This window comes from Streptomyces inusitatus (genome assembly GCF_014651115.1).
In the GTDB taxonomy this organism is placed as follows: Bacteria; Actinomycetota; Actinomycetes; order Streptomycetales; family Streptomycetaceae; genus Streptomyces; species Streptomyces amakusaensis.
Window position 1 is genome coordinate 228,566 of the sequence record NZ_BMWG01000001.1, and the last position, 56,791, is coordinate 285,356.

The following is a 56,791-nucleotide window of genomic DNA, read 5'->3' on the forward strand; positions in this document are numbered from 1 at the left end:
TCTTCAACAACCTGAAGAGCCCCGAGGGCTCCGTCGAGCACACCGGTGACAACCTCACCGGCGCCGGCGAAGGTGACGACGAGCAGATCAAGGTCAATCTGGCGGGCGTCCCCGCCGAGGCCGCGAAGATCGTCTTCCCGGTCTCGATCCACGAGGGCGAGAGCCGCGGCCAGTCCTTCGGCCAGGTCCGCAACGCGTTCATCCGCGTGGTCAACCAGGCCGGCGGAGCCGAGCTGGCCCGCTATGACCTGAGCGAGGACGCCTCGACCGAGACCGCGATGGTCTTCGGCGAGCTGTACCGCAATGGCGCGGAGTGGAAGTTCCGCGCCGTCGGCCAGGGCTACGCCTCGGGCCTGCGCGGCATCGCGCAGGACTTCGGCGTCAACATCTGAGCCGACACCACCGTGCGATGACATCCGGTGTCCGGAGCGCAGGCCCTTGCGCGCGGACACCGGATGCCCGTACTCATGGATCCGGCGCGCCCTTCGCGGCGCGCCGGATTCGTACGCCCCGGACCGACGGAGCCCGAGGAGAAGGCACGCATGGCGACGACCGAGCACTCCGCCGAACCCGCCGGGGGTCCCCCGTCGACCTCACGGCCTTCGCCGATCTCGCAGTCCTCCCCGCCCTCCCCGCTCTCGCCGCCTCCCGGTGTGGAGCGGCTCTGGCTGGGCCGGGTGCCCGCCCTCGCGGCCGAGGCGCTGGCCCATCGGCGGCTGCTCGACGGCGCGGAGTCGGCCCGTCTCGACGCCTTCCGCCGCCCCGTCGACCGCGACGCCTACGCGGTCGCCCATGTCGCTCTGCGCCGACTGCTCGGCGAGCGGCTCGGCCTGCCGCCCGAGGCGGTCGCCCTGACCCGTAAGCCGTGCACCCAGTGCGGCGGCCCGCACGGCCGCCCCGCGATATCCGGGGACCCGGTGCACTTCTCCCTCTCCCACACCGAGGGCCTGGTGCTGATCACGCTGGCCCCGGTCCCGGTCGGGGCCGATGTCGAGAATCTGCCCTCCGCCGCGACGGTCGACGAGATCGCGGGCGAACTCCACCCGGGCGAGCGCGCCGAGCTGGCGGGGCTGCCGGCCGGGGAGCGGCCCTTCGCCTTCGCCCGCTGCTGGACGCGCAAGGAAGCGGTGCTGAAGGCGTCCGGCGTGGGGCTCAACGAGGATCTGGCCCGCACCCATGTCGGCGCGGGCCCCCGCCCAGTCCAGGTGGCGGGCTGGCGGCTCACCGACGTACCGGTCGACCCCGGCTACGCGGCGGCCGTGGCCGTCGCCGCCGTCCCCTGACCTCCCCGGTCCCACGCCCGCTTTCCGCCCTTCGCACTGGAGACCGACGCCATGGAGTTTGTAGTCTTCGCGACCCTTCCCGGGCTGGTGATCCTGCTCGTGGTCATAGCCTTCGGCGATCAGCTGCTGCGGGCGACCGGGCGCGGCAAGCGGCGGGGGCAGGTCTCCGCGACCGGCTTCGAGCAGCTGCACGCGACGTTCTCGGCGGGCAAGCAGAACGAGCTGAAGGAGCGCCAGAGCGCCCTGCTGATGAAGGACGACGAGGAGGACGGCGCACCGCCGCACCGCTCCACCGTCGATCTGGACGGCGGCCGTGCGGTGGTACGCCTCCCCCGCGCTCCGAAGACCTCCTGAGCCCCCGCCCGGGCCCGGCCGGGGGTTCCCGGTGGTCAGAGGGGCCGGGTCGCCTTGAGCGAGTACATGAGCGGGATCTTCGGCCTCTCCGCCGGGAAGCGGTAGTAGCCGTCGCCGGCGGTGACGAAGTTGTCGAAGCGCGGGAAGAGCGAGGTGTCGTGCTCGTGCAGGAACTCCAGCCGCAGCCCGGTGGCGCAGAGCGCGCTGACGACGTCCCCGATCGGGTGCTGCCACTCCACGCTCCGGGTGTGGACCAGCTCGGCGTCCAGATCCGCGTAGGTGTCGGTCTCGTCCTCGATCCACGGCTCGCGCGAGAAGTAGTCGTGGACGACGTGTGAGCCCGTCTCGTCGTCGAGGACGTCGGTGATCGGATGGAATTCGGCGAGATAGAGGAATCCGCCGGGCGCGACGAGCGAGGCGGCGGTCTCGGCCCAGCGCCGGATGTCCGGGAGCCAGCTCAGCGCGCCGGTGCCGGTGTAGACGATGTCGTACACGGGGTCGGGGACGGCCTCCCGCGCGTCGTACACATCGGCGGCGACGAACGCGGCGCGGTCCGGCCCCATGCCCAGGTCCGCCGCCAGCTCGCGCGCGGCCTCCACCGCCGGCTCCGAGAAGTCGAGCCCCACGACCCGCTTCGCCCCGCGCCGGGCCCAGGCGAGCGTGTCCTGTCCGAAGTGGCACTGAAGGTGCAGCAGGCTGCGGCCGGTCACCTCGCCGACCTCGGCCACCTCGAAGTCGCGCAGCACCTCCTTGCCCGCGCGGAAGGCGTCCAGATCGTAGAAGTCGCTGGCGACATGGACGGGGACGCGTCCGTCCCAGTTGGAGCGGTTGGCTTCGAGCCAGCCGTCGGGAAGTCCGGAATCGGAAGGGGTGGGAGCAGAAGACATGCGTCCGAAGTTATCCACAGGCTGAGGGCGACGCGAACGAATTGTCCGAGGCCCGGCGCAGAATGGGGTCATGACTGAGATCACCGATCCGATGCCCGACTGGGAGAAGCGCTTCCGCGCACCGCGCGTCTCCCTCCCCGACTGGGCGGTGGACGCGCCCGACCGCTCCCTCTTCGTGTCGAACGCCACCGGGACCTACGAGCTGTACGCGTGGGACCGGGCCACCGGCGGGCAGCGGCAGGTCACCGACCGCCCGAGCGGCACGACCGACGGGGTGCTGTCGCCGGACGGCTCCTCGGTCTGGTGGTTCTCCGACAGCGACGGCGACGAGTTCGGGATATGGCTGCGGCAGCCCTTCGAGGGCGGGGAGGATGTGCCGGCCGCGCCTGGTCTCGCGCCCTCCTACTCGGCGGGGCTGGCCGTCGGGCGGCACGGCGCGTCGGTGGTCGGCCGCTCGACCGACGAGGAGGGCACCACCGTCCATGTGGTGCGCGAGGGGGCCGAGCCGGTCGAGATCTACCGGCACCGGGAGTCGGCCGGGGTCGGCGATCTGTCGCACGACGGGACGCTGATCGCGATCGAGCACACCGAGCACGGCGACGCGATGCACGCGGCCCTGCGGGTGGTGCGGCTCGACGGCTCCCCGGTGGCCGAGCTGGACGACACCCGGGGCGGCACCCGGGAGCTGGGTCTTGAGGTGCTCGGTTTCGCCCCGGTGGAGGGGGACACCCGGCTGCTCGTGGGCCATCAGCGGCGGGGCCGCTGGGAGCCGATGATCTGGGACGTGGCCTCCGGGGAGCAGACCGATCTCGCGATCGACCTGCCGGGCGACGTCAACGCGGAGTGGTATCCGGACGGATCCGGTCTGCTGGTCGCGCACAGCTTCGAGGCGCGCGGCGAGCTGTGGCGGTACGACCTGGCCTCGGGCGGGCTGACGCGGATCGAGACCCCCGCCGGCTCGGTCTCGGGGGCGACGGCCCGGCCGTCGGGCGAGGTCGAGTATCTGTGGTCCTCGGCCGCGCTGCCGCCGCAGGTGCGCTCCACCGCGGGCGGGACCGTCCTCGACCCGCCGGGGCTCAAGGCCCCGGAGTCGGTGCCGGTGGAGGATGTGTGGGTCGAGGGGCCCGGCGGCCGGGTGCACGCGCTGGTGCAGCGCCCGGCGGGGACCGAGGGCCCGCTGCCCACGGTCTTCGAGATCCACGGCGGCCCGACCTGGCACGACAGCGACGCCTTCGCGGCCGGTCCGGCGGCCTGGGTCGACCACGGCTTCGCGGTCGTGCGGGTCAACTACCGGGGCTCCACGGGCTACGGCAGGGCGTGGACGGACGCGCTGAAGCACCGGGTCGGGCTGATCGAGCTGGAGGACATCGCGGCCGTCCGCGACTGGGCGGTGAAGTCGGGGCTCGCCGACCCCGGGCGGCTGATCCTGGCCGGCGGTTCCTGGGGCGGCTATCTGACCCTGCTCGGTCTCGGCACCCAGCCCGATTCCTGGGCGCTGGGGCTCGCCGCGGTGCCGGTCGCCGACTATGTGACGGCCTACCACGACGAGATGGAGGCCCTGAAGTCGATGGACCGCACCCTGCTGGGCGGCACCCCGGAAGAGGTGCCCGAGCGGTACGAGGCCTCGTCCCCGCTGACCTATGTGGACGCGGTGCGCGCCCCGGTCTACATCTCGGCGGGCGTCAACGACCCGCGCTGCCCGATCCGCCAGGTGGAGAACTACGTCGACCGGCTGGCGGCGCGCGGCGCGGCCCACGAGGTCTACCGGTACGACGCGGGGCACGGCTCGCTGGTGGTGGAGGAGCGGATCAAGCAGCTCAGGATGGAGATCGACTTCGTCGCCGCCCGGCTGGCCGGGGCAGGCCCGGCGGGGCGGACGGCCCTCGAAGGCACGACCGAGGGGGGCGGACCTCGGTAGCCGAAGCCCGTTCCGTACCGTGGAGGGGTGTACCGCTTCCTGCTGACGCCCCGGTGGTGGGGCATCAATGTCTTCGTCGTGCTGGCGATCCCCTTCTGTCTCTTCATGGGGACCTGGCAGCTCGGCAAGTTCGAGGAACGGGTGGACACCCACCAGGAGGCCAAGCGGGAGCCCGCGCCCGGTGAGCGGGGCGCGGTGCCGCTGGAGGAGCTGCTGCCGGTCGACAAGAAGACCTCCGGCCGGCCCGCCGAGGCCACCGGGGTGTACGGCGAGCAGTTCCGGGTGCCCGACCGGTCGGTGAAGGGCGAGCGCGGCGACTATGTGCTGACGCTGCTGAGGACCGACGGCGGGAAGACGCTTCCGGTCGTCCGGGGCTGGGTCGCCAAGGGCGCTCCCGCCCCGGCCCCTCCCGCCGGCGAGGTCACGGTGACCGGCTGGCTCCAGGCCTCGGAGAACATGGGGACGGACGGTGTGCACACGGCCGGCGGGCTGCCCGCCGGACAGCTCGGGATGATCAGCGCCGCCTCGCTGGTGAACCTCGTGCCGGACGACGTCCACGACGCCTGGATCACCCTGACGGAGGCCGACGGCTCGATGAGGGCGGTGCCCGCCGCCGTCGCCGAGGGCAATGGGCTGGACATGAAGGCGTTCCAGAACCTGGGGTACACCGGCGAGTGGTTCGTCTTCGCGGCGTTCGTGCTCTTCATGTGGTTCCGCCTGGTGCGCCGTGAGGCGGAGGCGGTCCGCGACCGTGAGCTGGGGCTGGAGCCCGAGCCGGTCTGATCCGCCCGTGCCCCGCCCCCTGCGCGCCCCGGCCCCGCCGCGCTCTCAGCGGCGGGGCCGGTGTCATGACCGGGTGGGGCGGGGCGCGGCGGATGCCGGGCCGGCTATCCCGCGCTCAGCAGGCCGGTCTGGTAGACCGTCCCCGCGCAGGCGTTGGGGATGGCCGCCTGGGCCGTCGGCGCGCCCGGATCGGCGACATGGGTCACCGAGATGCTGCCGTCCTGGAGGCCGCCGTCCTCGGTGAGGAGCTGGGCCGAGACTTCCCCGGGGGTCGTGCCGCCGGTGCCCTCGGTCGCTCCGGTCCCGTCGTCCGTGGGGGTCGGGGCGGGGGACTCGCCGCCGTCCGTGGTCGGGCAGGTCTCACTCGGCACCCAGGCGAAGCGCACCTCGTACGACTGGGTCGGCTCCAGCAGCAGCGAATCGGCCTCCAGCGACGGGTCGGGCAGCCCGGTCGCCGGGCCGTCCGCCGTGTGCCGGACCACGCTCACCTTGGCCGGGTCGGCCGCGCCCAGCGTCTGGACGCCGACCGCGCCGCCGCCGACCGAGCAGGCGTCGCCGGAGACGTTGGAGACGCGGAAGACCCCGTACACCTTGCCCTCGGCATCCGGGAGACCGGCTTCCTGCACGGCGACGGAGAGGCGTGCGGCATCGCAGACCAGCGCGTCGGCGGGGGCCTCGTCCGGGGGCCCGGTCGGAGTGTCGCCACCGCCGGTGGAGCCGCCGCCCCCGGTGTCCTTGCCCGGGCGGGTGCCGGGGGACTCGCTCGGCCGGTCCTTCTCCTCGCGGTCCTTGGGCTTCTGGGGCTTTCCGCTGGGGGCGCCGCTCGCCCCGGCCGCCTTCTCCTTGGCCTTCTTCTCCCGTTCCTTCTGCTTCTCGGCCTCGGTCCCGGGACCGCCCTGGATGTTGTCGTTCCCGATCGCGACGGGGCCGGTCTTGTCACCGCCGGACGGGTTCGACACATGTACGAAGGCGGGGATCGCCGTGCCCAGCAGCAGCGCCGCCGCGGCCACCCCGATCAGGGCCTGCCTCTTACGGGCCCGGCGAGCGGGCACCGCCTTGCGCAGATGGTCGAGAGCGCCTTCGGAGGGCGCGAGCTCGTCCACCGCGCCGTGGAACAGCCGCCGCAGGGCCAGTTCGTCCGTGGCGTCGCCCGGGGTCGTGGCCTTGAGCAGCGCGCCGAGGTCCAGGGCGTCGCCCGCCCCGCCCGGCTCGTCCGCGTCCTCGGCTCCGGCCCTCTTCTCCGTACCGCCGGACTTCCCCTGCGTACCGCCGGACTTCTCCGTACCGACGCCGGATTCCTTCACCGCGCCCCCGGTCGCACCGGTCGCGGTGCCGGGTTCCTCGGCCTCGCGGGCCCGTTCCCCGGTGTGTTCCCGGGTCATGCCGTCCGCGTCGCCGCCGTCGTGCCCGGCGTCCGGCCCGTCGCTCGGCCCGTTGTTCGCCATCTTGTTCCCAGTCCGGTCGTCAAACGGCCCGTCCGGCCCGTGCGGCTCAAAGTTGTTCTTGTCGGCGTTCATGCCGAGGCCTCCATGGAGACGCGCAGCGCCGCTATGCCCCGGGAGCCGTACGCCTTCACCGAGCCGAGGGATATGCCGAGCGTCTCGGCGACCTGGGCCTCGGTCATGTCGGCGAAGTACCGCAGCACGAGCACCTCGCGCTGGCGGCGCTGGAGCTTGCGCATGGCCTTGATCAGCGCGTCGCGCTCCAACTGGTCGTACGCGCCCTCTTCGGCGCTCGCCATGTCCGGCATGGGCTTGGAGAGCAGCTTGAGCCCGAGGATGCGGCGGCGCAGCGCGGACCGGGAGAGGTTGACCACGGTCTGCCGCAGATAGGCGAGGGTCTTCTCCGGGTCGCGGACGCGGTTGCGCGCCGAGTGGACGCGGATGAACGCCTCCTGGACCACGTCCTCGCAGGAGGCGGTGTCGTCGAGGAGGAGGGCGGCGAGGCCGAGCAGCGACCGGTAATGGGCGCGGTAGGTCTCGGTGAGGTGGTCGACGGTGGTGCCGGCGGCGGCCGTGTCCGTGCCCTCGCGCTGGGAGGGGATCCGGGTGGTGCGGGGCGTGGGCATCGGAGCGATCACCGGCATGCCGCCTGACGGGCGGCGTCCGCGCCCCGGGCGGGCGAAGGCGCCGCGTGCGCCCGTCGCGGTGCCGGTGCCGGTGCCGTCGGCCGTGCCGCGGTCACCGCGGGCCGGTGCCACTGAACTCCCGCGCGTCGATGCGCCGCGGACCGGGACCGCTGTGCCGCTCCGGAGCAGGCGCATCGGCGCGCTGCTGCGGACCGGCACCACCCCTGCGATGTCGAGTACGTCTGCCACAACTGTTGGACACGCTTCCCCCCGTCAGGGTTGTACGCGTACGCCACCGTCTTTGACGGAGTTTTATTTGCCCTCATGCGTACTCGCTTTTCCCCAATGCCCCATTTTTGCGGCACCGTATTGAGGTGACCGCGAAGACGCCTCACACCAGGCCGCTGGTTGCAGGACCTGGGGAGCGAATTCCTGGCCGCCCCACACTCAGGGCCAAATGGTACAGACCTTCGATCTGTCCACAGGCTTCCCCTGGGGCGTTCACAGATCCTACAAACCGCCACTGACACCACATCCACCCCAGGCCATGAGAAAGCCTGGTCAGGGTGGACCGGGGCGGGAGCGATCAAGGATCAACACCCAGGAATCCGACCGGAAAATCACGGACAAGACACCAGACAACAGACATCTAACGCCAGGGTTGATATCACCGGGAGAATTCGGCGGCGATCGCTTCCGCGATCTGCGCGGAATTCAGCGCGGCCCCCTTGCGGAGGTTGTCGCCGCAGACGAAAAGCTCCAGCGCGCACGGATCGTCCAGCGCCCGCCGCACCCGGCCCACCCAGGTCGGATCCGTGCCGACCACATCGGCGGGGGTGGGAAAGCCGCCCGAGGCGGGATCGTCGTAGAGCACCACACCGGGGGAGGTCGCCAGGATCTCGTGCGCCCGCTCCACCGTGACCTCGCGCTCGAACCGGGCGTGGACCGTGAGCGAGTGGGCGGTGAGGACCGGCACCCGGACACAGGTCGCCGCCACCCGCAGCGCCGGCAGATCCAGGATCCTGCGGGTCTCGTCGCGCAGCCCCAGCTCCTCGGACGACCAGCCGTCGTCCGCCGGCACGCCCGCCCAGGGCATCACATTGAGCGCGAGCGGGGCGGCGAACGGCCCGAGTCCGGCCTCGCCCACGGCCCGGCGCACATCGCCGGGCGTCGAGCCCAGCTCCGTACCGGCGACCAGCGAGAGCTGGGACCGCAGTGCGGCCACCGCGTCCCTGCCCTCGCCGCTGACGGCCTGGTAGGAGGAGACGACCAGCTCCCGCAGGCCGAATTCGGCGTGCAGCGCGCCCACCGCGGGGATCATCGCGAGGGTGGTGTCGTGCGGGCTCGCCACGATGCCGCGCGGACGGATCCGCGCGGCATGGGGGTTGACCTCGGGGACCACCAGCGGGACTTCCGGATCGAGCCGGAAGGCGGCCGAGCTGTCCACGACCACGGCGCCCCGGGCGACGGCGACCGGCGCCCAGCGCGCGGACACCTCGGCGGGCACCAGGAAGAGGGCCACATCGACCCCGCCGAGCGTCTCCTCGCCGAGCGCGAGCACCTCGCACTCCTCGCCGCGCACGGCCAGCACCCGGCCGGCCGAGCGCGGCGAGGCGAGAAGGCGTATCTCGCCCCAGACGTTCTCGTGCTGGGAGAGGATCTCCAGCATCACCGCACCGACGGCTCCGGTCGCCCCGACGACCGCGAGCGCCGGCTTGCGGGTCATCGCCCGGTGCCTCCGTAGACGACGGCCTCGTCGGTGTCGCTGTCCAGGCCGAAGGCGGTGTGCACGGCGCGCACGGCCTCGTTCACATCGTCGGCGCGGGTGACCACGGAGATACGGATCTCGGAGGTGGAGATCAGCTCGATGTTCACCCCCGCGTCGGAGAGCGCCTCGAAGAAGGAGGCGGTGACCCCGGGGTTGGTCTTCATGCCCGCGCCGACCAGCGAGATCTTGCCGATCTGGTCGTCGTAGCGCAGCGAGTCGAAGCCGATCGCGCCCTTCGCCTTCTCCAGCGCGTCGATCGCCTTGGCGCCGTCCGTCTTCGGAAGGGTGAAGGAGATGTCGGTGAGGGCCGTGGCGGCCGCCGACACATTCTGGACGACCATGTCGATGTTGATCTCGGCATCGGCGATCGTACGGAAGATCGCCGCGGCCTCGCCCGGCTTGTCGGGCACCCCGACGACCGTGACCTTGGCCTCGGAGACGTCGTGGGCGACTCCGGAGATGATGGCGTGCTCCACCTGCTGGTCTCCCTGCGGCTGATTGCTGACCCAGGTGCCGCGCAGTCCGGAGAAGGACGAGCGCACATGGATCGGAATGTTGTATCGGCGGGCGTACTCGACGCAGCGGTGGAGCAGCACCTTGGACCCCGAAGCGGCCAGCTCCAGCATGTCCTCGAAGGGGATCCACTCCATCTTCCGGGCCTTGGAGACCACCCGGGGGTCGGCGGTGAAGACGCCGTCCACATCGGTGTAGATCTCACAGACCTCGGCGTCCAGCGCGGCGGCGAGGGCGACGGCGGTGGTGTCGGAGCCGCCCCGGCCGAGCGTGGTGATGTCCTTCTTGTCCTGGGACACGCCCTGGAAGCCCGCGACGATGGCGATATTGCCCTCGTCCAGCGCGGTACGGATCCGCCCGGGCGTCACATCGATGATGCGCGCCTTGTTGTGGACCGAGTCGGTGATGACGCCGGCCTGGCTGCCCGTGAAGGACTGGGCCTCGTGGCCCAGGTTTTTGATCGCCATGGCCAGCAGCGCCATGGAGATGCGCTCCCCGGCGGTCAGCAGCATGTCGAACTCGCGCCCGGCGGGGATCGGGGACACCTGCCCGGCCAGATCGATCAGCTCGTCCGTCGTGTCGCCCATCGCCGACACCACGACGACGACCTGATGGCCGTCCTTCTTGGCATCCACGATCCGCTTGGCGACGCGCTTGATGCCCTCGGCATCGGCAACGGAGGAACCCCCGTACTTCTGCACGACAAGGCCCACGTGCGCTCCTCGCTCGGTTTCTCCACCACAGCCATGTACTGCGGTCGGCTCAGTCTAACGAGCGGTCCGTCCCGATCCCGGGGCAGTCACATCGTGAGACGCGTTGCTCAGAGAGTGATCACGAACCTTGCTCGGAGCGACTACTGCCCAGGCGGCGGCGGTGTACGCCGGGTTGTGCGGCGGCGCACACATGGAACAGGGGGGGCGGCTCAGCCGGTACGCAGACCCAGCGGGGCCGCGATCTCCTCGGCCATCACCTTGCCGGCCTCCTCCGCCAGCGCGTCCTCCGCGAGATCCTCGTCCGTGTCCAGCCCGTCCAGCTCCTGGAGCGGCTGGTCGAGACGGACATGGGCGACCAGCGACTGAAGGGCGCGCAGGGTCGCGGACGCGGTCGGACCCCAGTTGGAGAAGTACGAGAACTGCCACCACCACAGCGCCTCGGTGGTCCGGCCGGCCCGGTAGTGGGCGAGGCCGTGCCGCAGATCGGTGATGATGTCGGCGAGATTGTCGGAGACGCGGAACGCGACGGGGGCCTTGCGCGGCTCGTACGGGTCGAAGACCTCGGAGAACACGTCCACCGGGTCGAGCAGCACCGCGAACCGCTCGCGCAGATCGTCCACATCCGGCTCCGGGCCGGTGTCCGGCTCGTACCTCTCGTCCGGGAGGATGTCCTCGTGCGCGCCCAGCCGGCCGCCGGTCAGCAGCAGCTGGGAGACCTCCAGCAACAGGAAGGGCACCGCGCTGTCGGGCTCGTCGCCCCTGGCGACCTCTGTGGTCGCGACGATGAAGGACTCGATCGAATCCGCGATCTGGACCGCGAAATCGGCGGGGTCCTGATGTGTCGCGTGCAGCATGACATCAGACATCGAGAAGTCGTCTCCCCTCGAAGGCACGCCCCAGCGTGACCTCGTCGGCGTATTCCAAGTCTCCCCCCACGGGCAGACCGCTGGCCAGCCGAGTGACCCGGAGGCCCATCGGCTTGATCATGCGCGCCAGATACGTGGCGGTGGCCTCGCCCTCCAGATTGGGGTCCGTGGCGAGGATCAACTCGGTCACCGTCCCGTCCGCGAGACGGGCCAGCAGCTCACGAATCCGCAGATCATCGGGGCCCACGCCCTCGATGGGGCTGATCGCCCCGCCGAGCACGTGGTAGCGGCCCCGGAACTCCCGGGTCCGCTCGATCGCCACAACGTCCTTGGACTCCTCCACCACACAGATGACGGAGAGGTCCCGGCGCTGGTCGCGGCAGATGTTGCACAGCTCCTGCTGAGCGACGTTGCCGCAGACCGCGCAGAACCGGACCTTGTCCTTCACTTCCAGCAGGGCGTGGGCCAGCCGGCGGACGTCGGTGGGCTCCGACTGGAGGATGTGGAAGGCGATCCGCTGCGCGCTCTTGGGACCGACGCCGGGCAGCCTGCCCAGTTCGTCGATGAGGTCCTGAACCACGCCTTCGTACAACGGACTGCCTCTTCCTCTGCTCGTACAGCCCCTACGGCTCGTACGGTAGTTGCTCCCGCCCCCGCTTTAGAAGGGCGGACCCGGATCAGAAGGGCAGACCCGGCATCCCGCCCAGCCCCTGGGCGAGCGGCCCCATCTTCTGCTGCTGCAACTGCTGCGCGTTCTCCGTGGCGGCCTGCACCGCGGCCACGACCAGATCGGCGAGCGTCTCGGTGTCCTCGGGGTCGACCGCCTTCGGGTCGATCACCAGGGCGCGCAGCTCCCCGGAGCCGGTCACCGTGGCCCGGACGAGCCCGCCGCCGGCCTGGCCGTCCACCTCGGTACGGGCCAGCTCCTCCTGGGCACGGGCGAGGTCCTGCTGCATCTTCTGGGCCTGCTGGAGAAGCTGCTGCATATTGGGCTGGCCACCACCGGGGATCACGGTCACTCCTGTGCACTTCGACGACGGTTGTTCGGTATGCCGAGCCTACGTGGTGCCCGGGCGGCTCGCCGAACCCCGCGACGGCACCTCTTTCGAGTGAGTATCGTGCGGGTCCTCTACCTGATCACCGCCCGGGTGTGGTCGGAAATATTGGGGTTTCCGCCTCACGAGGCACCGTTCGGCGGTAGGAAAGGGCTTGCGCGACAGCATGCGTGCCATACACAAGCACACCCCGCGTCACCGACACCGTCACCGTCACCGTCACACAGAGTCATGCCCCCTTCGTTCATCCGTCACGTCGTTCAGAGGAGTGCCCCGGTGAGCCAGCCGGAGATGCAGCCCGGGGGGCCCGCCCGGGAGGAGCGCGGCGAGGCGCCGCGCGGTGATCTGACCGGAAGGCCCTTCCCGCTCGGCGACTGGGGCGAGCCCGCCGAGCGCCTCGACGAGCTGTTCCGCTGGGTCGAGTCCGGCGCGCTGCGCACCGTGGAGTGGTATCTGCGGGACCGCGTCTGGAAGCGCCGCACCGGCCGCGCCCTGCGCTCCGTCGCCGCCGCCGGCTTCGTCGCCGGGGCCGCCCTCCCCCTCACCGATCTGATCGGCGCCCTCCCCGGCGCCGCCGGCTGGGGCTACCTCGCCCTCCTCCTCGGAGCCGCCTGCCTCGCCTGCGACCGCTACTTCGGCGTGACCTCCGGCTGGATGCGCAACGTCGCCACCGCACAGGCCGTACAGCGCCGGCTCCAGGCCCTCCAGTTCGACTGGGCCTCGGAGAGCGTCCGCGAGGTCCTCGGCCCCACCGAGGGCACCGCCTCCGAGGCCGCCGAGCGCTGCCTCGGGGTGCTCCGCCGATTCTCCGAGGACATCACCGACCTCGTCCGCACCGAAACCGCCGACTGGATGCGCGAATTCGCCGGCACCCCACCCCCCCTCGCCCTCCACTCCACCCCTCTCCCCTCCCCCACCCGCCCCACCGACCCCACCCCTCACCCCACCCGCACCTCCCTCCCCCCGGGCACCCGCCCCAACATGCCCCGCCAACGGCCCCCGGAGTCGCCGCGCTGACATCGGGGAGCTTGTCGGGTGGGTTCCGTCCGGGCGATCGCCCTCGGTTCGTCGGCCGTGCCCGGGGTCCTGAGTAGAGGTACTCAGGACCCCGGCCCGCTTCTGAGCGACGCTGGTCCCATGACTACGCCGCCCTCGTGGCCGACTCCCCACCCCAGCCATCCAGTGGGCGCCCATCCCCCGCCGCCGCAGCGGCACAAGTGGTTACGCGCGGGCGCGGACATCGCGCTCGCGATCGGCCTGCTCGTGATCGACGCCGTCGCCGCCCTCATCGCGTTCGTCTTCGGACTCGACACCGTGGGATACACGTTGTTCGACCCTGGGGCCGACAACTCGCCCCTCTCCCTCGTCCGCCCTCTCACCTACGTGGCCGCGGTCGGCGGCATCGTCCTGGTGTCCGCGATCCTGCTGTTCAGGGCACGCGTGGTCATCAGCAGCGGCGTCCAGGCCTTCGCCGGGCTGGCCCTGGTGAGCGCGGCCGTCATCGGAATAAACCACGCGGAGCGCGAGGCGCGCCCACAGCCCGCCCCGACCGAGCGCGGTCCGGGCTCGCTCTGCCGGTCCGGGGGCGACAGCAGCGAGTGCCTCGGCGGCTAGGCCGGGCCGTCTTCCGTACGGCCCCGCGCCAGCAGGCTCCCCAGAGCGGTACGGCGGTGCAGCACCGCGCGGCCCGTGCGGGTGGTGGTGATGAGGCCGGCGGCGCGGAGGGCGGCGGTGTGGGTGGAGATGGTGGGGGCGGAGAGGCGGAGGTGGTGGGCGAGGGCGGTGGTGGTGTGCTCTCGGGTGAGGAGAAGGAGGATGTCGGCGCGGGTGTGGCCGAGGACTGCGGCGAGGGCCGTGGGGGCGGTCGGGAAGCCGGTGGGCGTGAGGGGGAGGCCGGGGCCGGCGGGGAGGGTGACGACCAGCGGGTGGCCGGGGAGGTCGGCGATGAGAGGGTGGCCGGTCCAGTGGAAGGTGGGCCGGAGGAGTACGCCGCGTCCGCGCAGGCGGATGTCCTGCTCCGGGCCCTCGATCTCCCAGACGTCCTCGCGGACGTGCCCGGTCCCGGTCCCTGTCCCTGTCCCTGTCCCTGTCCCTGTCCCGGTGAGCGCCGCGCCGATGCCGTGTTCGGCCACGGCCAGGGCGTGCCGGGTGAACTCGGCGTGATGCAAGTCCCGCACCACATCCCACACCGGGCGCACGATCGTTTCGAAGGCCGAGTGCTGCGCGCGGCGGAGGACTTGCCAGGCGGCGGGGTCGCTCCGGTGCAGATCGCGGACCCATGGGGGCGCCGGGGTCGGGTGCGTGGCGTAGACCCGCTCGATCTCGGAGCGGACCAGCTCCGGGCGGGAGGCCCGGACGGTGTTCAGCCCTTCGTCGAGGGTCTCGCTGAACACATCGATGAAGCGAGGGGCCTCGCGAGCGGGGACGAGCTCCCGCAGCGGCCCGACGGCACCCGGCAGGGAGCGCAGCACCCGCTGTCTCCAACGCCCGAAGAGCAGCCGCCCGTCGGGGCGGCTCATCGTCAGCAGCGCCGTGTTCAGCTCGGCCAACGGGGACGGCCGGGGAGCGAACCGGACCCGGGCGAAGTCGGCGGCCGTGAAGTGGATCCGGATCACTGCTCTCCCCGTCCGCGCCGCGCCATCGTTTCGCTCAGAGTCTCAACCCTGGCCCGCGCGCCCCGTTCAGCGCCAGCATTCAAGGCATGACCCTTCATTCCAGGTTCTCCGAGAAGACCGCCGGGGTGCCCCGGCGAACCGTCACCGCCTCGGCCGTACTGGCCACCGCGACCCTGCTCTCGGGGGGTGGCCGCGCATGGGCCCGGGGCACGGGCGACATCACCGTACGGCTGCCGAGGCCGACCGGTCCGCACCGCGTCGGGACCACGATGCTGCATCTGGTCGACCCGCACCGGAGAGACCCGTGGGGCGGCGGGAGCGTCCGGGAGGTGATGGTCTCGGTGTACTACCCGGCTCGGTCGGTGCGGGGATGTCCGGTCGCGCCGCAGATGACCCCGGGGGCGGTGGAGGTCTTCAAGGCGTTCGATCCCGTGTATCTGCATCCGGAGCTGCCGAAGAGCGGTGTGGACTGGGCGGCCACCATGTCCCACTCGCACACCGGCGCGCCCGCGCTGCCGATCCGGCGGCCGGTGCTGCTGTACACCCCCGGAGGGGCCAACCCGCGCACCATCGGCACCGGGCTCGCCGAGGAACTGGCCAGTCACGGAAATGTGGTGGTGACCGTCGACCATCCCGGTGAGCCCGGGGCCGTCGAGTTCCCCGACGGCAGGGTACGGACGTTCGCGCTGACGGGAGACCCCCGGGAGGGCCCGACCTTCCGCACCCTGCTCGGCACCCGGCTCGCGGACCTCCGATTCGTACTGAACCAGCTGTCGGCCCTCGCCACCGGCCACAACCCCGACGCCCACACCCGCCCGCTCCCCCAGGACCTCGGCCGCGCGCTGGACCTGCGGCGCGTCGGCGTCTACGGCCACTCGGCGGGCGGCGCGGCCGCCTCCCAGGCCCTCTACGAGGACCGCCGCGTCCGCGCCGCGGTCAACCTGGAGGGCTATCTCGACTATCCCCCGGACGCCCCCGGCCAGGACGGCGAGCTGCTCCCGGTCGCCCGGTACGGGGTGAACCGGCCGCTGCTCCTCTTCGGCACCGACGGCTATCACGACGCCCGCTTCGAACGCTCCTGGTCGGCCATGCTCGCCCATCCGGACGGCCGGACCCGCCGACGGCGGATCGACGACGCCCAGCACTGGGTGTTCACCGACTACGCCGCGATGGCCCCCCAGTTCCAGAGCGCCGGGCTGATGAGCGCCGCCGACCGGAACAAGCTCGTCGGCGCGATCACCCCGGCGGAGTCGGTGCCGGGAGTGCGCGACCGGGTGCGGTCGTTCTTCTCCCGGCACCTGTCTCCGCGCTGAGGCCGGGATCAGGTCCTCCCGGTTCTTCTCCGCCTCCGGGTTTGTCTCGCTTCGATCCGCACTTAAACATCCTTCAGTCGAAACTTACGCACCAATTCGCCCCACTAAGAGGGGAAAGAAGGATCAGCCTGCCCATCACCGCCCACCATTGAACCTTTTAGGGCGGAATTCGACATCCCAATCTTCACGCACTTATCACCTTGTGATGATCGGAGCGCATGGACTAACTTCGCCTTCGCTGTCATTCCCAAGACCAACAGAACAGGGGAGGCCGACAATGCGGCTGAAAAAATGGGGCGGGCGAAGGGAAGTCAAAGGAAAGGCCCTCGTCAAACCGGGTTCGGTTCTCATCGCATCTCTGATAGCAGTGTCTTCCAGCGTGGTACTGGCGACACCGGCCCAGGCCTACAGTCATCTGTGCGGCAGGTTCTTCGGGGTTGGCGAAGGCGGCGCCATCTCCTATCGGTACTACAGCATCACGCCCACTTACCAGAAGGCTTTCGGCGACGCCCAGGGAAGATGGGACAAGACTTCACCGAACTCACCCGGGCACTTCAGCAAGCAGCAGACCAACAGCGACCCCATGGTGGAGGTGCGGGACGGCTCTTACACCTGGGACGCCTGGGCAACAGCGTCCTGGCAGGGATGCGGCCCCTACGGCCACTGGTCGTACAACGAAACCTACGTGAAGTTCAACTCCCGGACCATGGCCAATCTCACCGCCCGTGAAAAGAAGATCGTGGCCACTCACGAGATCGGGCACACATACGGCCTCGCTCACGTCTCGACCGGTTGCGGCGGTGCCGGCCCTGCGGTAATGCGGCAGGGCCAGGGCAAGTTCTCTTGCGGAAGCGACGGCCCGTGGTCGGACGACATCAAGGGCGCCAGAGCCAAGTACCTCGCTTCTTGAGCGAATCACCACATCAGAACAGAGGAAAGGTACCAGTGAAAAAGACTGCGGCTCTGGCAGCCCTCATGGTTGCGACATCGCTGAGCCTTACTTCCTGCTCCGGGGAGAGCGAAAAGGAAGCCCTGCACAAAATTGAAGCCGACTACGCGTCCTACGACACCGTCGCGGGCCTCACCCAGGCGGCGGAAGGCGCCTTCCAGGTGAAGATAGGTCCAGTGGTCGGCAGGGAATGCGACGACGGCGGTGACGCCAAGGGCCACGGCGGGCCACCCACCGATTCACCGGAGGAAGGCCCGGAGGACGACCCGGTCACCAGCCCTCCTCCATCCCCGCCGGCAGGGATGGAGGGCGGCGACTCTCCGCACGCGGCCTGCCTCCCGATGGTCTTCCACAAGGCGACCATCGAGACCGTGATCCTCAACCCGACCCCCGTCACGCCTCTCGGGACCAACCCGATCCCCCTCGGCGAATTGATCATCGGCAACGTGGACACGGAAGCTGTTCAGATGGACGGCGCCTCTCCGATCGTCCCCGGAACCCACATGGTCGTCTACGCGGACAAACTGAATTCCACCGAGCACCCCGGGATCAATGTCGTCAGCGGTGACCTGTGGGTGCCCGTCGGCGGAGACCAAGGCCTGCTCGACGTCGCCCCGGGGGGTGCCGTCAGCGCAAGGTCTTCCTCGATCAAATCCCTGACGGAAACCAGCCCGGCAAGCAGGTCCAGCCGGTTCACCACAGACATCGACGCCCTCAAGAAGGTCGCCCGCGCGAAGTCCTGAGACGTCCGACGAGGGCTGAGAACACGCGTCCCCTCCGCGAAGTCGGTGCCGGGAGGGCGCGACCGGGTGCGGTCGTTCTTCTCCCGGCACCTGTCTCCGCGCTGAGGCCGGGCCGGGACCGGGACCGGCCCGGGGCCGGGTTCAGCTGAAGACGATCATCGAGCCCTGGCCCAGGCTGCGGGTCGCCGCCGCGTGGAGGCCGAGCCAGACGTGGCGTTCGCGGGCGAAGGGGTTGTCGTCGTGGGGGATGGGTCCGGCGGGCTCCTCCAGGGAGGTGGGGCGGTCCGGGGGGAGGGGGGCGTGGGGCGGATTGCCGGGGTCTATGCCGATGGCGGGGGCAACGAATTCCAGCTCGCGCAGGAGGCCCTGGGTGGAGCCGAGGGGGCCGCCGCCGGCGAGGAGTTCGTCGTTGGAGAGGGGGGCGGCGAAGTCGACGGGGACATAGGCCCCGGCGTGGTCGTAGTGCCACACGAGATGGGACTGCTGGGCCGTCGCCTCGAACATCTCCAGGAGCTGTTCGTAGTCCCCGCCCAGCTCGTCGACGGGGGTGACGGCAAGACCGCAGAGCTGGAGGAGATACGCACGGCGCAGGAAGTGGAGTGCGTCGTAGTCGAACCCGGCGACCGGGGCCACGTCCCCGGAGAGCCCCGGCATATAGGCGAAGACGGGCACCGCCGGCTGTCCCGCCTCGGTCAGCGCCTTGTCGTAGGCGGCGAGTTCTTCGGCGAAGGGGTTGTCGGGGCTGTGACACAGCACATCGACGAGGGGGACCAGCCACAGGTCACAGGCCAAGGGAGGGCTCGCTCTCAGGCGGGATCGGGCACTGTCGGAAGCACTGTCGGCAGTACTGTCGAAGGCACGGTCAGCGGTACGTCGCGGTACGTCGGCAGTACGGTCGGGACAGAGTAGTGCCCCGGCCGGTCACGGCGAAGGGCGCGGCCCGCATTGCCCGGACCCGGCCCCCTCGCCGCGCACAGCCTTACCGTCGCACACGCTCCCCCGGCGCGCACCGGTGCTCGCTCAACGGCCACCGGGTTCGCCCACGTCCCACACCCAGACTCCGCCGATCTTCTCTCCGGCCCTGCCCAGCAGCCGTTCCACGGTCGTGTAAAGGGCCTGCTCGTTGTACTGCGGCGGCAGGACGACCACACCGGCCCGCCAGGCGGCGAGATCCGCTTTGGCCTGTTCCTGCCACTGGGGGCCGATGTCGGGGACCTGGCCGGTGTTGCGGACGTCGCCGAAGAGGTTGGAGGTGTGGCGCGGGGTGGAGCCGTAGATGCCGACGCGGTCCGGGCCCCAGGGGCCGTTGAAGTAGCCGCCCGCGACCGAGAAGCCGAGGTCGGTGGAGGACTGCCAGTAGAGGGCGTCCGCGCCGCCGGGGCTGGGGAGCGGGACGGTCACCACCGACTCGCCCTCGGCGACGTACGAGCGGTACATCTTCTCGGTGATGAAGGCGGGCACCGGCTCCCGTTCCCGTACGGGATAGGGCGTCGGCACCACGGGCAGCAGGGCGGCGGCGACCGCGAGGAGGCCCACCGCGCGCAGCGCGAGGGGGCGGGTGACCGCGATCCGGTCGACGGCGAGGGCGAGCAGCATGCCGATGACGGGGGCGCAGATCATCGCGACCCGGGACTCGATGACGGATTCGAGGAGGGGCTGGTTGGCGAGCGCCCGCCAGGGGCCGGTCAGCACGATGTCGGTGGCCGGGATCCGGAAGCGCACTCCGAGCGAGAGGAAGGCGGCGGCGAGGCCGGTGAAGGTGAGCGCCTTCACGAGCGGGAGGTGCCACATGCGGATCACGAGGGCCGCCGTCAGGGCGAGGACCGGCCAGCCGAAGAAGGCGTTCTGCTCGGTGCGGTTCATCGCCAGCGGGTCGGCGCGCTCGTCCGAGCCCCAGAGGGAGCGGCCCGCGAACTCCATGAACGCGAGGGGGCTGTTCCCGGTGTTGGACCCGTGCATCACATGTGTGTAGCTCTGCGGTCCGAAGAACTGCCAGCCCAGGGGGAAGGCCACCAGCGGCAGACAGACGGCGAGCCCGATCAGGGTGCCGCGCAGCAGCGGCCGCCAGGCGGCCCGCGCCACGTCGCGGCGGACGGCGGCGTAGGCGATCGCGAACATCACCATGCCCATGGTGGCGAGCAGCAGGGGTTCCTCGCCGAGGAAGATCTGGTACGTGGCGAAGAGGCCGAGGAGTACGCCGTCGCGGACCACGGCGCGGCCCTCGCAGAGCCGCAGCGCGCGGTCCACGATCACGGGGATCATGAAGAGGACGAGGAAGTTGGGGTGGGCGTTGCCGTGGGAGATCATCGGCGGCGCGAAGGCGGCGAAGGCCGCGCCGACGGCGGCGGCCCAGCGCCCGGCGGTCAGGTGCCGGGCGATCAGCCAGTACCAGGCGACGGCGGTGGCGGCGAGGCCGCCGGTGAGGACCAGCGCCCAGGTGAAGGTGGGGCCGAGGAGGAGGGTCACGGGGGTGAGCGGGACGGACAGCCCGAGCATCACCGTGTTCGCCATCAGATTCACCCCCTCGGGATGTCCCTGAAGGGTGGTGAAGAGCGGATTGCGCAGATTGACGACATTGTCGGCGGTGACGCGGAAGAACCACTCCCACTGATTCTGGTCCTGTCCCGCGTCCGCGAGATAGCCCCGGTCCAGGTCGGCCCAGAGGTCCTGGTAGAGGACGGCGGAGACGAGGACGAAGCCGAGGACGATCAGCAGGTCGGCGCGGCGCAGGGCGCGGGTCCGCAGCCGGAGCAGCTCCAGCAGCACCTTGCCGTAGTCGAGCGGTCTGACCTTGGAGCCCTGCTGGTGCGACCAGCGGACCGGGACCTCCGTCACCGGCCAGCCCTCGCGCCGGAAGTGCCGCAGTATCTCGACATCGATCCCCCACCCGTCCAGCCGGGAGTCGGCGAACGCCGCGCGGGCCCGGTCCCCGTCGAAGAGTTTGAACCCGCATTGGGTGTCGTGTATCCCGGGCACCGCGACCGCGCGTATGAGCCCGTTGCCCAGTCGGCCGAGCCATTCGCGGACCCGCCACTGATGGACGTCGATGAGGGAGTCGGGGTGGGCGCGGGAGCCGATCGCCGCCGCCTGCCCGCCGGCCGCGAGCTGGGCGTCCAGCCGGTCCAGATCCTCGATCGGGGTCGCCAGATCGGCGTCGGTGACCAGGACCCGGCGGCCGTACGAGGCGAGGACGCCGCGCCGCAGCGCGTCCCCCTTGCCCCGGTTCGCCCCTCTGTCCGCCCGGACCAGATGGATTCTGGGCTCCTCCGCGGCGGCCTCCTGGGCGATCTTCGCGGTGGAGTCGGTGGAGCCGTCGTCCACCACGATCAGTTCCCACTCGCCCCAGCGCTCCGGGTCCGCCCGCAGATACGCGGCGATCGCGTCCAGGGTCGGCCGGAGCCTGCTCTCCTCGTTGTAGGCGGGAACCACGACGCTCAGTTCCACCCCGCTGCCGTGGTGTTCCATGGCCTCCACGGTGTCGTACACCGCCGGGAGCCCCGGGACCGGGTCCATGTTCACCGCTACCGCTCCAGCCGATCCGCCCAGGCGAGCGCCCGGTCGTTGTACAGACAGATGACCGACCGGGCCGCGGTGAGATCGCCGAGGGCGACCGCGTCGACCAGTGATTCGTGTCCGCTCCACAGCCATTGCCGCCGGTCGGCGTCGGCGCGCAGATGCGGCACCGAGAAGACCCAGCTCTGCACGCGCAGCCGGTGCAGAAAGCCCGCGATGTAGAAATTGGCGATGAGTGAGCCCAGCTCGTGCCAGAAGCGCAGGTCGTAGCCGATGTGGATGTCGAGGTCGCCGCAGCGGGCCGCGCGGGCGGCCTCCTCGGCGCGGCGGCGGACCGAGACCACGGCCTTGGCTCCGACGCGGGTGCGGCCCCGGCGCTCGGCGTGCCGGATGACGCCGTCCATGACGAGGGACCGGGATTCGACCATGGCCCGGTAGTCGGCCACGGAGAACTGGTGCACTCTAAAGCCCCGGTGCTGGTCGGAGTCGAGGAGTCCTTGCGCGGCCAGGTCGACGAGGGCCTCGCGGACCGGGGTCGCGGAGACTCCGTACTGCTCGGCGATCTGCTTGACCGTGAACTCCTGTCCGGGCAGCAGCCGCCCGGCCAGCACCTCGTCGCGCAGCGCGTCCGCGATCTGCTGCCGCAGGGTGCTGCGGGTGACGGCGGTGCTCGCGTCGCGCGGTCCGGGGCCGGGCATCGATGGCTTCTCCTTCGCCGGGGGGTCCCGGACACGATAGGCCAGTCGGTACGAACCGGGTGAGGTGCAGGTGAACGAGACAGTCGGGGGCGGGGCCGCGGACAGGTCTGGCGGCGGGGTCTTCGAGGCCGCCGCGGGCGACGGTCCGGCGGCGGGCGGGGAGGGCCGGGCGGCCGAGGTGCGGACGGCGTACGCCGGTCTGCTCCAGATCCGCCGGGTCTCCGGCACCGGGGGCACACCCGCGCCGTGGGAGCGGCGGCAGCCGGTACGGGCGGTGGCGCTGGCCCTGGAGGCGGCCGGGGTGCCGCCCTCGGCGGTGGACGGGGACGGCGCGCGTACGGCGACCGGATACCGGGTGCTGGCCGCGGACCGGGACGGCGCGGTACGCGTGGAGTGGGCCGGCCCGGCGGGCGGCGGGGCGGCGCGGGAGGAGGAGAAGTCGCTGCGGGAGTGCGGACGGATCCTCGGCGAGCTGGGCTGGGAGGCGCTGCTCTACCGGGGACCGCGCCGCCGCTGGTTCCTGGAGACGGAGGCCCTGCCGGGCCCCGGGCCCGGCTGACCCTCCGGCCCGGCGGGGCGGCCCGCGCACCCTGCGCCCCCCGGGCCGGGTTCTCAGCAGTCGCCGTTCCGCGCGTACACCCCCACCCTGGCCTCGTTCACCGCCGTCTCCTCGCAGAGGGTGAAGTGCCCGCGCAGCACCTCCCGCTTGATCTCCTCCTCCGCGACCGCGTCGAGCGGCTGCCCCACGAGGTCCTGGACCACCACCACCCGGCCGTCGTGGGCCAGCATCCGTTCACGGATGCGCTCCGGGGACAGCTCGGTGCCGTAGAGCGTGTGGGAGGCGCGGGGGGAGCTCTTCATGGACAGATCCGTCAGATGCCCGGTCTCGCCGGGGCGCACCAGTGTCCAGACCCGTCGCCGGAACGGTATGAAGAGCAGCCCGTCGCCGGGCCGCCCGGACTCCGCGAGGACCTCGCCCACCGCGCGCACATCGCTCTTGCGGCTCTCCGGGGTACGCAGATGGGGGCTGAAGAAGAGCAGGGACAGCAGGGCGGCGGCGGCCGAGGCCAGGGCGAGCACCGGGGACCAGTGGCGGTCGAGGACCGCGCCCAGGAGCAGGGCCAGGCCGATGACGTACGGCAGGACATAGCGGTCCACGTACAGCGGGTGGATGAAGGAGACCGCCATCAGCAGCCCCGCCGGGAGGACCAGCAGCGGGAGCGCGATCCTCCGGACCGCCGCGCCGCCCGGGGTCCGGGCGCAGGCGCAGCCCAGCAGGGCGGTCAGGACGAACGCGATGATCTTGGGCGTTCCGGGGGAGCCGATCCAGTCGACCTGGGCGGACTGGGTCACGCTGAAGAGGGCGAGCGGGGTGAGCCCCGCCACCGTGCCCAGTGCGGCCGCGATCCAGCCGCGCGGCGGGCTGCGCCACAGGCTCGCGCCGTGCGCGAGGAGGGTCAGCACCGCGAACTCGTGCATCAGACAGGCCGCGAGCATGACCGCCGCGTACGCGCCCCAGCGCCGCTGGAGCAGCAGCAGGGTCCCCCAGGCGACCAGGGCGCACACCAGCGCGTACGAGCGCCCCTCCTGCGCGTAGCGCTGTACGACGGGCAGCAGCGGCAGCAGGAGCCCGGCCAGCAGCCCCGCGCGGGGGCCCGCCAGCCGCCGGCCGATCAGCGCGACCAGGGCGGCCGTCGCGCACATCGCGAGCACGGACGGCAGCCGCAGCGCGACGAGGCCGGGCTCGAAGACGGCGAACACGGCGTGCATGAGGAGGTAGTAGAGGCCGTGGACGGCGTCGATCGTGCCGAGCGTCCGCCAGATCTCCGGCAGGGACCGCCGCGCCATGTCGTAGGTGACCGCCTCGTCGGTCCACAGGGTTCCCCCGCGCTCGATCCCCCACAGGCCGAGCAGCAGCATCAGCGCGGCGGGGGCGAGGGCGACCGGCAGCGAGGACAGCCGCTCACCGGGTGCGGGGCGGACGGACGGGTGGGCGGACTGGCGGACGGATGGGTGGGCGGTGTCGGTCATCAGGCGAGTTCATCGGCCGACACGTTGATGGGCAGGCCCCACACGCCGTGCCAATCAATTCATTACGCTCCCGGGGGAGATCGGAGGCCGCGAACATGGGACGCCGGGAGAAACCGCTGGCCCCGGACGACGGGCCCGTGCGGTCCTTCGCCCACGGGCTGCGCGAGCTGCGCCGCGCGGCGGGCGGCCCGACCTACCGCGCGATGGCGGCGGGCTCCGGATACTCCGCGCCCACGCTCTCGGCGGCCGCCGCCGGTGAGCGGCTGCCCTCGCTGCCGGTCGCCCTCGCCTATGTCACCGCCTGCGGCGGCGACCGTGAGCTGTGGGAGAAGCGGTGGCACGAGGCCGTCGCCGAGGAGCCCCCGCCCGCCGGGGGCGACGACACGGCCGCGCCCTACCCCGGTCTCGCCCGGTACGGCCCCGAGGACCGCGACCACTTCTTCGGGCGGGACGAACTCGTCGGCGAGCTGCTGGAGCTGACCCGGCGCGGTCCCTTCGCCGCGCTCGTCGGAGCGTCCGGCAGCGGGAAGTCCTCACTGCTGCGGGCCGGTCTGGTGCCCGCGCTCCAAGAGGATGCCGCTCCGGCCCCGTCCGTGATCCGGATCCTCACCCCCGGCCCCACCCCGGCCCGCACCCATCGCGGGCTGTTCACCCCCGGGGCGCTGCTGCTGGTCGACCAGTTCGAGGAGGTCTTCACCCTCTGCCGGGACCCCGCCGAGCGGAGCGCCTTCATCGAGCTGCTGACCGCCCCCGACACCCGCGCGGTCATCGCCGTACGGGCCGACTTCTACGGCCGGTGCGCCGAACACCCCGCTCTTGTGGCGGCCCTGAAGGGGTCGGTGCTCCTCGTCGGCCCGATGACGGCCGAGCAGCTGAGATCGGCGGTCGTCGGGCCCGCGAGCGCCGGGCGGCTGATCGTGGAGCGCGCGCTGACCGCCCGGATCGTGGCCGATGTCGCGGGCGAGCCGGGCGGGCTGCCGCTGATGTCGCACGCCCTGCTGGAGACCTGGCGGCGACGGCGCGGCCGGACCCTCACCGAGGCGGCGTACGAGACGATCGGCGGTGTCCAGGGCGCGATCGCGCACACCGCCGAGGAGGTCTTCGCCGAGTTCACCGAGGAGGAGGCGCGGGCCGCCCGGGCGCTGCTGCTGCGGCTGATATCCCCGGGGGATGCGACCGAGGACACCCGCCGCCCGGCCGCCCGCGCCGAGCTGGTCCGCGCCCCCGCCTCCGCCCGGGTGCTGGAGCGGCTGGTGCGCGCCCGCCTTCTCACCGTCGACGACACCTCGGTCAATCTCGCCCACGAGGCGCTGATCACCGGCTGGCCCCGGCTGCGCGGCTGGGTCGGCGACGACCGGGAGCTGCTGCGGACGCACCGCAGGCTGACGGACGCGGCACGGATGTGGGCCGAGCTGGGCCGGGACCCGGGGGCGCTGTACCGGGGCGCCCAACTGGAGACGGCCCGCGAGGCGTTTCACGTGAAACATGCCGGACTCACCGCCGAGGAGGGGGAGTTCCTGGACGCCTCCGTGCGCGCGAGCGACGCCGAGCGGCTCGCCTCCGCGCGCACCGCCCGCCGGCTGCGCGGGCTGACCGTGACACTCTCCCTGCTGCTCTGCCTCGCGGTGCTCGCGGGGATCACCGCCTGGCACCAGAGCGAGGAGAGCGGCCGGCGCGCGACGGAGGCGGACGCGCGACGGCTGGCGGGTGTCGCGGACACGATGAGGGTCTCCGACCCGTACACCGCGACCTGGCTGAGCCTGGCGGCGTGGAGGGTCGCGGATCTGCCGGAGACCAGGGAGGCGCTGTTCGCCGCGGCGGCCCAGCCGGACACCTACGTCTACACCCCGATCACCCCGGAGTTCGAACCCGAGGACAACACCGTCTGGACGCGGTTCGGCCAGGACGGCACGACCCTGGTCCGGGTCGGCCCGGACCGGACGGACCGCTGGGACATCGGGTCAAAGAGCCCGTTGGAGGATCTGCCGGGGCTGGGGAAGCACGCGAAGCGGATCGTGGACATCAGCCCCGACGCCCGGACCGCAGCGGTCGCCACCCCCGGGGGCATCCGGCTCTGGGATCTGGAGGCCGCCGGAATGGGTTCGGCCTTCGGGCCCGGCGGCGAGGGCGTCTCCGGCTGGTTCACCCCCGGCGGGCGGGTGTTCGCCAGTCACACCCCGGACGGCGGACTCCAGCTGTGGGACACCGCCACCGGCCGCGAGCTGCTCGGCATCGCGGACAGGTCGGCGGAGTTGCGCCAGGTCCACGTCTCGCCCGACGACCGGCTGCTGGCGTACTGCCCGGAGAGCGGCCCGCTCCGGCTGTGGGACGTCCGCGAGCGCCGCAGACTCCCCACGCCCTGGCTGAGCGAGGCGGTGCCGGAGTCCGGGGCCTGCGTCGCGAGCGAGGTGCTCTTCACCCCGGACAGCCGGGCCCTGGCGTTCAACAGCCCCACCGGGATACGGAGCTGGGAGGTGCGGTCCGGCCGGGAGCGCCCCCGGATCGAGACCGACGGCACACCGGACATGGCCTTCAGCTCCGACGGCTCCCATGTCGCGACCCTCACGGGAGAGACCGTCCAGCTCTGGCGGACCGACGCCCCGGACGCCCCGGTGTTCCAGACGCCCGCCCATGGGGCGGCCCTGCACGATCTACGGCTGGACCTGGCCGCCGGAATCATCCGCTACGCCTCGGGCACTGAGCCCGGTCTGACCCTGCGGACCGTCGCCTTCGACGCCCCGGCACCCGCTGAACGGGAGCGGATCCCGCTCACGGGGGCCGCCTTCGGCCCGGACGGCCGCACCCTGGCGACCACCCGCGCGGGGGTCCTCGAACTCCGTGACGCCGACGGGAAGCCCCGCCGGAGGCTGCCCGCGCCGAAGAGCTGCGACGGCTGCGGCCCGGTGATGGCCTTCCAGCGCGACGGACCGCGCTTCGCCCATCTCGACGCCAAGAACCGGGTCCTCGTACGGAACCTCGACACCGGCAGCGTCGAGACGACCCTCCCCCCGCGCCCCGGCATCGACTCCGTCGCGCTCTCCCGAGACGGGCGGGACGTCGCCGTCTCCCGCTCCTCCATGTCGTTCAAGGCCCTCGACTCGGCCGAGCTGCGGGCCGGACCGGGCCGGGGCCGCTGGGAACAGCTGCGCCGGAGCGGCGGCGGCAGAGTGCTCGCGACGGCCCCGGACGGCTCCTACTTCACGGAGTACCGACAGCTGGTCGATCCCCGCGACGGCAGCGCGAAGCGCGTCATGCGCGGCCAGGGGGCGGCGACAGCGGCGGCGTTCAGCGAGGACGGCCGCTTCATGGCGATGGGCGACTGGGAGGGCCGGATCACCCTCTGGGACGGCGAGGGCGAGGCCCTGCTCGCCGTCCTCGTCCCCGGGGAGCGGCGTATCCCCGCATCGTCCCCGCCCGCGCTGGCGTTCTCCCCCGACAGCCGCACCCTCGCCGTCGGGGACGCCCACGGCGGGGTGCGGCTCTGGGACACCGCCTCGCCGCGCTCCCAGGGCTCACCCCTGCCGCGCGCCGGCGGTCCGGTGCTGGCGCTGTCCTTCGTCCCGGGACCGGGCCGTCAGGAGCTGCGGGTGACGACCCCTCATGTCGCCTCGCGCGCCTACTCGCTCTCCGCCCGGCACGCGGCCGGGACGATCTGCGAACGGATCAGGTCCGGGCTGCCGGAGCCCGAGTGGGAGTTCTATCTGCCGGCTGTCCCGTACCGCCCGACCTGCCCTTTCGGGGACGAAGCTCTCTAGGCCGTGTCGATCAGGCCAGGAACCCGTCCGCCACCGACAGCGCCTCGTCCAGCACCGCCAGCCCCTCCTTGGCCTCCGCCTGGCTGATGTTGCACGGCGGTACGACATGCGTGCGGTTCATATTGACGAAGGGCCAGAGTCCGCGCGCCTTGCAGGCGGCGGCGAAGGCCGCCATCGGCGCGTTGGCCTCGCCCGTGGCGTTGTACGGAACGAGGGGCTCGCGGGTCGCCGGGTCGCGGACCAGGTCCAGGGCCCAGAAGGCGCCGAGGCCCCGGACCTCGCCGACGCTCGGGTGGCGTTCGGCCAGTTCGCGCAGGCCAGGGCCGATGACGTCCTCGCCGATACGGGCGGCCTGCTCCACCACACCCTCGTCGGCCATCACCCCGATCGTGGCGACGGCCGCCGCGCAGGCCAGCGGATGGCCGGAGTAGGTGAGCCCGCCGGGGTAGGGCCGGGTCTCGAAGGTGGCCGCGATCCCGGCGGAGATCGCGACCCCGCCGAGCGGCACATAGCCGGAGTTGACGCCCTTGGCGAAGGTCAGCAGATCGGGCACCACGTCGAAGTGCTCGGCCGCGAACCACTTCCCGGTGCGGCCGAAGCCCGACATGACCTCGTCCAGGACGAAGACGATCCCGTACCGGTCGCAGATCTCCCGGACCCCGGCGAGATAGCCGGGCGGCGGGACCATGATCCCGGCCGTGCCGGGGATGGTCTCCAGCACGATCGCGGCGACGGTCCCGGGGCCCTCGAAGGCGATGGTGTCCTCCAGGTGCCGCAGGGCGCGTTCGGCCTCCTCCGCCTCGGTCGTGGCGTAGAAGGGCGTGCGGTAGAGGAAGGGGGCCCAGAAGTGGACCACTCCGGAGGTGCCGCTGTCGGAGGGCCAGCGGCGCGGGTCCCCGGTGACATTGATCGCGGTGGCGGTGCCGCCGTGGTACGAGCGGTACGCGGAGAGCACCTTGGGGCGGCCGGTGTGCAGCCGGGCCATGCGTACCGCGTTCTCGATCGCCTCCGCCCCGCCGTTGGTGAAGAAGATCTTGTCCAGGTCGCCGGGCGTCCGCTCGGCGATCAGCCGGGCCGCCTCGGAGCGCGCCTCGATCGCGAAGGCGGGGGCGAAGGTGGTCAGCTTCCCGGCCTGCTCCTGGATGGCGGCGACGACCCGGGGGTGCTGGTAGCCGATGTTGGTGAAGACGAGACCGCTGGTGAAGTCGAGGTAGCGCTTCCCGTCGTAGTCCCAGAAGTACGAGCCCTCCGCCCCGGCGACGGCGAGCGGGTCGATCAGCCCCTGCGCGGACCAGGAGTGGAAGACATGGGCGCGGTCCGCCGCCTTCACGGCGGCGCCGGCGCGGGTGTCGGCGGGCGGCTGCGGCTGCGGCTGGGCTTGTGAGGTCATGCGCCCCAGCGTAGGGAGCGGGACCCGGTACGGGGAGGGCCCGGGCTCCAGCGGGTCCAGCGGGTCCAGCCAGTCCAGTCGGCCCAGCAGGTCCATTGACAGCATGCTGTCGACATGACAGCCTTCTGTCGTAAGCACGTCCGATATCGCCGGAGGAGCCCGCCATGACCGACCAGAGCGCCAGCGCCCGCCCCACCGTCCATCTGGCCGTCTACGACACCCTCGCCGACTGGGAGACCGGCCACGCCACCGCCCATCTCGCCCAGCACGGCCACCCCGTCCGCACGGTCGGCCTCACCACCGCCCCCGTCACCACCATGGGCGGGCTCCGCGTACAGCCCGATCTGGCCCTCGCCGACCTCCGTCCCGAGGACAGCGCGCTGCTGATCCTCCCCGGCGCGAGCGCCTGGGACAGCGGCGACACTCTCGCGCCCTTCGCGTCCGCCGCCCGCGCCTTCCTCGACGCGGGCACGCCCGTCGCCGCCATCTGCGGAGCCACCGCGGGCCTCGCCCGCGAAGGGCTGCTCGACGACCGCGACCACACCGGCGCCGTCTCCTTCTACCTCGCCGCCACCGGCTACCGGGGCGGCGAGCGCTACCGCGAGGCCGACGCCGTCACCGACCGGGGCCTGATCACCGCCGGGCCCACCGAGCCCGTCGCCTTCGCCCGCGAGGTCCTCGCCCTCCTCAAGGTGTACGAGGGCGAGCGGCTGGACGCCTGGTACCGGCTCTTCCACGACTCCGACGCGAGCGCCTACGCGGTCCTCGCAGGCGAAGGCGAGGGCGCGTGAGCACCGGGGAGCGGGCGGGCGGACCGGAGGCGGGCGGGCGGGAGCAGCGGGATCTGCTCTCCCGTACCGCCCTCGGGATCTTCCGGCTCAACGGCCAGTTCCTCGCGGTCTCCGACGAACTGGCCCGGGAGGCCGGGCTGACGGCCTCCTGGTGGCAGGTGCTCGGCGCGGTCCTCCCCGGCCCGCGGCCGGTCGCCGCGATCGCCCGGACCATGGGCATCACCCGCCAGAGCGTCCAGCGGAGCGCCGATCTGCTGGTCGAACACGGCCTCGCCGCGTATGAGCCCAACCCCGCGCACCGCCGCGCCAAGCTGCTGCGCGCCACCGAGGAGGGTCTGGCGGCCGTCCGGCGGCTCGCCCCCGGGCACGCGGCGCTGGCCGCCCGGCTCGCGGCGGCGCTCGGCCCCGAGGGGTTCGCGGAGACGGTCCGGGTGCTGGATCGGCTCTCCGAAGCGATGGAGACAATCCAGGAGGGGTGAGAAGCGCACTATCCTCAACTCCCGACCGCAGTAACCGCAGTAGTCGCGACCGGGGGAGCCACGCGGCCATGAACCACCTCACCGCCGACGATCCTCGGCGCATCGGCGAGTACCGGTTACTGTCACGCCTCGGCGAGGGCGGCATGGGCCGGGTCTACCTCGCCCGCAGCGACCGGGGCCGTACGGTGGCGGTCAAGCTGGTACGCCGGGAGCTGGCCGGCGAGGAGGAGTTCCGCGACCGCTTCCGCCGCGAGGTGCGCGCGGCCCGCAGGGTCGGCGGCGAGTGGACCGCGCCCGTCCTCGACGCCGACACCGAGGCCCCGGTGCCCTGGGTCGCCACCGGCTATGTCGCGGGCCCGGGACTGGACACCGTGATCGCGCGCGGCCCGCTCCCCGAGCGCTCGGTGCGCGCCCTCGGCTCCGGCCTCGCCCACGCCCTGAGCGAGATCCACGCGGCCGGGCTGATCCACCGCGATCTCAAACCCTCCAACGTCCTCATCACCATCGACGGCCCGCGCGTCATCGACTTCGGCATCGCCCGCGCCCTGGACGGGGCCGAGGGCGGCCCCACCCGCACCGGCTCCGTCGTCGGCTCACCCGGCTTCATGGCCCCCGAGCAGGTGCGGGGCGAGCGCGTCACCGCCGCCTGCGACGTCTTCTGTCTGGGCGCGGTGCTGGTGTACGCGGCGACCGGACGGCATCCCTTCGGCCCGGTCTCGGCCGGCCGGCACGCGGTGATGTACCGGATCGCCGAGGAGGAGCCGGATCTGACCGGGGTACCGGCCGGCCTGGCCGATCTCGTACGCGACTGTCTCCGCAAGGACCCGTCGCGACGCCCCGCCCCCGCCCAGATCCTGGAGCGCACGGCGCCCCCGGCCGGGGAGGGCTCCGAGCCCTGGCTGCCGGGCGCGCTCATCGCCCAGCTCGGCCGTCAGGCCGTGTGGCTGCTGGAGGCCGAGGAGCCGCCCCACTCCCGCCCCCGCCCCCGGTCCGAGGTCCCGCCCCAGGTCCCCAGGGACCGGACCCGCGTCCAGTCGCCGTACGAGGCGCCCTCCCCCACCCTGGTCTCGGCGACCACCGCCCCGGACCGCCCCTATCCGCCGCCGGACGCCTGGCTGAACACCCCCGCCCCCGGCCCCTTCAACCAGCCCTCCACCAAGCGCGCCGGCCGCACCGGCCCCCTGCTCGGCCTCGCCGCCGTACTGCTCTCCCTCGTCGCGGGCGGCGCGGCCCTCCACTTCTTCACCGGCCCGGACAAACCCCCCGCCGACGACCCCAAATCGGCCCGTACGGCCACCACTTCCGCCGCCCCCTCCCCCAGCACCGCCGCCGCCGAGGACGGTGAGACCGCCGCACCCGCCGCCACCGTCCCCGAGGCGTACCTCGGCACCTGGCGCGCCGTCTTCGAGACCGCCGACGGCGAACACACCCGCACGATGACCCTCACCGAGGGCACCCTCGGCACCCCCGTCATGACCCTCACCGGCAGCGGCCCCTCCTACGAATGCGGCTGGTCCGCCACCCTCCGAGCCGCGGGCCCCCCACTCGAACTCGGCCCCACCGACGTCGCCTCGGGCGACCCCGCCGAGTGCTCCCCCGGGCAGTGGAGCCGACTCCGTCTCTCCGGCGACTCAACCATCGTCCGCGAACTGGTCGGCTCCACCGGCGCTCCGCTCACCTACGCCAAGACCGACTACTGAGTCGGCCACGCGGAGTACCCCGTACCCCCCGCCCCGCACGGCGGAGCCGGACCACTCCCCGACCAGCATGAAAACCATGCTGAAGACGCGAGCACTGCCGGACGTCCCTCAGCGCGGGGAAAACCACGCCGCGCGGCTGAGCGGAGGAGGGCCGAACAGGAGGGTGCGGCTACGGTTCACGCATCGGGTACGCAGGAGGAGGACGCATGCGGTCGATCATTCCCGACTATCTGGCCCAGGCCCTCGGAGATGTCGAGCCGGACGCTTCCGGCCGGCTGGCGGACTACATCCCCGAGCTCGCGGCAGCGGACCCTGAGCTCCTCGGCGCGGTTTTCGCCACCGTCGACGGCGAGGTCTACGGCGCCGGAGAAATCGACACCGAGTTCACGATCCAATCGATCTCCAAGCCGTTCGCGTACGCGCTGGCACTGGCTGACCGCGGCTTCGACCCCGTACTCGCCAAAGTCGGTGTCGAGCCATCAGGGGAGGCGTTCAACCAGATCTCCCTCGAAAGCGATACCGGCCGCCCCCTCAATCCCATGATCAACGCCGGCGCGATCACCACCCACTCACTGGCCGGTTCACCGGGCATGAATCCGACAGAGCGCGTGGAGCGCGTGGTCCGCGGCCTTTCCGCGTTCGCCGGTCGCGGACTGAGGATCGACGAGGCCGTGTGCGTGTCGGAGATGGAGCACGCGCACCGCAACCTCGCCATCGCACACATGCTCCGCAGCTACGGCATCCTCACCGAGAACCCCAGGGACGTCGTCGAGGGCTACACCCGCCAGTGCTCCGTGCTCGTCACCACACGAGATCTGGCCATGATGGCCGCGACACTGGCCAACCGCGGCGTCAATCCCCTCTCGGGCGAGCGAGTGATCCGCGAACCGGTGGTGCGTCAGGTGCTGAGCGTCATGTCCACCTGCGGAATGTACGACGCCGCCGGCGACTGGGCGACCCAGGTCGGCATCCCGGCGAAGAGCGGCGTGGCCGGGGGCCTGATCGGTGCGCTCCCCGGCCAGATCGGCATCGCCACCTTCTCACCACGGCTGGACGCCCACGGGAACAGCGTTCGCGGAGTGTCGCTGTTCGAGCGGTTCTCCTCCGACATGGGTCTCCACGTCATGGAGGTCCCGGCCGCCGCGCGTTCCATCGTGCGGTCCAACCACGTCATCGGCGTCGGCGGACCGAATCCGGTACGGGTCTTCCAACTGCAGGGCGGGATCGCTTTCGCCGGGGCCGAGAGAGTCGTCCGGGAGACCATGAACACCGCCCCCGCGGAACCCAGGGTGGTTCTGGACCTCACCATGGTCTATGCGATCGACGACGTGGCACGGCGCATGCTGCTGGAAGTCGTGCGCCGACTCACACTGGACGGTCACGAGGTTTATCTCGTCGACCCGGAATCGGTCATGCCCGATCCCGATCCCGGCGATGGCGGCCGAGTCACCGTCGTAAAAGACATGGAACAAGTGATGGTTTCCCCCTCTCCGTCCTGAAGCCGGTGAAGTCGGTACCGGGACCGGGTGGAACGCCGCTCTGCTCGCCCACCGTGTCGGCGCGGAGAGCGTCGTCACCGTGGAAGTGGACGGGGCCGTTGCCGAGCGGGCGCGGTCCGCCCTGGAACGCTTCGGGGCCGGAGTGCGGGTGATCCACGGAGACGGACATGACGACGACGAGGCGCGTGTCTGGCAGTCCGGCCCCCGCCGTCTCTGGAGCGAGGCGGAAGCCGCCCATCGCTGGTGGGAGAACGAGGGCAGGCCGGGGCACGACCGGTTCGGACTCACCGTGACAGCGGAAGGACAAGCCGCCTGGCTGGACACTCCGAACCGGTCCTGGCCCGTCTGAGGCCGAAAGCAGTACCGCCCTGTCCTGGCGCGGCCCCCACGACCGCGCTCAGAACAGGGCCGCCGTCCGCCTGGTGTGAGCGGACGACGGCCCTGATCGGCGCGTGGCGGGATCAGTCGGGGAGCCGGTCCACGATCCAGGTGCCCAGCTCTTCGGTGAGGGCCGTGTGCGTGGTGGTCTCGGACGAACAGCGGAAGTCGTTCAACTCGCTCTCCTCCGGGCGCAGGGCGTCGATGTTCGCGTACAGATCGTCCTGCTTCTCGATGTCACGGATCGCGACCGCGCTGACCGAGGGGACGAAGCACACGTCCTCGTACCGCAGATCGATCTTGCCGCCGACCTTCTTCATTGCGTCGGCGAGGATCTTGTAGGTGTGCAGGGTGCCGCCGGGGGCACCGTCCACCTCCGGGAAGCCGTCGGTCGTGATGGTCTTCTGGGCCTTCGGGAACCTGCGGTTCAGATAGGCGGCCGTCACATCGTCGCCCTGGGCCTGGGCGTAGAAGGTCGTGCCCGGGTAGATCCGGTCGATCCGCAGCGCGACCTCACCGGGCTTCACCTCCGGCAGACCGACCCCGTCGGCCCGGCCGTTCGCCACACCGATCTTCAGCGGGACCTGCGGCCAGTGGCCGACCTCCGCCAGGGCGGCCAGGAACTCGGTGCGCTCCGGGGCGACGCCGATCTTGCCGGTGTCCCTGTCGTAGTGCTGCCACAGCATCTGCCGCGCCGCCGGGCTGTTCATCTGCTTCGCGAAGTCGTTCGGGAAGGGGATGAAGTGCGAGAACGCCTGCACCCCGACCGGGACGGAAGCGCCCCGGTGCGGGCTGTCGTACGAGAAGTACAGCGCGGCCCCGTGGTCGATCTCCTGCGACTCCATCTTGGCCAGCGCGTATCGGGTGACGATGCCTCCCATGCTGAAGCCGCCGACCACCAGCCGGGCATCCCCCAACTGCTCGGCCCTGGCCCGCAGGACCGCGCCGATGACCGCGTCGGCGTTCTCCAGGATCGACGCGCTGCGCTCCTCGTAGCCGAGGAGGATCACATCCCTGCCGCGCCTGCGCAGCTCGCTGATGAGCGGGTATTCGCCGCCCTCCAGCCCCTGGTAGAGCACATCCAGCTTGCTCCGGCCGAGACTGAAGCCGTCAGCCATGATCACGGGCCGCACGATCCCCGGGTTCCTGTCCCCGAGAAAGACCCACGCGAAGCCGTTCGGCAGCGGCCACTCCTCGTGCTCCGGCACCTCGATCGTCCCAGCGGGTCCGGCGGTCAGCGGACCGCCGAGGCTGAACGAACCGACGTTGGGCTCGGCCGTCTCGGACATGGTCGTACTCCTTACGGAAGGGGCGGGTGGGGCGACGTCATCATGGGTCGCGACCCGGGAGCATCGCCCTTCCGAGCTGCGGGGTTCACCCCATCTGATGGAGCACGCGCGGGAAAGGTTTGGCGTACCGCGGGGGTGGGGTGCCCGCGCCGGGCAGCGCGCCTTCCGCGTTGAGACGGTTCCGGATGGGGCCTTAGCCCCATCACCGCCTGCCGTCCGGCCGCCGCAGGCGTCGGCCCCTTCTCCGTCTACCCGGGTTCACCGAGACGGAGGGCATCCCTTATCTCGCTGAGCTTCGCGGTCGTGGCCGGGGTCCGCTTCTGCGCTTGTTCAGCGAGTCGGAGGGCGTCGTCAATCTCGCTGAGCTTCACGGAGGACAGGACGGCCCCCCGCTCTATCAGGTCGTCCCGGGACACAGTGGTCAGCCACGTGCACGGCGTGAAGCCCGGACGCGGGAGCGCGAGCCGCAACACACCTTCGAACGGCAGTCCTTCACCGGTGCCGACCGTCACTTCGATGCCCAGACCGCTGATGTCGACGCCCGCCGGAGCGACGACCTGCATCACCCGGATCCCGGACATGTCATCTCCCGACAGCAGTACGACCAACCTCCGCTCGTCGAACTGGGCCCACCAGACTTCGCCACGTTGCACAAGTCCTCCAGACATATGACGGCAGGCAGACGCTGCGTGACGGCGTGGACGGAGCGCTCCCGCCTGAGAGGGCGGGAGCGCTCCGTCGGAAGAAGTTACGCGGAGGTCGTCGCGAACGTCAGGAACGCCTGCCACGACGCGGCGGGGACGGCGAGGGCGGGGCCCCGCTTGTTCTTGGAGTCGCGGATGGCGATTCCGCTGGTCAGGGCCGCGACCTCGACGCAGTTGCCCCCTGTGGCATTGCTGTAGGAGGACTTGAACCAGGAGGACTCATCGGCCACGCCGAGGGCCGTGATGTGCGTATTGATGGCTACTCCCACTGTCGCGCTAGTTGTTGCAGAAATTCGGCTGTACGAGCCGGAGGCAGGGCACTCTCCCGCATGGCGTCGAAGCGGCGGATGTTCCGCTGCACCTCGCGTCGCTCGTCCGTGACGCTGATGGTGTTCGGCATGTCGACCTGTACGACGGGGGCGAGCACCTCGGAGAAGTCGAGGATCACGAAGTTGCTCTCCGCCCGGTAGGACACGACGTCATGGGGGAGGATCTGGATGGTCACATGGTCCAGACGGTTCAGTTCCACGATCTCGTCATGCTGCTCGCGCATGATCCCGGGGCCGCCCACCATGCATCGCACGGCGGTCTCATCGAGAATCACGCGCAGCTCCAGCGGGCTGTCGGAGCGCGTGATCAGTTCCTTCCGCTCCATCCGGAGCCGGATGTTCTGCTCGACGTACTCCGAGTTGGTCTCGTCCACCGGCTTGGCGATCGAGTACAGCGCCCGGGTGTAGGCCTCCGTCTGGAGCAGCCCGTAGACGAGGCTCGGCTGGAAGGCACGCATGGCTCTCGCGTCCTGCTCCAGCCCTCGGTACGTCGGCATCTTCGACGGCATGAAGGCCTTGTAGGGCGTCCAGGGCTCCTTGCTCAGTGACTCCCTGTGGAGCTGGAGAAGGGTCTCCCGGTCCTCCCTGGCCATGCCGATGTCGTAGAGGTCCATGAGGGCTTCGAGGTCCGCCACGCGCGGGAGGTCGTTCTCGCCGATCTCGACGCGGGCCAGCTTCGTGAACGAGAAGCCAAGCTCTCCCGTCACATCCTGAAGTGTCAGGCCCTTGCCCTCGCGGAGCTTCCTCAGCTCCTTGCCCAGCTCTCTGCGTCGGAATGTCGCGCCCCGTTTTGCTGCCACCCTGCTGTCCTCTCTCCTCGATGGTCTGCCGGTGCTCGATGTGACCTCTGTGGGGTGCCGACGCATGTCGTCCCCCTGAGTGTCCCACCACCTGTCGGCCCCTGGGCAAGTCGTGCCGCTTCTCGCGCATTTGCCAATTTCGCCCCCTAGGGACTATGCGCTTGCATATTAACTCGCATATAGATCACCGTAGTTGAGTCAGACTCACATCGGACAGTGATGCCTATATCTGGCCCAACCCTCACCCCTGGGCCCGATCTCGCCCTGTCCGAAACCCGAAAGGACAGGGCCATGCCCATCACCACCGCCGCTCCGCGCGCAGAGATCGTCACCGGGTTCGACGTGAGCCTGTTGCGGACCGGGAGCGGGGAGGCGATGAGTGCGCAGGACCGGACGTGGCCGGGGTTGATGCGGAGGGCGGGGAGGGCGCATCTGGGGATCTGGGAGTTGGAGGGGTTGGTGGAGAAGGTGGAGCTGTTGGTGTCGGAGCTGGTGACGAATGGGTTTCAGCACGGGCGGGGGGAGACCGTGGAGGTCCGGCTGTGGCGGACGGAGGTGTATGTCTGCATGGAGGTGAGCAGTGGCGTCGGGAAGGGGATGCCGTGCGTGCGGGAGGCGGGGCCGATGGAGGAGAGCGGGCGGGGGCTCGGGCTGGTGGCGGTGGTCGCCGACGCGTGGGGGGTGACGCCCGACGGGGACTGCACCTGGTGCATGGTCGACGTCCCCGCCGCCCCGGCCGGCTGAGCCGAAGCCGGACGGCCACGCAGCGTGATCGGGGCGGGCGCATAAACTGGGGGGAGTGCCGGGTGAGCCGCCCGGCAGGAGGACGGACGGAGCACCATGGCCCTCTCGATCACCAAGACGCACGGCAGTCTGAATGACATCTTCGTCATCGACGGAGCGCCGACGGACCATTTCGCCGAGGCGGACGTCGCCCGCGCGGTGCGGCTGCTCTGCGACCGTGAGCAGGGGCTCGGCGGGGACGGCGTCTACTTCGTCGCGGACAACGGGGACGGGAGCGCCGAGGCGTACTTCTACAACCCCGACGGCTCGGCCTCGCTGCTCTGCGGCAATGGGATGCGCGGCGCGGGACGGCTGCTGCTCGACCGCCATGACGCGCGGAGCGTGGTGCTGCGGACCGGGCCGCACGCGTTCACCGTACGGGCGGCGGAGACGACCCCGCACGGGGTGCGTCAGGTCTCGGTGGAGCTGCCGCCGGTGGACTTCGCGCCCGGGGAGCCGATCGTGGCGGGCACGGAGGAGCAGGCGTTCGTGGATCTGCCGCTGCCTCCGTACCACCCGTCGCGGCATGTCTCGGCGGTCGCGGTGCCGAACTCGCACCTGATCACGGTGGTGGACGACGGTTACGACGAGGCGGAGCTGATCGAGACGGGCGGCCGGGTCGCGGAGACTCCGGCGACGTTCCCGATCGGGGCGAATGTCTCCTTCGTACGGCCGCTCGGCGACACCGAGGTGTTCGTACGGACCTTCGAGCGCGGTGCGGGGCTCACCCCGTCCTGCGGCTCGGGTGTGGCGGCCTCGCGGGCGGTGCTGTCGCGGCTGGGCCGGGTGGCCCCGGAGCAGCCGGTGACGGTGCGGAATCCCGGTGGGGTGGCGCGGAGCTGGATGCGGACGGACGGTGAGCGGTGGCAGCCGGTGCTGGAGGGGAACGCGACGCTGGTGTACGCCACCGAGCTGGAGCCGGAGGCGCTGCTCGGCGAGGGGCCCGTGGTCTTCGAGGCCTCGTACTTCACCGCCGAGAACGAGGCTTTCGCGGCGCAGAACGGTGAGAATCTGCGGGTGCTGAAGGAGTCCGGCATCGAGATGGAGCTGAAGAGCCCCGCCGCTCTCTGAAACGCGTAGAACCGAAGAAAAGGGCGGGCCGTCGGCAAAACCGACGGCCCGCCCCCATGCTGTGCCGTTCTACGGCGTCTTCTTCGTCACCTGGAGGTCGGCGGTGGGCTCCTCCACCCTGCCGCCGGGGGTCCCCGCGGTGCTGTGGTTGTTGGCCGCCACCGGGTCCCGGGTCACCGAGTGCACGACGGCGGTGTTGCGGATGTCGCTGCCGTCGCCGGTGTAGTCCGGGTCGAGCTTCACCCTGAACACCCAGGTCACGGATGCCCCGGGAGCAAGGGTGGCCTGCGGTCCGCAGTCGACCGCGTCGCCCGACATGCACTCGTCGTCGGAGGCCACGAAGGTCAGCGACGAGGGCAGGGTGTCGGTCACCCTGACCTCCTCGGCCTGCGAGGGTCCGTTGTTGGTGACCGTGACCTGGTAGTCGAAGGACTCACCGGGCGCGATCGGGTCGGTGGTCACCGGCTTCTTGACGATCGCCAGGTCGGCGGAGGGAGCCGCGACCTGTCCGCCGGGCACGGTGGCCGTGTCGGTGTCGTTCTCGCCGGCCGGGTCGATGTTGTCGGCGGTGACGCGGGCGGTGTTCAGCAGATCACTGCCGTCGCCCTTGTACGCCGGGTCGATCCGGACGGTGAGGGTGTACTCGATGGTCTCGCCGACCCGCAGCGGGGTGGCCCGGCGGCAGGAGACCGCGAGACCGGAGACCGTGCACCCGGCGGGCGAGGACGAGACGTAGGTCAGGCCCGGGGGCAGTTCGTCGGAGAGGCGCACATTGAGCGCGTCGGCCGAGGGTCCGTTGTTGGTGATGGTGATGCGGTAGTCGAAGGTCTGGCCGGGGATCGGCGCGACCGTGCCGACGGCTTCCTTGGTGACCGCGAGGTCCGCGTACGGCTGGTTGACCGCGCTGCCGGGGAGTCCGGCGGGCGGGCTGGTGTTGTTCCCGGGCACGGGGTCGGTGGTGTCCGACGTGGCGGTCGCGGTGTTGGCGATGTCCGAGCCGTCGCCCCGGTAGTTGGGGTCGAGCCGGACGGTGAAGCGCCAGGTTTTGGCCGCCCCGGGCGCGAGGACCGCCTGCGGGCCGCAGGAGACGTTCTGGCCGGTCGCGGTGCAGCCGTCGGGTGAGGAGACGAAGGCCAGCGGGGTGGGGAGGGTGTCGGCGAGCCGCACGGCCAGGGCCTGCGAGGGGCCGTCGTTGGTGACGACGACGGTGTACTCGAAGGTCTGTCCGGGCGAGATCGGGGTGCTGGTCGTCGGCCGCTTGATGGTCCAGATGTCGGCCTGCGGCCGGGTGACCCCGCCGGGCGGCAGCACGGGCGGCGAGGTGTTGTCGGTCGGGTTGGGGTCGGTGGAGTCGGAGGTGGAGGTGGCGGTGTTGCGCAGATTGGTGCCGTCGCCGGAGTACGCCTCGCTCAGCTTCACCCGGAACACCCAGGACACACTGGCCCCGGGCGGGAGCACGCCGAGCGGACCGCAGGTGACCCGCTGGCCCGCCGCGACGCAGGGGTCGGCGGAGGAGACGAAGGTGATCCCGGCGGGCAGATTGTCGGTCGCGGTGACGTTGCGGGCGTCCGAGGGGCCGGTGTTCTGGGTGGTGATCCGGTACTCGAAGTCCTCGCCGGGCACGATCGGCCCGCTGCCCAGCGCTTCCTTGACGGTGTTGATGTCGGAGACGGGGTCGAAGGGGCCGATCGGGGAGACCGGGTCGGTCTTGTTGTTGCCGGGGTCCGGGTCGACCGACTCCGAGGTGCCGGTGGCGGTGTTCCCGAGATCGCTTCCATTGCCCTGGTACGAGGGGCTGAGCTGGACCACGAAGGTCCAGGTCTTGACCTCGCCCACGCTCAGCTGGGGCTCCGGGCCGCAGGTCACGATCCGTCCGGCGGCGGTGCAGCCGTCGGAGGAGGAGACGAACTCCAGGCCCTCGGGGAGGGTGTCGGTCGCGGTGACATTGCGCGCCACCGACGGACCGTTGTTCCGGGCGGTCAGGGTGTAGGTGACCAGTCCGCCCGGGGGCACCGCGGCCGCCACCCCGGGGGCTCTGGCGAGCCGTGTCACCACCTCGGCGGCGGTCGCGGGGGCGACCAGCGGCACCGCGACGGCGTACCCCGTGCCGGAGCACAGCGTCACCGCGCAGACCAGGGCGGCCACCGCCGCCCTCGCCCCCGGGAGCCGGCGTTTCATCCATCTCATCTGGCATCGATTCCGTTCATGATCCGGAGCCGTACACGAACTGTGCGGCTCACCGGCCCTTCGAGCGGCCGAGGTCAGCCAGTCGGCTAGTCCGCCCGCTTGGTGAGCACCAGATCAGCGGTGGGCGGGGTCACCCGGCCGCCGGGCGGGCCCGACGTACCGCTGTTGTTGGCGCTGTTGGGGTCCTCGGTGGCCGAGCCGACGGTGGCGGTGTTCCGCAGATTCGAGCCGTCGCCGGAGTAACCGGCGTCCAGCCGTACGCGGAACGTCCAGCTCACCGAGGCTCCGGGAGGGAGGCCCGCGACCGGGCCGCAGAGCACATTGCGGCCGGTGGCGGTGCAGCTGTCCGAGGAGGAGACGAAGGTCAGCGCCGTCGGCAGCGGATCGCCGATCCGCACCTGACGGGCGGCCGACGGGCCGTCGTTGGTGACGGTGACCGTGTACTCGAAGGTCTGGCCCGGTGAGACGGGCGCCGTGGTCACCGTCTGTTTCGCCGTCCGCAGATCCGCCCTGGGGACCGTCACCCCGCCCGGCGGCGGGGCGCCCGCCGAGATGTTGTTGGCGGTGTTGGGGTCGCTGACGTCATGGACGACGGTCATGGTGTTCAGCAGATCGGAGCCGTCGCCGGTGTACGTGGGGGCGAGCCGCACCCGGATGGTCCAGGAGATGGACCGGCCCGCGGGCAGGCTGCTGTACACCGGGCAGCCGATGTTCTGACCGGTCGCGGTGCAGCCGCTGGGCGAGGAGACGAAGGTGAGCCCGGCGGGGAGGGTGTCGGCGATCCGTACGTTGGTGGTGTCCGACGGCCCGTTGTTCTGCGCCGTGAGCTGGTAGTCGAACTGCTGGCCGGGGGTGATGGGCCCGGTGCCGACACCGGATTTGAGCGCGGCCACATCGGCCCGCGCGGTGACGGTGGTGGTCGCCGTCGCCGAGTTGTCCGCGTCGTTGGTGTCGGAGCGGTTCGCCGGGGCGGTGACGGTCGCGGTATTGCTCAGGGTGGTCGGCTGGGCGGGCGCGGTGCCGGTGATCGTGTACGTGGCGGAGCCGTTGCGCAGCAGATCCACCAGGGTGTCGATGGTGTTGCCGCTGCCGGAGCTCTGCCGGCAGAGGCTGCCCGCGCTCGCGACGCAGCTCCAGGTCACTCCCGTGAGCCCGGGGACGGTGTCCCTGACGATCGCGCCGGGGACGCCGTTGGCGTCGCTGTTGGAGACCGTGACGGTGTACGTCACCTGGCCGCCGCCCGCCGGGACGGTGGCGGGGCTGCCGGTCTTGGTGACCGACAGATTCGCCGGGACGTTGATCTTCAGATCGCCGATCTCATGGATGTTGGTCGCGCCGCCGGTGCCGCCGGAGAAGCCGACCTTCAGGGTCGACGGCAGGGCGGGCTGATTGGCGATGGTGCTCACGTCGAAGTCGGTGATCAGTTGGTTCATCGGCGTACCCGGTCCGGTGTCGGACCAGAGCGAGACCAGCAGCCGGCCCGCGCGGGGCATCACGGTGACCCGGACGGTGCGGTAGTCGCCCCGGCTGCTGGTCTCGACCGTGCCGCCGGGGCCGTTCACGGCGGTGCCGTAGCGGTAGCCGGTGGTCCCGTTGCCGCCGCCGCGCAGCACGATCCGGTTGGCCTGGCTGCCGGGGCCGCCGTTGCCGACCTGGACGGAGGAGAAGTTGCCGAACTCGTCGACGCCGATGCCGAGGAACGCGCCGGGGACGCCCGAGCGGTTGCAGTTGGGCGGACCGCCGCCGCAGGCGTAGCCGAGGCTGCCGCCGGGGGCTCCGGTGCCGTTCGGGGCGGTGCCGTCGGCGAGGAAGAAGGCGAGGCCGTCGCCGCGCCTGCCGTCGAAGGCGGTGCCGCCGTAGGTGGCGTAGGTGAACTCGGCGACGATGCCGAGGCTGGTGGAGAAGGAGTCGTTCATCTCCCAGGCCCCGGCCTGGGAACTGGCCGCGCTGGTCAGCCGGAGCCAGCCGCCGGGCTGGAAGGTGGCGGAGCCCACGGCGGTGCCGAGGCTGCCCACGGCCGAGTCGAAGGGCTCGTGGACGGGGAAGTTCAGCGCGCGGGGCTGCTGTCGCTGCTGCTGGTGGGCGGTGCGGGCGGCGCGGTCCTCGTCGAGCGCGGTGGCGTACTGGGGCAGCAGGCAGAGCAGCATCCCGCACACCGTGGCCAGGGCGAGCCGCCGGCGGACGCCGACGGCCCCGGCGCGGGCCGATCCCCGGGTGAATTTCATTCCGCAGACCCTCATCTCGAAAACGGTGGGCAGGGCGGCCGTGCGGGCTCAGCGCCGGGTGCTGCGGCGGGCGAGGACCACGAGGGCGCCGCCGGCGGCCAGCGTCAGCCCGGCGGACCAGGGGAGCCAGCGGGGCAGCTCACGGCCGGTGCTGGGGAGCTGGGGACGGCCGCCGGGGTGGGGGTGGCCCGGGCCCGTGGGGTCCGTCGGGCGGGGCGGGTGGGTCGGCCGGGACCCGTGCTTGAGATACAGCGGGCCGCCGTCGGGGGCGGTGGTCCCGGACGCGTTCCGGTTGTTGCCCGGGACCGGGTCGGCGGTGGTGGAGGTCACCGACGCGATGTTGTCGATCTCGGTGCGGTGACCGCCGCCGTGCCCGCCGTCGCCGCCGCCGTAGCGCGGCGCGTTCTCCCGTACCCGTACGACGATCTCGTACGTCACCGACTCTCCGGCCGGGAGCCGGTCGAGCGGCGGACAGCTCACGGTCCGGCCGAAACCGCCGGACGGCGCGCAGCCGCCGGGCGAGGAGACGAACCGCAGCTCCTCGGGGAGCGGGTCGGTGACCTGGACGTTCCGGGCGGTGGCCGGGCCCTTGTTGTGGACCGTGAGGCGGTAGGTGAAGGTCTCGCCGGGGGTGACCGAGTTCCGCCCGTCGGGGAGCAGCGCGGTCTTGCGGAGGGAGAGGTCGGCCTTGCCCGCGCCGGGCGGCACATGGATGCCGGTGGTCGACGCGGTGTTGTTGGCGGGGTAGGGGTCGGCGGTCTGGGAGTCGACGGCGACGATATTGGTGATGTCGGAGCCGTCGCCGGTGTAGTCGTCCACGAGGGCGACGGTGATCAGCCAGGTGTGGGTGGCGCCGACGGCGAGCGAGGCCAGCGGGCCGCAGGTGATGGTCCGGCCCTGGGCGGTGCAGCCGTCCGGGGAGGAGACGAAGGTCAGCTGGGGCGGGAGTTCGTCGGTGATCACGACGTTCACGGCCTGGGAGGGGCCGTGGTTGAGGGCCGTGATCCGGTAGTCGAAGACTCCGTCCGCGTTGACGGGCCGCTCGGCGCGGGCCGCCCCGGCGGTGGCCGCGGGCGGTTCGACGGGCCTGGTGACGGGGGCCGGGGCGGCGGCCCCGGGAGCCGCCTCGGGGCTCGCGGCCTGGGCGGTGGCGGCGGGGCCGACCTCGGTGTGGAGCGCGAGGTCGGCGCGCTCTCCGGGGGCGGCCTTGCTGTCAGGGGTGGGACCGGGAGTGGTCCCTGCGGGCGTCCGCGCGGGCGTCTGTACGGGGAGCTGTACGGGCCTCAGGGCCGGCGTCGGGTGGGACGACGGGGAGCCGTCGGCCGACGGGGAGGCCGAGGCCGGGGAGGCGGCGGCCGGGGCGTCGGCCCCCGGGGTGGCCGAGGCGCTCGCGCCCGGGGCCGAGATCAGCGCGCCCGCCGCCAGCACGCAACAGGCGGCGATGACTCCACCGGCCCTGCGCGCTGCCGTCGCGGACCGTCCGTGGACGCTTCTCATGCGGGATGCCCTCCGTGCTCACCGGTCGATGATTCACCGAGACCACCACTCCCCACCCCCGCGCCTTTTATCTGATAACCACTCAGAATTCCTCATAATGCACTAGCGGCAGCATATGACTTGAATCAGGACATGACAGAGGGGCGGGTCCACGGCGTCTCCGCCGCGCGCCCGCCCCTCACCCGCTCACACGCTCAGCCGGCCAACACCGGGAGCCAGACGTCGTTGGTCTCGCCGTCGGCGCTACAGGTGTACTGAATCAGGTTCCGGCCCTGGCCGACGCCGCCCTCGACGTTGAGACACTTGCCGCTGGACTTGACCACGAGCTGGTAGCCGATGCCCTTGGGCACGAACTTCCACTGCTCGTTGTCGTCGGTGCCGCAGGGCCACTGGATGATCCGGGCCCCGTCCTCGTGCGAGGACTCCCGGACGTTGAGGCACTTGCCGCTGTGCTCCGCCTTGAAGCGGTAGTAGCCGCTGCCGGTGGCCTCCGGCTCCCAGCGCTGGTTCTCCTGGCCGTTGAGGGCCCACTGGACCACCTCGGCCCCGTCGTCGCCCGAAGCCCCCGCGACATCCGCGACCTGCCCCGGGTCACTGGCCAGCCGAAGCGTCACCAGCTCCGCCGACACGGCCAGCTTCGCCGGACTCGCCGCCCCCGGACTCGCCGCAGCCGGACCCAGCAGACCGAGAGTCATCGCCGCGCCCGCCATCAGCGCCACCGCGCCCGCCGTCAGAGACCGCCGAGAAGCTGTAGTCATGAACTCTCCCTCGCTCCACGCCATTTCCCGTGAGGGGATGGCGACTCTCCGTGTTGGCCGGTATGCATTGCCAGCCGCCCGGGCCCGCATGCGCCGATCCCGGCGAATGCTCCATTGGAGTGAATGGGGGCGTTGCCTTGACACAGAGGCGCCGGGGCGGGAAACCCGCCCGGGCGCCTCTGGATGGAGCATGACCTAGAGGAAGGAGTTGATCTCGATCGTCTCGGTACGGCCGGGGCCGACGCCGATCGCCGAGATCGGCGCGCCGGACATCTCCTCCAGCGCCTTCACATAGGCCTGCGCGTTCTTCGGCAGGTCGTCGAAGGTCTTCGCCTTGGTGATGTCCTCGGACCAGCCGGGCAGCTTCTCGTAGATCGGCTTCGCGTGGTGGAAGTCCGTCTGCGAGTAGGGCAGCTCCTCGACGCGCTTGCCGTCGATCTCGTACGCGACGCAGACCGGGATCTCCTCCCAGCCGGTGAGCACGTCCAGCTTGGTGAGGAAGAAGTCCGTCAGACCGTTGACCCGGGTCGCGTAGCGCGCGATCGGGGCGTCGAACCAGCCGCAGCGGCGGTCACGGCCGGTGGTCACACCGCGCTCGCCGCCGATACGGCGCAGCGCCTCGCCGTCCTCGTCGAACAGCTCGGTCGGGAACGGGCCCGCGCCGACCCGGGTGGTGTAGGCCTTGAGGATGCCGATGACCCGGGAGATCTTCGTCGGGCCCACGCCCGCGCCCGTGCACGCGCCGCCGGCGGTCGGGTTCGAGGAGGTGACGAAGGGGTACGTGCCGTGGTCCACGTCGAGCAGGGTGCCCTGGCCGCCCTCGAAGAGGACGACCTTGCCCTCGTCGATGGCGTCGTTGAGGATCAGCGTGGTGTCCGCGACATACGGCTTGAGCTGGTCCGCGTACTGAAGCATCTCCTCGACGATCCGGCCGGACTCGATCGCCCGGCGGTTGAAGACCTTCGCGAGGAGCTGGTTCTTCTGCTCCAGGGCGGCGTCGACCTTCTGGACCAGGATCGACTCGTCGTAGAGGTCCTGGACCCGGATACCGACACGGTTGATCTTGTCGGCGTAGGTCGGGCCGATGCCCCGGCCCGTGGTGCCGATCTTCCGCGTCCCGAGGAACCGTTCCGTCACCTTGTCGAGGGTGACGTTGTACGGCGTGATCAAATGCGCGTTTCCGCTGATCAGGAGCTTGGACGTGTCAACGCCGCGGTCGTTCAGCCCGCTCAGCTCGGAGAGCAGGACGGCCGGGTCGACCACAACTCCATTGCCGATGACCGGGGTGCACCCCGGGGAGAGGATTCCGGAAGGGAGCAGATGAAGCGCGTATTTCTGGTCGCCGACGACGACCGTGTGGCCGGCGTTGTTGCCGCCCTGGTAACGCACCACATAATCCACTGATCCACCGAGGAGGTCGGTGGCCTTTCCCTTGCCCTCGTCACCCCACTGAGCACCGAGCAGCACAAGTGCGGGCACAGGCGTACACCCCTTCCGGGCGGGGCATGTCCAAGGTCAGGGGGCGTGAGCCGTGCCTGAGTCCGCGGACCGGTTGCCCCGGAATAGACGAAGCCCCTGGCGCAATAGCGCAAGGGGCTCTTGCACAAAGATGCTACCCGAGGAAGGACCGAGGTGTCGGCTCACGACCAGCTGCTGGTGGTCATCGACCCGGTCGCCCGCCGAAGTGACGGCGAGTCCGTTCGGATCGCGAAGGATGTTCTGTGCGGCGGGTCGGAGGCGAAAATCTGTCTTCCGGAGGGGCCCGAGGAGTTCGCGCGGGCGCTGGCCCGCCGGGGTTCGCGGCGGCCGGTGGTGATCGGGGACGACCGGGCGCTGCTGCGCGCGGTGTCCCTTCTGTACCGGGACCGCTGGCTCGGCGACGGGGCGCTGTCGCTGATTCCGGTGGGTCCGGCGGTGGAGCTGGCGCACTCCCTGGGGGTGCCGCCGGGGCCGGTGGCCGCCGCGCGGGCGGTGCTGGACGGGGTGGTGCGGCGGCTGGATCTGCTGGTCGACGAGAGCGACGGGGTGGTGGTGGGGGATCTGACGATCCCCGCCTCGCCCGTCCCGGTGGGGGCGGGGACGGTGTGGGGGGCCTGCCGCCATCTGGCGCGGTCGCTGGTGCGGCCCGCCCCGGTCCCGGCGGCCCGGATCCATCGCCAGCGGCTGCGGGTGGAGGCGGACGGGATGGTGCTGGCCGATCTGAACCGCGAGGTGGAGGGGGTGACGGTCCGCACCGCCGGGGGCCGGGCGGAGGTCCTGATCCAGCCGGGCGGATCCGGGGAGCCGCTGACCGCCAAGGCGCTGACCGTGACCGTCTCCGGCCCCGACTTCCGCTACCGCGCCGACACCCAGGTCACCGGCCCCGTCCGCACCCGCACCTGGACCCTCCGCCCGGGCGCCTGGGGCCTCACCCTGCCCTACCAGCCGCCCCCGTGACCGGGCCGGGGCCGCCCGGGCCCGACCGGGGCCGGGCCCGCAGCCGCAGCGCCAGCGGCTGGAAGGCCCGCGGCGGCCCCTCGGGCCGGGGGCACCCCTGCACCGCCGTCCGCTCGCGAGACACACCCCCCGCGACCGGGCCGCCGAGAGCGGGCGGGGATTTTCCCCGGCCGGTGGCGTACCGCGCCGGAGACGGCAGGCCGGGGGCACCCCGTACCCCGCCGCCGCGCGCGGCCCGCACCACGCCCCCGCGACCGAGCCGGACGGCTACACCCCGCCGAAAGTGCGGCGGCGGTGGTCGCGCCAGCGGTCCAGCAGGAGGGGGAGTTCGCGCTGGAGGAACTCGAAGAACTCCAGGGTCTCGGCGAGCCTGCGGCCGCCCGCCGAGTCCGGGCCGAGGCTCGCCACGCCCTCGCGCATGGTGTCCTCCCACTTCTTGATGATCTGGTCGCGGTGGGCCAGCGCCTCGTACCACTGGTTGCTGTGCACCCGGTACCGCTCGCGGCGGGAGCCGGGCTCCCGCTCGCGGGAGACCATGCCGACGTGGGCGAGATAGCGGACCGCGCCGGAGACCGCCGCCGGGCTGACCTTCAGCTGCTCGCCCAGCTCGGCCGAGTTCATCGCCCCGGAGTCCGAGGCGAGCAGCGCGGCGAAGATCCGTGCGGGCATCCGCGCCATCCCGGCCTCGGCGAGCTGCCCGGCGAACCGCTCCACGAAGGCGGAGACCAGCTCCGGGTCCTGCTTCCGGCCCTGCTCGGCGGCGTCCTGTTCCGTCGTCATGCCCGTGATCCTCTCCCGGCCCGCCCCTCAACCCAACTTTATACGGTTCCTTAACTTCACAAATTTGTGAAACAAGCGTAGTTTCCGAATATGACGAAGGCCATCACGGTCGACGGACTGCACAAGTCGTTCGGCCGGACGCACGCCCTCACCGGGCTCGATCTCACCGTCGACACCGGCGAGGTCCACGGTTTCCTCGGCCCCAACGGGGCCGGCAAGTCCACCGCCGTCCGGGTGCTGCTCGGACTGCTGCGCGCCGACGCGGGGGACGTCCGGCTGCTCGGCGGGGACCCCTGGCGCGACGCGGTCGCGCTGCACCGCCGGATCGCGTACGTCCCCGGCGATGTGACCCTGTGGCGGAACCTCTCCGGGGGCGAGGTCATCGACCTCTACGGCCGACTGCGCGGCGGGCTCGACCCTGGCCGCCGCGCCGAGCTGATCGAACGCTTCGAACTCGACCCCACCAAGAAGGGGCGCACCTACTCCAAGGGCAACCGCCAGAAGGTCGCCCTGGTCGCCGCCTTCGCCTCCGACGCGGAACTCCTCGTCCTCGACGAGCCGACCTCCGGACTCGACCCGCTGATGGAGGGCGTCTTCCAGAGCTGTGTGGCCCAGCAGCGCGACCGGGGCCGGACCGTACTGCTCTCCTCCCACCTCCTGAGCGAGGTGGAGACCCTCTGCGACCGCGTCAGCATCATCCGCGCGGGCCGGACCGTGGAGACCGGCTCCCTCGCCGAGCTGCGCCATCTCACCCGTACCAGCGTCACCGCCGAACTCGCCGGACCGCCGAACGGCCTCGCCCGCCTCCCCGGGGTCCACGGCCTCGACATCCGGGGCCACCAAGTGCGGCTCCAGGTCGACACCGACAAGTTTGACGCGGTGCTGCGCGCGCTCACCGCGTCCGGGGTGCGGTCACTGATCAGCACCCCGCCGACGCTGGAGGAGCTGTTCCTGCGCCACTACACGGACGAGGCGGGGTCGCGATGACCACCGGCGCCCGCCCCCTGGCAGGCACCGGAGCCCTCCTCGGGCTCGCGCTCCGCCGCGACCGGGCCATGCTCCCGCTGTGGGCCGGGCTGCTCTCGCTGACCGTCGTCAGCGGCGCGGGCACGGTCGGCTCGCTCTACGCCACCGCCGCCGAACGCGCGGACCTCGTGCGCTCGCTGGCCGTCAACGGCTCGCTGCGCGCGATGCTCGGCCCCGCCTTCGGCGACTCCCTCGGCGCGCTCGTGAGCTGGCGCTTCGGCGTCTTCGCCGCGCTGGCCGCCGCCGCGCTGAGCCTGATCCTCGTGGTGCGGCACACCCGGGAGGAAGAGGAGAGCGGCCGGCAGGAGATGCTCTCCTCCGCGATGGTGGGACGGCGCGCGCCGCTCACCGCCGCCCTGCTCACCGCGCTCATCGCCAACACCGCGCTCACCGGGGCCATCACCGCCGGGCTCGCCGGACCCACCGGCTCCGCCACCGGGGCCCTCGCCCTGGGCCTGGCCGTCGGACTGACCGGCATGGCCTTCGCCGGGCTCGCGGCGATCGCGGCCCAGCTCACCGAGAGCGCCCGCGCGGCGAAGGGCCTGACCGCCGCCGCGCTCGGCCTCGCCTACGCGCTCCGGGCGGCGGGCGACTCGGCCACCGCCGACGGCTCCGCCGTACCGACCCGGCTCTCGCCGCTGGGCTGGGCGGAGCAGATCCGCCCGTACGCCGGTGAGCGCTGGCAGTTCGCCGCCCTGCTCGCGCTCGCCGCGCTGGCGCAGATCGCGGTGGCGTACGCGCTGACCGGGCGGCGCGACATCGGCATGAGCTTCCTGCCCTCGCGGCCCGGACCGGCCGCCGGACGGATCGCGGGCCCCACCGGGCTCGCCTGGCGGCTCCAGCGGGGCGCGCTGCTCGGCTGGAGCGCCGCCTTCCTGGCCGGCGGGATCGCCTTCGGCTCGCTGGCCTCGGGCGTGGCCACTCTGGTCGGCGAGAACGAGAGCACCCGGGAAATCTTCGAGCGGATGGGCGGGCAGAGCGGTCTCACCGATGCCTTCCTCGCCTCGATGACCGGGCTGTTCGGCCTGGTCGCCGCTGTGTACGCGACCTCCTCGGTCCTCCGGGCGCACAGCGAGGAGACCGGCGGACGCGCCGAACCCGTCCTCGCCGGCCCGGTCGGCCGCGCCCACTGGGCGGCGGGCCATCTCGCCCTCGCCCTCGGCGGCTCGGCCCTGATCCTCGCCGCCGCCGGACTCGGCATGGCCCTCGGCCACGGCACCGCCCCCGGCCCGCTCCTGGGCGCGGCCCTGTCCCAGCTCCCCGCCGTCTGGCTGCTGGGCGGGCTCGCCATGGCGCTGTACGGGGTGCTCCCCCGGGCCGTCATGGCCGCCTGGGCCGCCGTCGGCCTCACCCTGGCCATCGGCTGGATCGGCCCGGCGCTGCGGCTGCCGGACGCCCTGCTGGAGCTGTCCCCGTTCGGCCGTCTCGCCAAGCTGCCGGGGAACCCGATGGAGTGGCGGCCCGCCCTGCTCCTCACGGCCCTCGCCGCCGCCCTGGTCGCCGTCGGCCTGGCGGGGCTGCGCCGCAGGGACCTGCGGAACTGACCTGACCTCAGCCGCCGATCCGCCAGTACAGCTCGGGGTCCGGGGCCGTGCCGCAGGGCGCGAGCCCCAGCCGGGGGCTGCGGTAGCGGTCCTGGTTCACCCGGGGGAAGGTGCGGTCCTCCTGGTGGAGACAGCGGCCCTGGGCCCCGGCGATCCGCCACGCGGACCGCTTCCAGGTGTCGCCGTGCCACGGCTCCCGCCGCCACTTCTGGTCCGTCCGGGACTCCTCGCACCGCAGCAGTACGGGGCCGGAGCGGACGGCGGTCAGACAGTACGCGCCGTGCGCCCGGGGCCTGATCGAGCCGTCGCCGCCGAAGCCCCACCGCTGGGCCCCGGTGCCGTCGCAGCCCGCGATCCCGACCGACCAGGACTGGGGCGCGGACCCCCGTACCCCGAGGCACTGTTCCGGATTCCTGCCGGTGAAGGCGGTCGTACGCCCGATGTCCCCCATGACCTCGCCGGGCCGGGGATCGCGGTGCCGCTGCTCGTACTGGCGTCGCGACCACTCGGCGTGGTCGTGCGGAAGGGGCTTGGTGTAGAGGGACTCGTCCACGCACACCCTTGTCCGGGGGCACTGCCGCTCGGCGTCGTACCAGCGGGCGATCCGCTCCTTCTCGGCCCGCCGGGCCGGGGACAGATTCACCGGCAGCGGGGTCATCGTGTAGGCGAGATAGGCCGTCGGCTCCACCCCGGCGCGGTAGGCGGCCTTACGGAGATAGCGGGCCGCGATGCCGTGGTCGGCGTGGTCCACCCGGCCGTCGAGACCGAAGGCGAAGGAGGCGTTGTCATGGTCGAGGGTGAGGACGCGCCGGGCCCCGCTGAGGCGGATCAGCGAGGTCAGCGTGGTCAGCAGCGCCTTCTCGTCGTAGCCCTCGCCGCGCTGGAACAGCGAGATCTCCCGCCGGTCGCCGGTGAACAGCCGGAGCATGCTGTCCTTCTGGCGCCCCTCGGGCATGCCGTCGTGCAGCCTCATGAAGATCAGCCGCACCTCCGCGCCGGGGGGCCGCCCGGCCAGGGTGAACGACTGGACCACCCTGCCGCCGGTCACCACATCGGCCGGCGTCCAGCGGTCGGCCCCGCCCGCCATCTCCGCGTACGCCTTGCGAACGCCGTTCGCCCGGTTCTCCGCGTAGTTCCGGGCCTCCAGCGGATTGCGCTCCCCGTCGTCCCCGGCGGTGAGATACACGGTGGTGAGGGCGCAGCCGGCCCGGACGGTCCGCTCGATCTCCGGGTTGACGAAGAAGAGGTCGTCGTCCGGGTGGGCGACGCCCACCAGGGTGCGACGGCACCCGGGCGGGTCCTTCGGGAAGGCGGCGGCCCGCGAGGCCGGGGGCTCGCCACTGCCGACGGGCGGCGGCGGCGAGCCCGCCGGAGCGCAGGAAGCCCCTGTCACCGCGCAGAGCAGCAGCGCCGCCAGGGCAGCGGCGCAGCGGCTCAACCGGCCGCTGCCACCCGCTTTCGCCATGTGTACCGCCTTTCACCGCCATTCTTCACAGTTCATGGCGGATCAGCGGTATTTCCCTGCCGTTGGGGCCTGTCCTACAACTCCACCAGCAGCTCGTCCACGCCCCGGATGACATATCCGGGGTTCCACACCGGCTCCCCCGTCAACCGCATCGTCGGGGCCGACCTCAGCAGCTCGCCGAAGGAGGCCAGCAGCTCGATCCGGGCCAGCGGCGCGCCCAGACAGAAGTGGATGCCCGCGCCGAAGGTGATGTGGGGGTTGTCGGCGCGGCCGAGGTCGAGGGCGTCCGGGTCGGTGAAGCGCGCCGGGTCGCGGTTGGCGGAGCCGAAGAGCAGGGCGAGTTCCGAGCCGCGCGGGACGAGCGTGCCGCCGATCTCGATGTCGTCGAGGACCCAGCGCTCGAACATCTGGAGCGGGGTGTCGAAGCGCATCAGCTCCTCCACCGCCGTGGGCAGGAGGGAGTGGTCGGCGCGCAGCTCCGCGAGCTGCCCGGGGTGGCGGAAGAGGGTCCACCAGCCGTTGGCGGTGGTGTTGACGGTGGCCTCGTGGCCCGCGTTGAGCAGCAGCACACAGGTGGAGATCATCTCCTGCTCGCTCAGCCGGTCGCCCTCGTCGTGGGCGGCGATCAGGGCGGAGATCAGATCCTCGCCCGGCGACCTTCTGCGCTCGGCGATCAGGGTGCGCAGATAGTCGGAGAACTCCACCGACGCCGCCACCGCCCGGCGCGCGGTCTCCTCGGAGGGGTTCAGCTCGAACATTCCGCAGATATCGGCCGACCAGGGCCGCAGCAGAGGGCGGTCCGCCTCCGGGACGCCCAGCATCTCGGCGATGACCGCCACCGGCAGCGGCTCGGCGACATCGGCGAGCAGATCGCCGCCGCCCTCCTCGACCACCTTCGCGACCAGCTCGGCGGCGAGCCGCCGTACGGTCGGCTCCAGCGCGGCGACCGTCCTCGGGGTGAACGCCTTGGTGATCAGTCGCCGGATCCTGGTGTGGTCCGGGGCCTCCAGATCGAGGATGCCGTGGTCGTTGAGGGTGTGGAACGGCTCGTGGGCGGCGGGCGGCGGGGTGCGGCCGAACTCCTCGTGGGTGAAGCGGTGCAGATAGGTCCGCCCCAGCCTGCGGTCCCGCAGCAGCGCGGAGACATCCTCGTAGTGCGGTACGAGCCACTGCCGGGTCGGCTCGAACCAGTGCACCCGCCCCTCGCTCCGGAGCCGCTCATACGCGGGGTACGGATTCGCCACGAAGGCGGGCGACCAAGGTTCGAAAAGTACGCTCATAGCGGGACGTTAACGCCCGTACACCGTGCTGACCAGAGGGGAACGGCAAGCTCCACCCGCTCGTGACCTGCGGTTATCCCGGGTGTGTCCCAAGGTCATCCCGGGGTGACCAGCCGTGCCTCATAGGCGAAGACCGCCGCCTGGGTGCGGTCCCGCAGCCCCAGCTTCACCAGCACCCGGCTCACATGCGTCTTGATGGTGGACTCCGCGACCACCAGATGCGAGGCGATCTCCATATTGGACAGCCCCTGGGCTATCAGCACCAGCACCTCCGTCTCCCGCTCGGTCAGCTCCCCGACCCGGGAGACGGAGGCCACCCTCGGCACGGTGCTGAGCTTGGAGAACTCGGTGATCAGCCGGCGGGTCACGGTCGGCGCGAGCAGCGCCTCGCCCGCCGCCACCACCCGTACGCCGTCGGCGAGCTGCCGCGCGGAGGCGTCCTTGAGCAGAAAGCCCGAGGCCCCCGCGCGCAGCGCCTGATAGACGTACTCGTCCAGATCGAAGGTGGTCAGCACCAGCACCTTGGAGCCGCTGTCGGCGGCGACGATCTCGCGGGTGGCCTCGATGCCGTTCAGCTCCGGCATCCGGATGTCCATCAGCACCACGTCGGGCCGCAGCTCGGCCGCCTTGAGGACGGCCTCGCGGCCGTTGACCGCCTCGCCGACGACCTCGATGTCGGGCATCGCGTTCAGCAGTACGGAGAATCCCTCGCGGACCATCATCTGGTCGTCCACGATCATTACCCGGATCGTCATACCGGATCCTCCGCGTTCAGGGCGACGGGGAGGAAGACGGCGACCTCGTAGCCGCCGTCCTCGGTGTCGAGCGCGGTCATCTCACCGCCCAGCATCGACACCCGCTCCCGCATCCCGGTGATGCCGTGTCCCGCTCCCGGCGACGGCTTGACCAGGCCCTTGGCGGCGGTGTTCACGACCCGCAGCCCGAGCCCGCCGAGCACATAGCTGACCTCGACCTTCGCCGAGGAACCCGGGGCGTGCCGCAGGGCGTTGCTCAGCGCCTCCTGGATGATCCGGTACGCCGACAGCTCGACGCCCTGCGGAAGGGTCCGCACCGATCCGGTGACGGTCTTCTCCACATCGAGGCCCGCCTCGCGGACGTTGTCGAGGAGCCGGCCCAGATCGCCGAGGACGGGCTGCGGGGCGTCGGGGGCCTCGTAGTCCTCCGCGCGGACGACGCCGAGGATCCGGCGCAGCTCGGTCAGGGCGGCGACCGCGTTCTCCCGGATGGTGACGAACGCCTTCTCCAGCTCGGGCGGCGGGTTCTCCACCCGGTAGGGCGCGGCCTCGGCCTGGATCGCGACCACGGACATGTGGTGGGCGACCACGTCGTGCAGCTCACGGGCGATGGTGGTGCGCTCCTCCAGCAGGGTGCGGCGGTCGCGCTCCACGGCGGTGACGGACTGCTGGACGGCGACCTCCGCCCTGGCCTCGCGGCGTACGTGCACCACGGTGGTGGCGAGCAGCAGCAGGGCGGCGCAGAAGAGCAGCGGCACGGAGTTGCTCCCGTACCCCGCCCAGTCCAAGAACAGCTCGAAGAGCATCGCGTAGGCGGCGGTCAGCACCCACATCCAGACGGCGGTGCGCGGCCGGGTCCGCAGCGCCACCACCGTCAGCACCGCCAGATGCGCGACGAAGCCGGGCGGTGTCCACGGCCACATGTCCGAGTAGGGCATGAGCGCCATGACGAGCGGGGTGGCTGCCATCGAGGCCCAGAACGCGCCGACCGGGCGGAGCAGCGTCATCGCCACGAGGGCCCCGTAGACCAGGGCGAACAGCAGCAGGAGGGAGCCGCTCCGGAGAGACGTGATCGCGCCCATCGTGATGAACGCCGCCGCCGTGAGCACGGCGGCGTGCGGGGCCCAGACCGCGTGCTTGCGTATCCGCTCCGGGAGCCGGCGGATCAGCGACCCGTCGGGGCGCAGCGGGGGCAGCGGGCGGTAGGCGAAGGCGTCGTGGAGGAGGTCTTGGCGGAGGCCGCTCAGGGCCCCGGAGGCCAGCCGGTACTCAGGGCTTCGGGTCTTCTCGGTCACGTACCAAACGGTACGGGCGGGTACGGACGCGGTCGTCCCGCTGGCTGCGGATACCGCCGCGTCCGTCCTGAGGACTACGTGTAGGTCACACGTCGCCCTTGGCGGCGTCGACGCCTGCGCCCGCACCGGCGGTGAAGACGCCCGCGTGCTCCTTCGCCCACTCGGCGAAGGTGCGCGCCGGGCGGCCGGTGACCCGCTCGACGGTGTCGACGACGGTACGGCCCACCGGCGGGGTGTCGCGGTAGACCATCAGCAGGAAGTCGATGACCTCGTCGGACTGTCCGGCCGCCCGCCAGCGGACGAGGGCCTCCTCCTCGGTCAGCTCCACCAGCCGAATGGCCCCGCCGCGCGCGGCGGCCAGTGTCTCGGTCTTGTCCGCGACGGTCAGCGCCTGCGGCCCGGTGAGCACATACTCCTGTCCGCCGTGGCCGTCCTCGGTGAGAGCGACGGCGGCGACCGCGCCGATGTCGGCCTCGTGGACCATGGCGCTGAGCCGGTCGGTGAA

General features: G+C 71.8%; 51 protein-coding genes (2 of these 51 cut by a window edge). 22 read left to right on the plus strand and 29 right to left on the minus strand.

What is annotated here, in order from left to right:
* The 3 genes from IE247_RS01005 to IE247_RS01015 all read left to right on the plus strand — a co-directional run.
* A protein-coding gene (locus IE247_RS01005; protein ID WP_190120893.1) for a TerD family protein crosses the window boundary here: on the plus strand, window positions 1–392 show its 3' portion. Its footprint begins 184 nt before the window's first position; the window shows 392 of its 576 coding nt (coding positions 185–576); its start codon lies off the left edge, out of view; the stop codon is at window positions 390–392.
* A 150-nt stretch (window positions 393–542) separates the two neighbouring features.
* Window positions 543–1,283, plus strand: a complete 741-nt coding sequence (locus tag IE247_RS01010; protein WP_190120894.1) for a 4'-phosphopantetheinyl transferase family protein — start codon at window positions 543–545, stop codon at window positions 1,281–1,283.
* A 51-nt stretch (window positions 1,284–1,334) separates the two neighbouring features.
* The gene (locus IE247_RS01015) at window positions 1,335–1,637 is read left to right on the plus strand and encodes a DUF6191 domain-containing protein (RefSeq protein ID WP_190120895.1); all 303 of its coding nucleotides are present in this window, start codon (window positions 1,335–1,337) and stop codon (window positions 1,635–1,637) included.
* 35 nt (window positions 1,638–1,672) lie between these two features.
* On the opposite strand, the gene IE247_RS01020 is transcribed toward IE247_RS01015, so the two are convergent.
* Window positions 1,673–2,524 carry a class I SAM-dependent methyltransferase gene (locus tag IE247_RS01020; RefSeq protein WP_190120896.1) on the minus strand — a complete coding sequence of 284 codons (852 nt, stop codon included), beginning with the start codon at window positions 2,522–2,524 and terminating at the stop codon, window positions 1,673–1,675.
* Window positions 2,525–2,594: 70 nt separating this feature from the next.
* On the opposite strand from IE247_RS01020, the gene IE247_RS01025 reads away from it, so the two are divergent.
* Together IE247_RS01025 and IE247_RS01030 are read left to right on the plus strand one after the other, a co-directional pair.
* Entirely contained in the window at window positions 2,595–4,442 is a 1,848-nt protein-coding gene (locus IE247_RS01025) for a S9 family peptidase (RefSeq protein ID WP_190120897.1), read from the plus strand.
* Between the two features lie 27 nt (window positions 4,443–4,469).
* Window positions 4,470–5,225: an SURF1 family protein gene (locus IE247_RS01030; RefSeq protein WP_190120898.1), complete on the plus strand. Its 756-nt coding sequence runs from the start codon at window positions 4,470–4,472 to the stop codon at window positions 5,223–5,225.
* 104 nt (window positions 5,226–5,329) lie between these two features.
* On the opposite strand, the gene IE247_RS01035 is transcribed toward IE247_RS01030, so the two are convergent.
* The 7 genes from IE247_RS01035 to IE247_RS01065 form a co-directional block, all read right to left on the minus strand.
* Window positions 5,330–6,742 (minus strand): hypothetical protein, encoded by a 1,413-nt coding sequence (locus tag IE247_RS01035; protein WP_229868406.1) that lies wholly within the window; start codon window positions 6,740–6,742, stop codon window positions 5,330–5,332.
* The gene (locus tag IE247_RS01040; RefSeq protein ID WP_190121373.1) at window positions 6,739–7,311 is read right to left on the minus strand and encodes a SigE family RNA polymerase sigma factor; all 573 of its coding nucleotides are present in this window, start codon (window positions 7,309–7,311) and stop codon (window positions 6,739–6,741) included. Before IE247_RS01040 ends, IE247_RS01035 begins: the two co-directional genes overlap by 4 nt.
* Before the next feature lie 649 nt (window positions 7,312–7,960).
* Entirely contained in the window at window positions 7,961–9,019 is a 1,059-nt protein-coding gene (locus IE247_RS01045; RefSeq protein WP_190120899.1) for an aspartate-semialdehyde dehydrogenase, read from the minus strand.
* Window positions 9,016–10,287, minus strand: coding sequence for an aspartate kinase (locus IE247_RS01050; RefSeq protein ID WP_190120900.1), 1,272 nt, complete (start codon window positions 10,285–10,287; stop codon window positions 9,016–9,018). Before IE247_RS01050 ends, IE247_RS01045 begins: the two co-directional genes overlap by 4 nt.
* Before the next feature lie 209 nt (window positions 10,288–10,496).
* Window positions 10,497–11,153, minus strand: coding sequence for a DUF5063 domain-containing protein (locus tag IE247_RS01055; protein WP_190120901.1), 657 nt, complete (start codon window positions 11,151–11,153; stop codon window positions 10,497–10,499).
* Window positions 11,146–11,745 (minus strand): recombination mediator RecR, encoded by a 600-nt coding sequence (gene recR / locus IE247_RS01060; RefSeq protein ID WP_190120902.1) that lies wholly within the window; start codon window positions 11,743–11,745, stop codon window positions 11,146–11,148. Before recR ends, IE247_RS01055 begins: the two co-directional genes overlap by 8 nt.
* Window positions 11,746–11,830: 85 nt before the next feature.
* Window positions 11,831–12,166, minus strand: a complete 336-nt coding sequence (locus IE247_RS01065; protein WP_190120903.1) for a YbaB/EbfC family nucleoid-associated protein — start codon at window positions 12,164–12,166, stop codon at window positions 11,831–11,833.
* A 318-nt stretch (window positions 12,167–12,484) separates the two neighbouring features.
* Between IE247_RS01065 and IE247_RS01070 the strand changes: the two genes are divergently transcribed.
* Together IE247_RS01070 and IE247_RS01075 are read left to right on the plus strand one after the other, a co-directional pair.
* Window positions 12,485–13,225 carry an SLATT domain-containing protein gene (locus IE247_RS01070; protein WP_190120904.1) on the plus strand — a complete coding sequence of 247 codons (741 nt, stop codon included), beginning with the start codon at window positions 12,485–12,487 and terminating at the stop codon, window positions 13,223–13,225.
* A gap of 120 nt (window positions 13,226–13,345) precedes the next feature.
* On the plus strand, window positions 13,346–13,822 hold the full coding sequence (locus tag IE247_RS01075) for a DUF6234 family protein (protein ID WP_190120905.1): 477 nt from the start codon (window positions 13,346–13,348) through the stop codon (window positions 13,820–13,822).
* Here the strand turns inward: IE247_RS01075 and IE247_RS01080 are convergent.
* Window positions 13,819–14,823 (minus strand): ArsR/SmtB family transcription factor, encoded by a 1,005-nt coding sequence (locus IE247_RS01080; RefSeq protein WP_190120906.1) that lies wholly within the window; start codon window positions 14,821–14,823, stop codon window positions 13,819–13,821. The two genes, IE247_RS01075 and IE247_RS01080, sit on opposite strands and share 4 nt — an antisense overlap.
* A gap of 86 nt (window positions 14,824–14,909) precedes the next feature.
* On the opposite strand from IE247_RS01080, the gene IE247_RS01085 reads away from it, so the two are divergent.
* From IE247_RS01085 to IE247_RS01095, 3 genes are all read left to right on the plus strand, one after another.
* On the plus strand, window positions 14,910–16,136 hold the full coding sequence (locus tag IE247_RS01085) for an alpha/beta hydrolase (RefSeq protein WP_190120907.1): 1,227 nt from the start codon (window positions 14,910–14,912) through the stop codon (window positions 16,134–16,136).
* A gap of 277 nt (window positions 16,137–16,413) precedes the next feature.
* On the plus strand, window positions 16,414–17,046 hold the full coding sequence (locus tag IE247_RS01090) for a zinc metalloprotease (protein ID WP_190120908.1): 633 nt from the start codon (window positions 16,414–16,416) through the stop codon (window positions 17,044–17,046).
* Window positions 17,047–17,081: 35 nt separating this feature from the next.
* Window positions 17,082–17,828, plus strand: a complete 747-nt coding sequence (locus IE247_RS01095; RefSeq protein ID WP_190120909.1) for a hypothetical protein — start codon at window positions 17,082–17,084, stop codon at window positions 17,826–17,828.
* 141 nt (window positions 17,829–17,969) lie between these two features.
* Here IE247_RS01095 and IE247_RS01100 read toward each other — a convergent pair whose 3' ends face one another.
* The 3 genes from IE247_RS01100 to IE247_RS01110 all read right to left on the minus strand — a co-directional run bounded on the left by IE247_RS01100 (window position 17,970) and on the right by IE247_RS01110 (window position 22,039).
* Window positions 17,970–18,620, minus strand: coding sequence for a putative DNA-mimic protein (locus IE247_RS01100; protein WP_190120910.1), 651 nt, complete (start codon window positions 18,618–18,620; stop codon window positions 17,970–17,972).
* Window positions 18,621–18,848: 228 nt separating this feature from the next.
* The gene (locus tag IE247_RS01105) at window positions 18,849–21,293 is read right to left on the minus strand and encodes a dolichyl-phosphate beta-glucosyltransferase (protein ID WP_190121374.1); all 2,445 of its coding nucleotides are present in this window, start codon (window positions 21,291–21,293) and stop codon (window positions 18,849–18,851) included.
* Window positions 21,294–21,349: 56 nt separating this feature from the next.
* On the minus strand, window positions 21,350–22,039 hold the full coding sequence (locus IE247_RS01110; protein ID WP_190120911.1) for a GntR family transcriptional regulator: 690 nt from the start codon (window positions 22,037–22,039) through the stop codon (window positions 21,350–21,352).
* A 70-nt stretch (window positions 22,040–22,109) separates the two neighbouring features.
* Between IE247_RS01110 and IE247_RS01115 the strand changes: the two genes are divergently transcribed.
* On the plus strand, window positions 22,110–22,598 hold the full coding sequence (locus IE247_RS01115) for a hypothetical protein (RefSeq protein WP_190120912.1): 489 nt from the start codon (window positions 22,110–22,112) through the stop codon (window positions 22,596–22,598).
* A 53-nt stretch (window positions 22,599–22,651) separates the two neighbouring features.
* Here the strand turns inward: IE247_RS01115 and IE247_RS01120 are convergent, their stop codons facing one another.
* Complete coding sequence (locus tag IE247_RS01120; RefSeq protein ID WP_190120913.1) at window positions 22,652–24,070, minus strand: glycosyltransferase family 39 protein; 1,419 nt, start codon at window positions 24,068–24,070, stop codon at window positions 22,652–22,654.
* A gap of 95 nt (window positions 24,071–24,165) precedes the next feature.
* Between IE247_RS01120 and IE247_RS01125 the strand changes: the two genes are divergently transcribed.
* Window positions 24,166–27,825, plus strand: coding sequence for an nSTAND1 domain-containing NTPase (locus IE247_RS01125; protein WP_190120914.1), 3,660 nt, complete (start codon window positions 24,166–24,168; stop codon window positions 27,823–27,825).
* A gap of 10 nt (window positions 27,826–27,835) precedes the next feature.
* On the opposite strand, the gene IE247_RS01130 is transcribed toward IE247_RS01125, so the two are convergent.
* Window positions 27,836–29,215 (minus strand): aspartate aminotransferase family protein, encoded by a 1,380-nt coding sequence (locus IE247_RS01130; RefSeq protein ID WP_190121375.1) that lies wholly within the window; start codon window positions 29,213–29,215, stop codon window positions 27,836–27,838.
* A gap of 164 nt (window positions 29,216–29,379) precedes the next feature.
* Here IE247_RS01130 and IE247_RS01135 point away from each other — a divergent pair, with 164 nt between their 5' ends.
* The 5 genes from IE247_RS01135 (at window position 29,380) to IE247_RS01155 (ending at window position 34,033) form a co-directional block, all read left to right on the plus strand.
* Window positions 29,380–30,006, plus strand: a complete 627-nt coding sequence (locus tag IE247_RS01135; protein ID WP_190120915.1) for a DJ-1/PfpI family protein — start codon at window positions 29,380–29,382, stop codon at window positions 30,004–30,006.
* Complete coding sequence (locus tag IE247_RS01140; protein WP_190120916.1) at window positions 30,003–30,485, plus strand: MarR family winged helix-turn-helix transcriptional regulator; 483 nt, start codon at window positions 30,003–30,005, stop codon at window positions 30,483–30,485. Before IE247_RS01135 ends, IE247_RS01140 begins: the two co-directional genes overlap by 4 nt.
* Before the next feature lie 68 nt (window positions 30,486–30,553).
* A complete protein-coding gene (locus IE247_RS01145) occupies window positions 30,554–32,185 on the plus strand; it encodes a serine/threonine-protein kinase (protein WP_190120917.1) in 1,632 nt (543 codons plus the stop codon).
* Between the two features lie 206 nt (window positions 32,186–32,391).
* Window positions 32,392–33,684 carry a glutaminase gene (locus IE247_RS01150; RefSeq protein WP_190120918.1) on the plus strand — a complete coding sequence of 431 codons (1,293 nt, stop codon included), beginning with the start codon at window positions 32,392–32,394 and terminating at the stop codon, window positions 33,682–33,684.
* Between the two features lie 40 nt (window positions 33,685–33,724).
* Window positions 33,725–34,033 (plus strand): hypothetical protein, encoded by a 309-nt coding sequence (locus IE247_RS01155; protein WP_190121376.1) that lies wholly within the window; start codon window positions 33,725–33,727, stop codon window positions 34,031–34,033.
* 112 nt (window positions 34,034–34,145) lie between these two features.
* Here the strand turns inward: IE247_RS01155 and IE247_RS01160 are convergent, their stop codons facing one another.
* From IE247_RS01160 to IE247_RS01175, 4 genes are all read right to left on the minus strand, one after another.
* On the minus strand, window positions 34,146–35,351 hold the full coding sequence (locus IE247_RS01160; RefSeq protein ID WP_190120919.1) for an esterase/lipase family protein: 1,206 nt from the start codon (window positions 35,349–35,351) through the stop codon (window positions 34,146–34,148).
* A 248-nt stretch (window positions 35,352–35,599) separates the two neighbouring features.
* Complete coding sequence (locus IE247_RS01165; protein ID WP_190120920.1) at window positions 35,600–36,004, minus strand: putative type II toxin-antitoxin system PemK/MazF family toxin; 405 nt, start codon at window positions 36,002–36,004, stop codon at window positions 35,600–35,602.
* A gap of 95 nt (window positions 36,005–36,099) precedes the next feature.
* Window positions 36,100–36,324: a DUF397 domain-containing protein gene (locus IE247_RS01170; protein ID WP_229868408.1), complete on the minus strand. Its 225-nt coding sequence runs from the start codon at window positions 36,322–36,324 to the stop codon at window positions 36,100–36,102.
* The gene (locus IE247_RS01175) at window positions 36,315–37,184 is read right to left on the minus strand and encodes a helix-turn-helix domain-containing protein (protein WP_190120921.1); all 870 of its coding nucleotides are present in this window, start codon (window positions 37,182–37,184) and stop codon (window positions 36,315–36,317) included. Before IE247_RS01175 ends, IE247_RS01170 begins: the two co-directional genes overlap by 10 nt.
* A 291-nt stretch (window positions 37,185–37,475) precedes the next feature.
* On the opposite strand from IE247_RS01175, the gene IE247_RS01180 reads away from it, so the two are divergent.
* Both IE247_RS01180 and dapF read left to right on the plus strand, forming a co-directional pair.
* On the plus strand, window positions 37,476–37,928 hold the full coding sequence (locus tag IE247_RS01180; protein ID WP_229868412.1) for an ATP-binding protein: 453 nt from the start codon (window positions 37,476–37,478) through the stop codon (window positions 37,926–37,928).
* A gap of 96 nt (window positions 37,929–38,024) precedes the next feature.
* Window positions 38,025–39,038 carry a diaminopimelate epimerase gene (gene dapF / locus IE247_RS01185; RefSeq protein WP_190120922.1) on the plus strand — a complete coding sequence of 338 codons (1,014 nt, stop codon included), beginning with the start codon at window positions 38,025–38,027 and terminating at the stop codon, window positions 39,036–39,038.
* A gap of 69 nt (window positions 39,039–39,107) precedes the next feature.
* On the opposite strand, the gene IE247_RS01190 is transcribed toward dapF, so the two are convergent.
* The 5 genes from IE247_RS01190 to IE247_RS01210 all read right to left on the minus strand — a co-directional run bounded on the left by IE247_RS01190 (window position 39,108) and on the right by IE247_RS01210 (window position 47,184).
* Window positions 39,108–41,216 carry a DUF11 domain-containing protein gene (locus IE247_RS01190; protein ID WP_190120923.1) on the minus strand — a complete coding sequence of 703 codons (2,109 nt, stop codon included), beginning with the start codon at window positions 41,214–41,216 and terminating at the stop codon, window positions 39,108–39,110.
* A gap of 95 nt (window positions 41,217–41,311) precedes the next feature.
* Entirely contained in the window at window positions 41,312–43,450 is a 2,139-nt protein-coding gene (locus tag IE247_RS01195; protein WP_190120924.1) for a DUF11 domain-containing protein, read from the minus strand.
* Window positions 43,451–43,498: 48 nt separating this feature from the next.
* On the minus strand, window positions 43,499–44,947 hold the full coding sequence (locus tag IE247_RS01200) for a DUF11 domain-containing protein (protein WP_190120925.1): 1,449 nt from the start codon (window positions 44,945–44,947) through the stop codon (window positions 43,499–43,501).
* 194 nt (window positions 44,948–45,141) lie between these two features.
* The gene (locus IE247_RS01205; RefSeq protein ID WP_190120926.1) at window positions 45,142–45,705 is read right to left on the minus strand and encodes an RICIN domain-containing protein; all 564 of its coding nucleotides are present in this window, start codon (window positions 45,703–45,705) and stop codon (window positions 45,142–45,144) included.
* A 195-nt stretch (window positions 45,706–45,900) separates the two neighbouring features.
* The gene (locus IE247_RS01210) at window positions 45,901–47,184 is read right to left on the minus strand and encodes an adenylosuccinate synthase (RefSeq protein ID WP_190120927.1); all 1,284 of its coding nucleotides are present in this window, start codon (window positions 47,182–47,184) and stop codon (window positions 45,901–45,903) included.
* Between the two features lie 153 nt (window positions 47,185–47,337).
* Between IE247_RS01210 and IE247_RS01215 the strand changes: the two genes are divergently transcribed.
* The gene (locus tag IE247_RS01215) at window positions 47,338–48,141 is read left to right on the plus strand and encodes a diacylglycerol kinase family protein (RefSeq protein ID WP_190120928.1); all 804 of its coding nucleotides are present in this window, start codon (window positions 47,338–47,340) and stop codon (window positions 48,139–48,141) included.
* Window positions 48,142–48,408: 267 nt separating this feature from the next.
* On the opposite strand, the gene IE247_RS01220 is transcribed toward IE247_RS01215, so the two are convergent.
* Entirely contained in the window at window positions 48,409–48,921 is a 513-nt protein-coding gene (locus IE247_RS01220; protein WP_190120929.1) for a GbsR/MarR family transcriptional regulator, read from the minus strand.
* A 90-nt stretch (window positions 48,922–49,011) separates the two neighbouring features.
* Here IE247_RS01220 and IE247_RS01225 point away from each other — a divergent pair, with 90 nt between their 5' ends.
* Complete coding sequence (locus IE247_RS01225; RefSeq protein WP_190120930.1) at window positions 49,012–49,908, plus strand: ABC transporter ATP-binding protein; 897 nt, start codon at window positions 49,012–49,014, stop codon at window positions 49,906–49,908.
* A complete protein-coding gene (locus IE247_RS01230) occupies window positions 49,905–51,491 on the plus strand; it encodes an ABC transporter permease (protein WP_190120931.1) in 1,587 nt (528 codons plus the stop codon). Before IE247_RS01225 ends, IE247_RS01230 begins: the two co-directional genes overlap by 4 nt.
* 7 nt (window positions 51,492–51,498) lie before the next feature.
* Here the strand turns inward: IE247_RS01230 and IE247_RS01235 are convergent, their stop codons facing one another.
* The 5 genes from IE247_RS01235 to IE247_RS01255 all read right to left on the minus strand — a co-directional run.
* Window positions 51,499–52,956, minus strand: coding sequence for a ricin-type beta-trefoil lectin domain protein (locus IE247_RS01235; RefSeq protein WP_190120932.1), 1,458 nt, complete (start codon window positions 52,954–52,956; stop codon window positions 51,499–51,501).
* Window positions 52,957–53,030: 74 nt separating this feature from the next.
* Window positions 53,031–54,236 carry a cytochrome P450 gene (locus IE247_RS01240; protein ID WP_190120933.1) on the minus strand — a complete coding sequence of 402 codons (1,206 nt, stop codon included), beginning with the start codon at window positions 54,234–54,236 and terminating at the stop codon, window positions 53,031–53,033.
* A gap of 95 nt (window positions 54,237–54,331) precedes the next feature.
* Window positions 54,332–54,991: a response regulator gene (locus IE247_RS01245; protein ID WP_190120934.1), complete on the minus strand. Its 660-nt coding sequence runs from the start codon at window positions 54,989–54,991 to the stop codon at window positions 54,332–54,334.
* Window positions 54,988–56,286, minus strand: a complete 1,299-nt coding sequence (locus tag IE247_RS01250; protein WP_190120935.1) for a sensor histidine kinase — start codon at window positions 56,284–56,286, stop codon at window positions 54,988–54,990. The genes IE247_RS01245 and IE247_RS01250 overlap by 4 nt, the downstream gene beginning before the upstream one ends.
* An 85-nt stretch (window positions 56,287–56,371) precedes the next feature.
* On the minus strand, window positions 56,372–56,791 hold the 3' end of the coding sequence (locus IE247_RS01255) for an NAD(P)H-binding protein (protein WP_190120936.1). The gene runs 441 nt beyond the window's last position; 420 of the gene's 861 nt are visible here — the last part of the coding sequence; its start codon lies off the right edge, out of view; its stop codon occupies window positions 56,372–56,374.

Coding starts and splice junctions, on each gene's coding strand:
- IE247_RS01010 (WP_190120894.1), top strand. CDS start 543: ATGGCGACGACCGAGCACTCCGCCGAACCCGCCGGGGGTCCCCCGTCG.
- IE247_RS01015 (WP_190120895.1), top strand. CDS start 1,335: ATGGAGTTTGTAGTCTTCGCGACCCTTCCCGGGCTGGTGATCCTGCTC.
- IE247_RS01020 (WP_190120896.1), bottom strand. CDS start 2,524: ATGTCTTCTGCTCCCACCCCTTCCGATTCCGGACTTCCCGACGGCTGG.
- IE247_RS01025 (WP_190120897.1), top strand. CDS start 2,595: ATGACTGAGATCACCGATCCGATGCCCGACTGGGAGAAGCGCTTCCGC.
- IE247_RS01035 (WP_229868406.1), bottom strand. CDS start 6,742: ATGAACGCCGACAAGAACAACTTTGAGCCGCACGGGCCGGACGGGCCG.
- IE247_RS01040 (WP_190121373.1), bottom strand. CDS start 7,311: ATGCCGGTGATCGCTCCGATGCCCACGCCCCGCACCACCCGGATCCCC.
- IE247_RS01045 (WP_190120899.1), bottom strand. CDS start 9,019: ATGACCCGCAAGCCGGCGCTCGCGGTCGTCGGGGCGACCGGAGCCGTC.
- IE247_RS01055 (WP_190120901.1), bottom strand. CDS start 11,153: ATGTCTGATGTCATGCTGCACGCGACACATCAGGACCCCGCCGATTTC.
- IE247_RS01075 (WP_190120905.1), top strand. CDS start 13,346: ATGACTACGCCGCCCTCGTGGCCGACTCCCCACCCCAGCCATCCAGTG.
- IE247_RS01085 (WP_190120907.1), top strand. CDS start 14,910: ATGACCCTTCATTCCAGGTTCTCCGAGAAGACCGCCGGGGTGCCCCGG.
- IE247_RS01090 (WP_190120908.1), top strand. CDS start 16,414: ATGCGGCTGAAAAAATGGGGCGGGCGAAGGGAAGTCAAAGGAAAGGCC.
- IE247_RS01105 (WP_190121374.1), bottom strand. CDS start 21,293: ATGGAACACCACGGCAGCGGGGTGGAACTGAGCGTCGTGGTTCCCGCC.
- IE247_RS01110 (WP_190120911.1), bottom strand. CDS start 22,039: ATGCCCGGCCCCGGACCGCGCGACGCGAGCACCGCCGTCACCCGCAGC.
- IE247_RS01120 (WP_190120913.1), bottom strand. CDS start 24,070: ATGACCGACACCGCCCACCCATCCGTCCGCCAGTCCGCCCACCCGTCC.
- IE247_RS01125 (WP_190120914.1), top strand. CDS start 24,166: ATGGGACGCCGGGAGAAACCGCTGGCCCCGGACGACGGGCCCGTGCGG.
- IE247_RS01130 (WP_190121375.1), bottom strand. CDS start 29,215: ATGACCTCACAAGCCCAGCCGCAGCCGCAGCCGCCCGCCGACACCCGC.
- IE247_RS01135 (WP_190120915.1), top strand. CDS start 29,380: ATGACCGACCAGAGCGCCAGCGCCCGCCCCACCGTCCATCTGGCCGTC.
- IE247_RS01145 (WP_190120917.1), top strand. CDS start 30,554: ATGAACCACCTCACCGCCGACGATCCTCGGCGCATCGGCGAGTACCGG.
- IE247_RS01150 (WP_190120918.1), top strand. CDS start 32,392: ATGCGGTCGATCATTCCCGACTATCTGGCCCAGGCCCTCGGAGATGTC.
- IE247_RS01160 (WP_190120919.1), bottom strand. CDS start 35,351: ATGTCCGAGACGGCCGAGCCCAACGTCGGTTCGTTCAGCCTCGGCGGT.
- IE247_RS01180 (WP_229868412.1), top strand. CDS start 37,476: ATGCCCATCACCACCGCCGCTCCGCGCGCAGAGATCGTCACCGGGTTC.
- dapF (WP_190120922.1), top strand. CDS start 38,025: ATGGCCCTCTCGATCACCAAGACGCACGGCAGTCTGAATGACATCTTC.
- IE247_RS01190 (WP_190120923.1), bottom strand. CDS start 41,216: ATGAAACGCCGGCTCCCGGGGGCGAGGGCGGCGGTGGCCGCCCTGGTC.
- IE247_RS01195 (WP_190120924.1), bottom strand. CDS start 43,450: ATGAAATTCACCCGGGGATCGGCCCGCGCCGGGGCCGTCGGCGTCCGC.
- IE247_RS01200 (WP_190120925.1), bottom strand. CDS start 44,947: ATGAGAAGCGTCCACGGACGGTCCGCGACGGCAGCGCGCAGGGCCGGT.
- IE247_RS01205 (WP_190120926.1), bottom strand. CDS start 45,705: ATGACTACAGCTTCTCGGCGGTCTCTGACGGCGGGCGCGGTGGCGCTG.
- IE247_RS01220 (WP_190120929.1), bottom strand. CDS start 48,921: ATGACGACGGAACAGGACGCCGCCGAGCAGGGCCGGAAGCAGGACCCG.
- IE247_RS01225 (WP_190120930.1), top strand. CDS start 49,012: ATGACGAAGGCCATCACGGTCGACGGACTGCACAAGTCGTTCGGCCGG.
- IE247_RS01230 (WP_190120931.1), top strand. CDS start 49,905: ATGACCACCGGCGCCCGCCCCCTGGCAGGCACCGGAGCCCTCCTCGGG.
- IE247_RS01235 (WP_190120932.1), bottom strand. CDS start 52,956: ATGGCGAAAGCGGGTGGCAGCGGCCGGTTGAGCCGCTGCGCCGCTGCC.
- IE247_RS01240 (WP_190120933.1), bottom strand. CDS start 54,236: ATGAGCGTACTTTTCGAACCTTGGTCGCCCGCCTTCGTGGCGAATCCG.
- IE247_RS01245 (WP_190120934.1), bottom strand. CDS start 54,991: ATGACGATCCGGGTAATGATCGTGGACGACCAGATGATGGTCCGCGAG.